This window comes from Gallibacterium sp. ZY190522 (genome assembly GCF_054166015.1).
On record NZ_CM135118.1, the window covers coordinates 2,298,529 to 2,356,199 of the forward strand.

At 40.1% G+C, this 57,671-nt stretch carries 39 protein-coding genes and 3 pseudogenes (2 of these 42 only partly in view); 20 read left to right on the forward strand and 22 right to left on the reverse strand.

The window, feature by feature from the left end; genetic code table 11:
• The 8 genes in view from ACXPAV_RS11090 to yiaK are tightly spaced (at most 55 nt apart) and all read right to left on the reverse strand, a layout consistent with a single transcriptional unit that may run on beyond the window.
• Window positions 1-5, reverse strand: partial view of an L-ribulose-5-phosphate 3-epimerase gene (locus ACXPAV_RS11090; protein WP_065231552.1) — the 5' portion only. The gene continues 856 nt to the left of window position 1, outside the view; the window shows 5 of its 861 coding nt (coding positions 1-5); the start codon lies at window positions 3-5; its stop codon lies off the left edge, out of view.
• Between the two features lie 20 nt (window positions 6-25).
• Window positions 26-676 (reverse strand): 3-keto-L-gulonate-6-phosphate decarboxylase UlaD, encoded by a 651-nt coding sequence (locus tag ACXPAV_RS11095; RefSeq protein ID WP_458003493.1) that lies wholly within the window; start codon window positions 674-676, stop codon window positions 26-28.
• 19 nt (window positions 677-695) lie between these two features.
• Window positions 696-2,183: an FGGY-family carbohydrate kinase gene (locus tag ACXPAV_RS11100; RefSeq protein WP_458003494.1), complete on the reverse strand. Its 1,488-nt coding sequence runs from the start codon at window positions 2,181-2,183 to the stop codon at window positions 696-698.
• Window positions 2,184-2,238: 55 nt separating this feature from the next.
• Window positions 2,239-3,216: a TRAP transporter substrate-binding protein gene (locus tag ACXPAV_RS11105; RefSeq protein ID WP_458003495.1), complete on the reverse strand. Its 978-nt coding sequence runs from the start codon at window positions 3,214-3,216 to the stop codon at window positions 2,239-2,241.
• Window positions 3,217-3,231: 15 nt separating this feature from the next.
• A complete protein-coding gene (locus ACXPAV_RS11110) occupies window positions 3,232-4,512 on the reverse strand; it encodes a TRAP transporter large permease subunit (RefSeq protein ID WP_458003496.1) in 1,281 nt (426 codons plus the stop codon).
• Window positions 4,509-4,991: a TRAP transporter small permease gene (locus tag ACXPAV_RS11115; RefSeq protein WP_039136791.1), complete on the reverse strand. Its 483-nt coding sequence runs from the start codon at window positions 4,989-4,991 to the stop codon at window positions 4,509-4,511. Before ACXPAV_RS11115 ends, ACXPAV_RS11110 begins: the two co-directional genes overlap by 4 nt.
• Window positions 4,992-4,999: 8 nt before the next feature.
• Window positions 5,000-5,467 carry a YhcH/YjgK/YiaL family protein gene (locus ACXPAV_RS11120; RefSeq protein ID WP_039136789.1) on the reverse strand — a complete coding sequence of 156 codons (468 nt, stop codon included), beginning with the start codon at window positions 5,465-5,467 and terminating at the stop codon, window positions 5,000-5,002.
• A 44-nt stretch (window positions 5,468-5,511) separates the two neighbouring features.
• Window positions 5,512-6,510 carry a 3-dehydro-L-gulonate 2-dehydrogenase gene (gene yiaK / locus ACXPAV_RS11125; RefSeq protein ID WP_039136787.1) on the reverse strand — a complete coding sequence of 333 codons (999 nt, stop codon included), beginning with the start codon at window positions 6,508-6,510 and terminating at the stop codon, window positions 5,512-5,514.
• Between the two features lie 224 nt (window positions 6,511-6,734).
• On the opposite strand from yiaK, the gene ACXPAV_RS11130 reads away from it, so the two are divergent.
• On the forward strand, window positions 6,735-7,544 hold the full coding sequence (locus ACXPAV_RS11130; RefSeq protein ID WP_335795928.1) for an IclR family transcriptional regulator: 810 nt from the start codon (window positions 6,735-6,737) through the stop codon (window positions 7,542-7,544).
• 44 nt (window positions 7,545-7,588) lie between these two features.
• On the opposite strand, the pseudogene ACXPAV_RS11135 reads toward ACXPAV_RS11130, so the two are convergent.
• From ACXPAV_RS11135 to ACXPAV_RS11145, 3 genes and pseudogenes are all read right to left on the reverse strand, one after another.
• A pseudogene (locus ACXPAV_RS11135) lies at window positions 7,589-7,933 on the reverse strand (pirin family protein); the annotation flags it as partial.
• 146 nt (window positions 7,934-8,079) lie between these two features.
• On the reverse strand, window positions 8,080-9,216 hold the full coding sequence (locus ACXPAV_RS11140) for an RNA-guided endonuclease InsQ/TnpB family protein (RefSeq protein WP_458003497.1): 1,137 nt from the start codon (window positions 9,214-9,216) through the stop codon (window positions 8,080-8,082).
• Between the two features lie 132 nt (window positions 9,217-9,348).
• Window positions 9,349-9,696, reverse strand: a pseudogene (locus ACXPAV_RS11145) (pirin family protein); the annotation flags it as partial.
• 626 nt (window positions 9,697-10,322) lie between these two features.
• On the opposite strand from ACXPAV_RS11145, the gene ACXPAV_RS11150 reads away from it, so the two are divergent.
• Window positions 10,323-27,053 (forward strand): GA-like domain-containing protein, encoded by a 16,731-nt coding sequence (locus ACXPAV_RS11150; RefSeq protein WP_458003498.1) that lies wholly within the window; start codon window positions 10,323-10,325, stop codon window positions 27,051-27,053.
• A 123-nt stretch (window positions 27,054-27,176) separates the two neighbouring features.
• On the opposite strand, the gene hchA is transcribed toward ACXPAV_RS11150, so the two are convergent.
• A complete protein-coding gene (hchA, locus tag ACXPAV_RS11155) occupies window positions 27,177-28,043 on the reverse strand; it encodes a glyoxalase III HchA (protein ID WP_458003499.1) in 867 nt (288 codons plus the stop codon).
• A 137-nt stretch (window positions 28,044-28,180) separates the two neighbouring features.
• Between hchA and ACXPAV_RS11160 the strand changes: the two genes are divergently transcribed.
• Complete coding sequence (locus ACXPAV_RS11160; RefSeq protein WP_458003500.1) at window positions 28,181-29,089, forward strand: LysR family transcriptional regulator; 909 nt, start codon at window positions 28,181-28,183, stop codon at window positions 29,087-29,089.
• Window positions 29,090-29,142: 53 nt separating this feature from the next.
• On the opposite strand, the gene ACXPAV_RS11165 is transcribed toward ACXPAV_RS11160, so the two are convergent.
• Window positions 29,143-30,357 (reverse strand): sodium/glutamate symporter, encoded by a 1,215-nt coding sequence (locus ACXPAV_RS11165; protein WP_458003501.1) that lies wholly within the window; start codon window positions 30,355-30,357, stop codon window positions 29,143-29,145.
• A 189-nt stretch (window positions 30,358-30,546) separates the two neighbouring features.
• Here ACXPAV_RS11165 and ACXPAV_RS11170 point away from each other — a divergent pair, with 189 nt between their 5' ends.
• Window positions 30,547-31,461, forward strand: a complete 915-nt coding sequence (locus ACXPAV_RS11170; RefSeq protein ID WP_458003502.1) for a lactate/malate family dehydrogenase — start codon at window positions 30,547-30,549, stop codon at window positions 31,459-31,461.
• Between the two features lie 67 nt (window positions 31,462-31,528).
• On the opposite strand, the gene ACXPAV_RS11175 is transcribed toward ACXPAV_RS11170, so the two are convergent.
• From ACXPAV_RS11175 to mutS, 4 genes are read right to left on the reverse strand one after another with little or no spacing between them, the layout of a single operon-like run.
• A complete protein-coding gene (locus ACXPAV_RS11175) occupies window positions 31,529-32,686 on the reverse strand; it encodes an iron-containing alcohol dehydrogenase (protein ID WP_458003503.1) in 1,158 nt (385 codons plus the stop codon).
• Between the two features lies 1 nt (window position 32,687).
• Window positions 32,688-33,077, reverse strand: a complete 390-nt coding sequence (locus ACXPAV_RS11180) for a RidA family protein (protein WP_458003504.1) — start codon at window positions 33,075-33,077, stop codon at window positions 32,688-32,690.
• 51 nt (window positions 33,078-33,128) lie between these two features.
• Window positions 33,129-34,130 (reverse strand): ornithine carbamoyltransferase, encoded by a 1,002-nt coding sequence (argF, locus tag ACXPAV_RS11185; RefSeq protein ID WP_458003505.1) that lies wholly within the window; start codon window positions 34,128-34,130, stop codon window positions 33,129-33,131.
• 27 nt (window positions 34,131-34,157) lie between these two features.
• A complete protein-coding gene (gene mutS, locus ACXPAV_RS11190; RefSeq protein ID WP_458003506.1) occupies window positions 34,158-36,743 on the reverse strand; it encodes a DNA mismatch repair protein MutS in 2,586 nt (861 codons plus the stop codon).
• Window positions 36,744-36,952: 209 nt separating this feature from the next.
• Here mutS and recA point away from each other — a divergent pair, with 209 nt between their 5' ends.
• The 16 genes and pseudogenes from recA (at window position 36,953) to ACXPAV_RS11270 (ending at window position 48,334) form a co-directional block, all read left to right on the forward strand.
• Window positions 36,953-38,020 carry a recombinase RecA gene (gene recA, locus ACXPAV_RS11195; RefSeq protein WP_039149605.1) on the forward strand — a complete coding sequence of 356 codons (1,068 nt, stop codon included), beginning with the start codon at window positions 36,953-36,955 and terminating at the stop codon, window positions 38,018-38,020.
• Window positions 38,021-38,158: 138 nt separating this feature from the next.
• A complete protein-coding gene (gene recX / locus ACXPAV_RS11200) occupies window positions 38,159-38,602 on the forward strand; it encodes a recombination regulator RecX (protein ID WP_039149609.1) in 444 nt (147 codons plus the stop codon).
• An 83-nt stretch (window positions 38,603-38,685) separates the two neighbouring features.
• Window positions 38,686-39,558 carry a co-chaperone DjlA gene (gene djlA, locus ACXPAV_RS11205; protein ID WP_039149612.1) on the forward strand — a complete coding sequence of 291 codons (873 nt, stop codon included), beginning with the start codon at window positions 38,686-38,688 and terminating at the stop codon, window positions 39,556-39,558.
• A 6-nt stretch (window positions 39,559-39,564) separates the two neighbouring features.
• Window positions 39,565-40,509, forward strand: a complete 945-nt coding sequence (dusC, locus tag ACXPAV_RS11210; RefSeq protein WP_039173345.1) for a tRNA dihydrouridine(16) synthase DusC — start codon at window positions 39,565-39,567, stop codon at window positions 40,507-40,509.
• Window positions 40,499-41,173, forward strand: coding sequence for a pyrimidine 5'-nucleotidase (gene yjjG, locus ACXPAV_RS11215; protein ID WP_458003507.1), 675 nt, complete (start codon window positions 40,499-40,501; stop codon window positions 41,171-41,173). The genes dusC and yjjG overlap by 11 nt, the downstream gene beginning before the upstream one ends.
• A gap of 81 nt (window positions 41,174-41,254) precedes the next feature.
• Window positions 41,255-41,452 (forward strand): annotated as a pseudogene (locus ACXPAV_RS11220) (ACT domain-containing protein); the annotation flags it as partial.
• A 408-nt stretch (window positions 41,453-41,860) separates the two neighbouring features.
• Window positions 41,861-42,832, forward strand: coding sequence for a sigma 54-interacting transcriptional regulator (locus tag ACXPAV_RS11225; protein ID WP_458004431.1), 972 nt, complete (start codon window positions 41,861-41,863; stop codon window positions 42,830-42,832).
• A 141-nt stretch (window positions 42,833-42,973) separates the two neighbouring features.
• A complete protein-coding gene (sspA, locus tag ACXPAV_RS11230; protein ID WP_039173354.1) occupies window positions 42,974-43,612 on the forward strand; it encodes a stringent starvation protein SspA in 639 nt (212 codons plus the stop codon).
• 9 nt (window positions 43,613-43,621) lie between these two features.
• Window positions 43,622-44,083 carry a ClpXP protease specificity-enhancing factor gene (locus tag ACXPAV_RS11235; RefSeq protein ID WP_039173356.1) on the forward strand — a complete coding sequence of 154 codons (462 nt, stop codon included), beginning with the start codon at window positions 43,622-43,624 and terminating at the stop codon, window positions 44,081-44,083.
• 142 nt (window positions 44,084-44,225) lie between these two features.
• Complete coding sequence (locus ACXPAV_RS11240) at window positions 44,226-44,759, forward strand: pilus assembly FimT family protein (RefSeq protein WP_458003508.1); 534 nt, start codon at window positions 44,226-44,228, stop codon at window positions 44,757-44,759.
• A complete protein-coding gene (locus tag ACXPAV_RS11245) occupies window positions 44,710-45,471 on the forward strand; it encodes a PulJ/GspJ family protein (RefSeq protein WP_458003509.1) in 762 nt (253 codons plus the stop codon). Before ACXPAV_RS11240 ends, ACXPAV_RS11245 begins: the two co-directional genes overlap by 50 nt.
• Complete coding sequence (locus ACXPAV_RS11250; protein WP_458003510.1) at window positions 45,455-46,108, forward strand: DUF2572 family protein; 654 nt, start codon at window positions 45,455-45,457, stop codon at window positions 46,106-46,108. The genes ACXPAV_RS11245 and ACXPAV_RS11250 overlap by 17 nt, the downstream gene beginning before the upstream one ends.
• Window positions 46,098-46,385, forward strand: coding sequence for a DUF5374 domain-containing protein (locus ACXPAV_RS11255; protein ID WP_234702164.1), 288 nt, complete (start codon window positions 46,098-46,100; stop codon window positions 46,383-46,385). The genes ACXPAV_RS11250 and ACXPAV_RS11255 overlap by 11 nt, the downstream gene beginning before the upstream one ends.
• A 58-nt stretch (window positions 46,386-46,443) precedes the next feature.
• Entirely contained in the window at window positions 46,444-46,770 is a 327-nt protein-coding gene (gene glpE / locus ACXPAV_RS11260; protein WP_039173366.1) for a thiosulfate sulfurtransferase GlpE, read from the forward strand.
• A gap of 143 nt (window positions 46,771-46,913) precedes the next feature.
• Complete coding sequence (locus ACXPAV_RS11265) at window positions 46,914-47,432, forward strand: NADPH-dependent FMN reductase (RefSeq protein WP_458003511.1); 519 nt, start codon at window positions 46,914-46,916, stop codon at window positions 47,430-47,432.
• The gene (locus ACXPAV_RS11270; RefSeq protein ID WP_458003512.1) at window positions 47,429-48,334 is read left to right on the forward strand and encodes a pirin family protein; all 906 of its coding nucleotides are present in this window, start codon (window positions 47,429-47,431) and stop codon (window positions 48,332-48,334) included. Before ACXPAV_RS11265 ends, ACXPAV_RS11270 begins: the two co-directional genes overlap by 4 nt.
• Window positions 48,335-48,417: 83 nt before the next feature.
• Here ACXPAV_RS11270 and ppx read toward each other — a convergent pair whose 3' ends face one another.
• From ppx to envC, 5 genes are all read right to left on the reverse strand, one after another.
• Window positions 48,418-49,902 carry an exopolyphosphatase gene (ppx, locus tag ACXPAV_RS11275; RefSeq protein ID WP_458003513.1) on the reverse strand — a complete coding sequence of 495 codons (1,485 nt, stop codon included), beginning with the start codon at window positions 49,900-49,902 and terminating at the stop codon, window positions 48,418-48,420.
• Window positions 49,903-49,914: 12 nt separating this feature from the next.
• On the reverse strand, window positions 49,915-53,892 hold the full coding sequence (gene tamB, locus ACXPAV_RS11280; RefSeq protein ID WP_458003514.1) for an autotransporter assembly complex protein TamB: 3,978 nt from the start codon (window positions 53,890-53,892) through the stop codon (window positions 49,915-49,917).
• Window positions 53,889-55,628 carry an autotransporter assembly complex protein TamA gene (tamA, locus tag ACXPAV_RS11285; RefSeq protein ID WP_458003515.1) on the reverse strand — a complete coding sequence of 580 codons (1,740 nt, stop codon included), beginning with the start codon at window positions 55,626-55,628 and terminating at the stop codon, window positions 53,889-53,891. The genes tamB and tamA overlap by 4 nt, the downstream gene beginning before the upstream one ends.
• A 128-nt stretch (window positions 55,629-55,756) precedes the next feature.
• Window positions 55,757-56,578 (reverse strand): divergent polysaccharide deacetylase family protein, encoded by an 822-nt coding sequence (locus tag ACXPAV_RS11290; protein WP_335797419.1) that lies wholly within the window; start codon window positions 56,576-56,578, stop codon window positions 55,757-55,759.
• Between the two features lie 14 nt (window positions 56,579-56,592).
• On the reverse strand, window positions 56,593-57,671 hold the 3' portion of the coding sequence (gene envC, locus ACXPAV_RS11295) for a murein hydrolase activator EnvC (RefSeq protein WP_458003516.1). Its footprint extends 145 nt past the window's final position; 1,079 of the gene's 1,224 nt are visible here — the last part of the coding sequence; its start codon lies off the right edge, out of view; it ends in the stop codon at window positions 56,593-56,595.

The window sequence follows — 57,671 nt, forward strand, 5'->3', positions numbered from 1 at the left end:
CTCATATTTAATTCCTTAATATCTATTATGATGACCAATTATTTTGGATAGCATTTTTGAAGTTTTTTGCCATTTGGTAACCATTATTTCCGGTTAAACTTCGTCCGGCGATAAAAGCTTTTACATTAAAAGGGGCAAATAAAGAGATTGATTCTGGAGTAATGCCACCGGTGATAGAAAGTTGTAATCCTAGTTTAGATAAACTAGATATTTTTTCCAAATCATTTGCTGTCCAACCTATTCCAGCAAGTTCGGCATCGCGAGGGCGATGATAAATTGCTTGCTTTATTCCTAAATCAACCCATTGTTTTGCATCTTCAAATGTCCAATGTCCATAAAGTTCAATTTGAATTTCGCCACCATATTGATCAGCAATTTTCTTACTTGCTGCTATAGTGGCAATATGAGCAGCGGCTGAAACAGTAATCCAATTTGCCCCTGCTTCAAAAGCCATTTTGGCAAGTACAGCACCCGCATCAGTGGCTTTCATATCACAAACAAGAATGTGGTTCGGATATTTCTGTTTTAATTGTTTTAGTGAGGACATTCCTTCAGCAAAGGCAAGAATTGTTCCTACTTCAATAATATCAATATGATCTTTTACTGTGTCTATACTGGTGAATGCGGTATTCATTTCTTGGCAATCAAGAGCTAATTGCAATAAAGGTTTTGTCATAAAATCACCTATTTTATAATTAATTTTCAAGAGTTTTTAATGCTTGAACAAATTTTGTATATTTTTGATATTTGTTACGGTATTTTTCATATACATTGTGATCAGGTTGTACCTTAATCACTTCGTGTTGTAGGTTCTTCTGTGCAGTAGCAAAATCGGGATAAATACCTCTACCAACCATCGCAGTTAATGCAGCACCTAGACATCCAGTTTCTGATATAGAAGGAATTTCCAGTGGTAGTCCACTGATATCGGCTAACATTTGCCGCCATACAGGAGAACGGGCTGGTCCGCCTGTTAATCTGATCGTTTTAGTTTGTGGAAATCGTTGAAGCATTCGTTCCAAGTGCGTCATTAAACTAAATATGACACCTTCATAAATAGCTTGTAATAAATGAGCTTGAGAGTGAATCGATTGAATGCCATAAAAGCCGGAATGTATTCCGAGACCTGCGTTTGAACCATATAAAAAGGGTACAAATAAAATACTACTTTCAGCTTTAGGTAATTCCTCAATCATATTATTAATTTTGTTATAGTCGAGATTTAACCATTGCTTAGTAAACCATTCTAAATTTGCAGCAGAAGTAGGGCTGGCTTCGTGTACAAGAAATTGATTTTGTTGAGCATAACGTCCATATACAAATGGGAATGACTGACTTTGATCGATATAGTCAGTAATTCCGCTTACGACAGTCCAAGTTCCCAATACGATGTTAAGTGTGGTCGTTTGATTAACTGATTCACATTGGATACCAGAACATAAGGCAGTTGACACGACATCAAATAGTCCCCCCACTACAGGAGTACCGACAGATAATCCAGTTATTTTTGCGATTTCAGGTGTAATATAACCAGCAATTTCAGATGAATTAATGATGTGAGGAAAACAAGAAATGATGTCATCAATACCAAGTAATTTAGCTAATTGAATATCGTATTGACCAGTTTCCATATTATATAAATTAGATTCTGAAATATTAGTAATTTCGCAGCCTAATTTACCTGTAAGACAAAAACGCAAATAATCGTGAGACATTAAAACAGCACCAATATTTTGATAGCGTTCAGGTTGAAATTGTTTTAGCCAACGTAAAATAGAAACGGGATGCCCAGTCCATAATGTTTGTCGAGTGAGTGGATATAATTTTGTTGGAATATCCTGTTGTTGCCACTGTTTAACAATTGATAATGCACGTTGGTCAGAAGATAGGATTCCTTTTCCTAAAGGTTGTAATTGTTTATCTAGTAAGAAAACGCCTTTGCCTTGGGCGGAGATACCGATACCTTTAATGTCATCGGCGTTAATTGTTTCTTGATTTAATACGCCTTTAATGACCGCAATACAGGCAGACCATAATTCATTTAAATTACGTTCAGCCCAACCAGGATTTTCGCTAATTACGGTTAAGCTCTGTCGGAAAGTCGTATATTCTTTTCCTGAATCATCATAAATTCCCGCTTTAATAAATGTTCCACCACAATCTATACCTAACCAAAATGCCATTATTTTTCTCCGCTTTGGGTAATGGGGGATGAGCCTCCCCCATTATACTCCATTATTAATTTGCTAATGCATCAACAGCTTTAATTAATGAGTCACCATTTTTTTCTATAAAGAATTGGCGAACAGGTTGCTCAACCACATTTTTGAAAGGTTTCATATCAACTTGCTCTACAACTTCAACGCCTGCCTTCTTCATTTTATCTAGGATTTCAATTTCTTTTTTGGCATTAAGTTCACGTTGATATTTACCTGCTTCTTGAGCTGATTCAATAATGGCTTGTTGTAATTCTGGAGAAAGTCCATCAAATTTCGCTTTATTCATTACCACTAGTAATGGTGTGTAACCATGATTAGTTAATGAAAGATATTTTTGTACTTCATAAAGTTTTACAGACCACACAATACCGATAGGATGTTCCTGGGCATCGACAGCTCGTGTTTCTAATGCAGTGTATAACTCTGAAAGTGGCATTGGAACTGGATTCGCACCTAACAATTGGAAGGCTTTAACATACATAGGGTTTTGATTAGTACGAATTTTTAATCCTTTTACATCTTCAGGTGTATGGATAGGATGTTTCGAATTGGTCATAGAACGGAAGCCTACTTCCCAGAAAGCTAATCCTTTTAATCCTTTATCTTCTAATTCTTTTAAAAGACCTTGTCCGATTTCACCATCTAAAACACGATAAGCATGTTCTTTATTTTGGAAAATAAAAGGAATATCAATGACATTGAGGTTAGGTACTAACCCACTAAAGTTCGGCGATCCTGACATTTCAAGATCAATTGTTCCTCCTCGGACTCCACTAATCATAGCTTGGGCATTGCCTAATGTGCTGTCAGGAAATAGTGATAGCTTAATTTCTCCTTTAGTTTTTTCTTTAAGTAACTCATTAAATTTTTTTGCAGCTAAATGTTGGGTATCGCTTCTTGGTGCTTCATAACCAAAACGTAAAGTGGTTTCTGCTTGTACACTTACAGTAGCTGCTATTAAAGTTAAACTGGCAAAAAAAGCAGTTAGTTTTTTCATATGATTCTCCTTAAATTAAGGTTGTAGCCAATGGAAAGGTTCTAAAATGAGCGCTGGGAAGAAAATAAAGAGTATTAACAAGCCCAATAACATAAACATATAAGGGAAGATGCCTTTAGCCGCTTGATCAAACGGTAATTTTGAGACACCGGTAATGACATTTAATACATTGCCAATTGGAGGCGTAATTAATCCAATAGATGTATTGAGTATAAATAAGACCCCAAAATAAACGGGATCAATACCAGCTTCTTCAACAAGCGGCATTAGTACAGGTGTTAAAATCAGAACTGTAGGAGTAAGATCCATTACCATACCGATAACAAACACTGCTGCCATAATAACAAATAGTAGTAAAGTTGGTGAATCTAAAAGAGGCTCAAGAAGTTCTGTAATCTGTTGTGGCAGTTCAGCGATAGTAATTAACCAACCGGATACTTGAGCAGCAGCTACTAGTAACATTACAACAGACGTTGTTTTTGCTGATGAAACCAAAACTTTATATAGCTGGGAAATTTTAAGTTCTTTATAGACAAAAAGTGATATAAATAATGCATAAAATGCTGCTACTGCCCCAGCTTCAGTAGGAGTAAAAATACCTAATCTAAAACCACCTATAATGATTACAGGAAGTAATAAAGCCCAAATACTATTTTTGAATGATATACAGAGATCCTGTTTGGAGGCTTTAGAAAAAGTCATTAAATTTAATCGTTTAGCTTGCCAAGCCCAAAGTACAGCTAAACATAACCCCATAAAAACGCCAGGGAAAATACCTGCCATAAAGAGCTTAGTAATAGATACTCCACTTGTTACACCAAAAATAATAAATGGAATTGATGGGGGAATGATTGGTGCGATAATGCCAGCGGCCCCTATTAACCCAGCAGAGCGGTGAATTGGATAACCTGTTGTTTTCATCATCGGAATTAACATTGCAGCAACTGCGGCAGTATCAGCAACGGCAGAACCGGATAGGCTAGCCATAATCATTGCAGCAATAATAGCTACAAAACCTAACCCTCCACGTTTATGCCCAACAAGTTTCATTGGTAGGTCAATAATGCGTTTTGATAATCCCCCCTCATTCATTATTTCACCTGCTAAAACAAAGAAAGGGATAGCAAGTAGGGAAAAACTGTCAGCACCACTGACTAGGTTTTGTGCCAGGATTTGTGGATCAAATACATCAAGATGAATCATAAGTGCAATAGCACAGACGATTAATGAGAAAGCAACGGGAATACCCAGAAAAATGCTGCTAAGGAGAACAGTTAGGAAAATAAAAATTGTCATACTTTTTCTCCCCTAAAAAGAGTTGCAATATTAACAATAAGACGAGAAATAATTAATAAGCCAATACCAAAACTCATAGTAGTACTTGCTAAAAAACTGATACCTGTAGGAATACTTGATATTGGAGAATAGTTATGCCAATTGATAACCATCTGTTGATAACTACCGGTAAAGATAAGATAACAACAAATAAGCATAATAGCGTTTGTACATAGAGAAAGAATTAGTTTCCCTTTTTTTGATAATTTGTCTGAAAGTACTGAAACATTAACATGGGCATTTTCTGAAAAAGCTAGAATTGCACCTAAAAAAATAACCCAAATAAATAAAAAACGTGAAAGTTCTTCTGTCATTGTAAAACTAGTGTTGAAACTATAGCGAAGAACTACATTTAAAAATACTAAAAATGACATAACTGCTAGCATAGCAGCAACGCAAATTTCCAATAGCTTTTTAGTGAAAAGGTTAAATTTATCCATAAAAAACCTCACTTAAGTAAGTCTATTGATACTTTTACTACAATTTTTCTAATAGAAGAACTTTCCTGATCAATGCAAGCGGGACGGTGAATATCTTGAGGAAAGAAGATAGCAAAGTTACCTGGTCTCATAACCAACATAGTTTCATATGGGACATTTTTATAGAATAAGATATCGCGATCTGGATTATAGGGAATCGCAATATCTTTAGGAGGAATATCTACAGTAACCCCAATCAATTCTTGACCACTATGTAAATATTGGACATCTAAATAACATTTATGGGCTTCCGGCAAAATAGATTCTTTTTCCTGAGTTGTTAGATCCAAAACTTGTGCAAAAATCTTGTCTCCTTCAATTGGATAATGACCAACAGCTAATGAGTTAAAATCAGTATTTTTCAGAAAAAGAAGCGCTTTTTGAATTGCTTCTGGATAGTAAGATAATTCTAATTGCCGGATGTGACCGAAAAACATAAATATTCCTCCTTAATAAAGTTTCGACATAACAATAAGAATTGTTATAAGGATTTTAGTTTTTGCCAAACTGTATCATCAACCGGAATGCCGTTTGCTTTGTTTTCAGCTAATAATGTTGTAAATTCGTGTCCAGGTAAGCGAACTGCAACGTTAGGATCTGCCCTTTCAGCTGTTTTTACATATTCAATGATACGATTTAATTTCTCATCTTTTGTTTTACCGTCAATTAGCCGATCAACTTCAATAGCAATAAATACTTGAGATACACAATATTCATCGTCCTTTTCTTCTGTTACTTCAGCAACGGAAAGCCCATTAGATAATAAAGTTGCGATCATATCTAAGACGATAGATAAGCCGGATCCTTTCCAAAATCCCATAGGTAATAAACGACGGTTTCTTTCAACAGTAGCTGGATCACGTGTTAAATTACCTTCATCATCAAATCCCGCATCAACGAAAGTTTGGCGACCGGCTAAACGATTAACCTCTAGCATCCCATAAGAGTACATAGAGCAAGACATATCAACCATAGTGATAGGGTTACTTGGGATAGCAATAATTAAAGGGTTAGTTCCTATTCGACATTCTTTTGCTCCCCAAGGCGGCATAACTGCGATAGAGTTAGTCCAACAAATTCCGATATAACCCTTTTCTGCGGCTTGCCAACCATAACCACCACCTCTCATCCAGTGATTAGCATTTTTTAATGCGACTACACCAATCCCAAATTCATCAGCAATTTCCATTGCACGATCCATCATTTTTTTCGCGGTTAAATTACCTATGGCTTGATGAGCATCCCATTGTTCAATGGCACCTAAAGAGAGAACTTTTGTTGGCTGTGCTTCTGGGTGAATATCTCCTTTTTCTAATTGTTGAATAAAACGAGGGAAACGATTGACTCCGTGAGAGTACACTCCTGCTTGAGTAGTATCAGCAAACATAGTTGCACAATCTTCAGCTGTTTGTTCATTTACGCCTTTAGATAATAGCACCCGTTTGAATTCAGATTTTAATTCTTGGTAACTCACTCTCATTTTCTTTACCTTTAATTTCATATAATAAAATTGTATTTCAAATAATAAACTTGAAAAGAGATTAGTCAACAGTGAAAGAAAGATCTATTTTAATTTTGTGATCTATATCTCATTGCTTAACATTTAATATATTGATGAAGATGTATAAAATTTTTATAAAGTCATAGTAATATACTTACTGGAATGGTGTTAAAAATATTGAAATAATAGGGTATGAACAAAGTATGAAAACAGAAGAAAAAACTGCAGGAAGTCAGAGTTTGGTAAGAGGACTTCATCTTATTGATATTCTTAGTAATTATCCAAATGGTTGTCCTTTAGCTAGTATTGCGGATATAGCTCAATTAAACAAAAGTACAACGCATCGTTTATTACAGAGTTTACAGGCTGCTGGATTTGTGAAACCTGCACTTGCCTCTGGAAGTTATCGCTTATCGACAAAGTGTCTTGCATTAGGCCAAAAAGTTTTATCTTCTATGAACATAATTAATGTTGCTGCACCTCATTTAGAACGATTAAATTTAGAATTAGGAGAAACAGTTAATTTCTCTTATCGAGATGGTGATCAAGTTATTTTGATCTATAAGCTTGAACCAACAACAGGTATGATGAGAACTCGTTCTTATATTGGTCAGTATATGCAGTTGTACTGTTCAGCAATGGGAAAATTATTTTTGGCATATGATGAATCAATAAAATTGGCTGACTATTGGGAGAGAAGTAACAAAATTATTGAACAATTAACCTATAACACGATTACTAATATTTCCGTTATGCAACAAGAGCTTATGATTATTCGTCAAAACGGTTTTTCTATGGATAGAGAGGAAAATGAGCTAGGAATATCCTGTATTGCCGCACCAGTTTTTAATGCTCAGAATAAGATTCAATATGCAATATCAATTTCTCTCTCTACAATAAAACTAGGTCAATTAGGTCATTCTCATATTTTACAACCACTGATAAATACAGCTAACTCTGTTTCAGAAGAGTTAGGTTGGTTAAAAGATAATATTTCAAATAAAGAAATATAGTTTTATTTATTGAAATGCGGTAAAACCGCATTTCTTATCTAAAATTACACCAAATCAAACAACAAAAACTCGACATCGGTTTTGGTGATGATTTCAAGCAATGTTTCTTGGCTAATGGCAATGCCGTCACTAATATGAACGACTTTACCGTTTATAGTTAAATCCCCTTTTACTACTTGTAACCAATAGTTGCGATTGTAGTTCAATGTAATCTGTTCTGTCTTGTCGGCGGAAAGCTGATAACGCCATAACTTCATATCTTGATACACCTTGAATGAACCATTTTCCGCTGTTGGTGAAAGGATGAGCGTTGCCCCTTCTTGAGCAGGAAATGCTTTTTGATCATAACGAGGTTTGATATTTAATTCGTTCGGTTCAATCCATATTTGTTGACATCCTCCCCGCCCTAAAGGACGGGGATTCCTACTAGTGCCAATTGGCAAGCAATGGGCTACTCTCGGTGGGTTCTTGTTGCTGACCTCTCAATGAAGTTCACTTCACAAGCTCTACGGGCATGTCCTGCCCTGACATTTTATTACGCGTGGACGATAGCTCGCCCACGCCCCAATACATTTAACGCTCCAACCACATCGGCATTTTCTGTGTAGCCACATTCTACACACTCAAAATTAGCCTGTGTTTGGCGATTTTCTTTTGCTACGTGACCACAACAAGGGCAAGTTCGGCTGGTATTTTGCGCTGGCACTGCCACTAAAAATCCGCCTTGCCATTGCATTTTGTAGTCCAACTGACGGCGAAACTCAAACCAAGATTGATCTAATATCGCTTGGTTCAACCCTGATTTTGCAGCAACATTTTTTCCTGGTGCTTGCGCCGTACCTTTGGCTGATTTTGACATATTTGACACCTGCAAATCTTCAATATAGATCATGGCGTGGTTTTTGCTGATTTTGCTTGAAGTCTGATGCAAGAAGTCTTTGCGACAATTAGCAATTTTATGATGCAGTTTGGCGATTTTTGCCTTTAATTTCTGCCAGTTTTGACTAAATTTAACCTTATTTTTGAGTTGGCGTTGGAGTTTTGCCAATTTGCCTTTGTAGGTTTTAAAGGCGTTTAATGGCTCAAAAAATTCACCGTTTGAAAGCGTGGCAAAACGTGCAACGCCCATATCAATACCGATTTCACCGCCTTTATGTGTCGGGATTTCGTACTCAAATTCAGTTTGAATACTAACAAAAAAGCGACCGCACTTTTGGCTGACGGTAACATTTTTGATTTCACCCACGATATCTCGGCTGTTGCGATAGCGAACCCAGCCAATCTTTGGCAGATACAAGCGGTTATTTTGTTGCTCTAATTTGCAACCTTGCGGAAAGCGAAAACGCTCTTTTAAACCTTTTTTCTTAAATTTTGGAAAGTCTGCTCGCTGTTGAAAGAAATTTTTAAACGCACTTTCTAGGTCTTTTAAAGACTGTTGAAGCACTTGAGAATGGCATGCTTTCAGCCAAACTAATTCTTTTTTCCATTGTGCAAGCAAGTTGGCGATTTGGGTGTAACTGAACTTAAAGCTGTTATCTTGCTCGTATTGTTCATTTTGCCAAGCCAACGCCCGATTGAACACAAAACGAGAGCAACCACAGAACTGCTTAATTCTGCGGATTTGGTTGCCGTTTGGCATTATCTCGAACTTAAAGGCTTTGCGGAGTAACATACAAAAATAGGAGTGTAAAAATGGTGCTATTTTATATTGTTATTGATTTTTCGCCAACATCGACAACAACAAACGCCAGATTCGCTTGTGCCTTATATCTCCGCCCTGAAGGGCAGAGTTTTACGGCACTGTTTGATAAAAATGCAATCCTTCTGTATCGCTCGGATTAAATTCCGAATGGGTGATACCTGTGCCGGCGGACATAATCTGAAATTCACCCGCAGGAAGTTGTTGTACGTTACCCATACTGTCTTTATGAGCGATAGTGCCTTCTAAAACATAAGAAAGAATCTCCATATTTTTATGTGGATGAGTTCCGAATCCTTGACCCGAAGCAACACGATCTTCGTTGATTACTCGTAAATTCGAAAATCCCATAAAATTTGGATCATAATATCCGGCAAAAGAGAAAGTATGGTAAGAGTCGAGCCAACCGTGGTTTGCGTGTCCGCGTTCATTTGCTTTTCTGATATATAACATAATATGTTCCTTATTTTTAATCTTTACTTGTGTGTTTTATTGTAGAGTTATAAAAATAAGAAATGAATAGCAAGTTTGTGAAAGGTTTGTTTCTTATTAGGAAATAATAACCTCAGTACTACAGACTAAAAAACAATAAGTTTCTTTGTTTGTTAATAAAGTTAGATAGAAAGCACTTTAATAGAAAAAACCATATTTACTCATTGTTTTTCCCTATTAAAAAGTAACGATAGTTTATTTTATACCTATAAATAGGTAATTATTTTAAGTTAGAAAAAAAGTAATAAAGAACAGATTATTAGTAAATAAAATAACCGGTTAAGTTTTAAAAAATAGTATTTGCCCTGACGCAAACGTTTGCTATCATCACCTACTACTACTACTACTACTACTACTACTACTACTACTACTACTACTACTACTACTACTACTACTACTACTACTACTATTTTCCTATTTTGACAACCTTGTATTTATTAGATAGTATGCGCATTCTTGTGAAAAATTTAATCTATTTTTTAGTTTAGAAAATGTAACGCAAAGGAAGTAGTTTTGTTTATAAAAGATTAAATAAAACAAGAAACATATCAAATAAATTTATTTACCAACCATAAAGGAGGACTCTAATGAGTCTAATTTTAATCAAAGCAAAATCAGGACAGCGAATTGATTTAAGCAAAGTTGCCAAAAAAGGCAAATATGTTGAATTAGCCGTTGCCGGAGAAGAGTATCACGTTATAGACAGTGAAACAGGAAAAACCCCGGAAGATTTACAGGTTTCCCGATCAGGTAACGATCTTGTTATAAAAAGCAAAAAAGACAAGATTGAAGTTATCATAGATGAATTCTGGGGCGAATGTAGCGCAGAACAGCAATGCTTTGCAGTGTTTGACAGTGCGGCGCAAGGTGCTGAGCAAGGCAAGGTTATCGTTACCCAAGTTGAAGCAGAAATGAGTGGTTTTAGTAGCAACGATATTGCCAGTGGAACATTAACAACCAGCTTAGAAAATGGACAAAGTTTTAGCCCTTGGACATATGTAGCCGGTGCAGCAGCATTGCTCGGAGGCATTGCATTAGCCGCAGGCGGTGGAAGCAGTGGTGGCAAGGGATCATCCCATACGGGGGGGGTAGAAAGCACTAAGATTACCGCCGCCGAAGAAGCAGTTAAAGCCGCCGAAAAAGCCTACCAACAAGCCAAAGATCTTCTTGAAAAAGCAAAAGAAGATAATCAAATCACAGCAGAAGAAAACGCTGCCCTTGAAGAAGCAAATCAAGCAATAAAAGATGCAAAAACAAAGGCAGAAGAAGCATTAAACAACCTACCTAAAGATAAAGAACAAGAAGCACTGAAAGAAAGATTAGATGCCGTTAATCCCATTGAAATTCCCGAGAATGGCGGAAATCCATCAACAGATCCAGAACAACCAACTCCAACAGACCCTACAGACAATCAAGGCAACACAGGAAAAGACAAACCGGATGTTGGAGGACAGGATAAAGATCCTGCGTTAGAAAATGCAGAAAAATTAGTCAAAGAGGCGGAAGACGCAGAAACAAAAGCGGAAGAAGCATTAAAAGAGGCTAATAAAGACGGCGTGATTTCTCAAGAAGAGAAAGGCAAATTAGATAGTCTAAATGAAGAAATCACTAAAGCTAAAAAAGATGCAGAAGATGCATTAAAAGATCTAGCGGAAGGTGAGATCAAAGATAATTTAAAAGAGCGTTTAGATAATGTTGATAATATCAAGGTTAATGACGCTACCGACACCAGTGCAGCAGAAGCGGCATTAGCAGAAGCGAAGCAGAAAGCACAAGAGGCAGAAGCGGCGAAGCAAAATGCAGATAAGAACAATGATGGCATCATCAGTGATGACGAAAAAGCGGCGGTAAACAAGGCGATTGAGGCAGCGGAGACAGCGAAAACGAACGCAGAGACAGAAATCGGCAAATTACCAGAAGGCAGCTTTAAAACGGATTTAGCAGGGCAAGCACAAGCGATTAGCATTCCAAACAAAGTGGACGCTACCGACACCAGTGCAGCAGAAGCGGCATTAGCAGAAGCGAAGCAGAAAGCACAAGAGGCAGAAGCGGCGAAGCAAAATGCAGATAAGAACAATGATGGCATCATCAGTGATGACGAAAAAGCGGCGGTAAACAAGGCGATTGAGGCAGCGGAGACAGCGAAAACGAACGCAGAGACAGAAATCGGCAAATTACCAGAAGGCAGCTTTAAAACGGATTTAGCAGGGCAAGCACAAGCGATTAGCATTCCAAACAAAGTGGACGCTACCGACACCAGTGCAGCAGAAGCGGCATTAGCAGAAGCGAAGCAGAAAGCACAAGAGGCAGAAGCGGCGAAGCAAAATGCAGATAAGAACAATGATGGCATCATCAGTGATGACGAAAAAGCGGCGGTAAACAAGGCGATTGAGGCAGCGGAGACAGCGAAAACGAACGCAGAGACAGAAATCGGCAAATTACCAGAAGGCAGCTTTAAAACGGATTTAGCAGGGCAAGCACAAGCGATTAGCATTCCAAACAAAGTGGACGCTACCGACACCAGTGCAGCAGAAGCGGCATTAGCAGAAGCGAAGCAGAAAGCACAAGAGGCAGAAGCGGCGAAGCAAAATGCAGATAAGAACAATGATGGCATCATCAGTGATGACGAAAAAGCGGCGGTAAACAAGGCGATTGAGGCAGCGGAGACAGCGAAAACGAACGCAGAGACAGAAATCGGCAAATTACCAGAAGGCAGCTTTAAAACGGATTTAGCAGGGCAAGCACAAGCGATTAGCATTCCAAACAAAGTGGACGCTACCGACACCAGTGCAGCAGAAGCGGCATTAGCAGAAGCGAAGCAGAAAGCACAAGAGGCAGAAGCGGCGAAGCAAAATGCAGATAAGAACAATGATGGCATCATCAGTGATGACGAAAAAGCGGCGGTAAACAAGGCGATTGAGGCAGCGGAGACAGCGAAAACGAACGCAGAGACAGAAATCGGCAAATTACCAGAAGGCAGCTTTAAAACGGATTTAGCAGGGCAAGCACAAGCGATTAGCATTCCAAACAAAGTGGACGCTACCGACACCAGTGCAGCAGAAGCGGCATTAGCAGAAGCGAAGCAGAAAGCACAAGAGGCAGAAGCGGCGAAGCAAAATGCAGATAAGAACAATGATGGCATCATCAGTGATGACGAAAAAGCGGCGGTAAACAAGGCGATTGAGGCAGCGGAGACAGCGAAAACGAACGCAGAGACAGAAATCGGCAAATTACCAGAAGGCAGCTTTAAAACGGATTTAGCAGGGCAAGCACAAGCGATTAGCATTCCAAACAAAGTGGACGCTACCGACACCAGTGCAGCAGAAGCGGCATTAGCAGAAGCGAAGCAGAAAGCACAAGAGGCAGAAGCGGCGAAGCAAAATGCAGATAAGAACAATGATGGCATCATCAGTGATGACGAAAAAGCGGCGGTAAACAAGGCGATTGAGGCAGCGGAGACAGCGAAAACGAACGCAGAGACAGAAATCGGCAAATTACCAGAAGGCAGCTTTAAAACGGATTTAGCAGGGCAAGCACAAGCGATTAGCATTCCAAACAAAGTGGACGCTACCGACACCAGTGCAGCAGAAGCGGCATTAGCAGAAGCGAAGCAGAAAGCACAAGAGGCAGAAGCGGCGAAGCAAAATGCAGATAAGAACAATGATGGCATCATCAGTGATGACGAAAAAGCGGCGGTAAACAAGGCGATTGAGGCAGCGGAGACAGCGAAAACGAACGCAGAGACAGAAATCGGCAAATTACCAGAAGGCAGCTTTAAAACGGATTTAGCAGGGCAAGCACAAGCGATTAGCATTCCAAACAAAGTGGACGCTACCGACACCAGTGCAGCAGAAGCGGCATTAGCAGAAGCGAAGCAGAAAGCACAAGAGGCAGAAGCGGCGAAGCAAAATGCAGATAAGAACAATGATGGCATCATCAGTGATGACGAAAAAGCGGCGGTAAACAAGGCGATTGAGGCAGCGGAGACAGCGAAAACGAACGCAGAGACAGAAATCGGCAAATTACCAGAAGGCAGCTTTAAAACGGATTTAGCAGGGCAAGCACAAGCGATTAGCATTCCAAACAAAGTGGACGCTACCGACACCAGTGCAGCAGAAGCGGCATTAGCAGAAGCGAAGCAGAAAGCACAAGAGGCAGAAGCGGCGAAGCAAAATGCAGATAAGAACAATGATGGCATCATCAGTGATGACGAAAAAGCGGCGGTAAACAAGGCGATTGAGGCAGCGGAGACAGCGAAAACGAACGCAGAGACAGAAATCGGCAAATTACCAGAAGGCAGCTTTAAAACGGATTTAGCAGGGCAAGCACAAGCGATTAGCATTCCAAACAAAGTGGACGCTACCGACACCAGTGCAGCAGAAGCGGCATTAGCAGAAGCGAAGCAGAAAGCACAAGAGGCAGAAGCGGCGAAGCAAAATGCAGATAAGAACAATGATGGCATCATCAGTGATGACGAAAAAGCGGCGGTAAACAAGGCGATTGAGGCAGCGGAGACAGCGAAAACGAACGCAGAGACAGAAATCGGCAAATTACCAGAAGGCAGCTTTAAAACGGATTTAGCAGGGCAAGCACAAGCGATTAGCATTCCAAACAAAGTGGACGCTACCGACACCAGTGCAGCAGAAGCGGCATTAGCAGAAGCGAAGCAGAAAGCACAAGAGGCAGAAGCGGCGAAGCAAAATGCAGATAAGAACAATGATGGCATCATCAGTGATGACGAAAAAGCGGCGGTAAACAAGGCGATTGAGGCAGCGGAGACAGCGAAAACGAACGCAGAGACAGAAATCGGCAAATTACCAGAAGGCAGCTTTAAAACGGATTTAGCAGGGCAAGCACAAGCGATTAGCATTCCAAACAAAGTGGACGCTACCGACACCAGTGCAGCAGAAGCGGCATTAGCAGAAGCGAAGCAGAAAGCACAAGAGGCAGAAGCGGCGAAGCAAAATGCAGATAAGAACAATGATGGCATCATCAGTGATGACGAAAAAGCGGCGGTAAACAAGGCGATTGAGGCAGCGGAGACAGCGAAAACGAACGCAGAGACAGAAATCGGCAAATTACCAGAAGGCAGCTTTAAAACGGATTTAGCAGGGCAAGCACAAGCGATTAGCATTCCAAACAAAGTGGACGCTACCGACACCAGTGCAGCAGAAGCGGCATTAGCAGAAGCGAAGCAGAAAGCACAAGAGGCAGAAGCGGCGAAGCAAAATGCAGATAAGAACAATGATGGCATCATCAGTGATGACGAAAAAGCGGCGGTAAACAAGGCGATTGAGGCAGCGGAGACAGCGAAAACGAACGCAGAGACAGAAATCGGCAAATTACCAGAAGGCAGCTTTAAAACGGATTTAGCAGGGCAAGCACAAGCGATTAGCATTCCAAACAAAGTGGACGCTACCGACACCAGTGCAGCAGAAGCGGCATTAGCAGAAGCGAAGCAGAAAGCACAAGAGGCAGAAGCGGCGAAGCAAAATGCAGATAAGAACAATGATGGCATCATCAGTGATGACGAAAAAGCGGCGGTAAACAAGGCGATTGAGGCAGCGGAGACAGCGAAAACGAACGCAGAGACAGAAATCGGCAAATTACCAGAAGGCAGCTTTAAAACGGATTTAGCAGGGCAAGCACAAGCGATTAGCATTCCAAACAAAGTGGACGCTACCGACACCAGTGCAGCAGAAGCGGCATTAGCAGAAGCGAAGCAGAAAGCACAAGAGGCAGAAGCGGCGAAGCAAAATGCAGATAAGAACAATGATGGCATCATCAGTGATGACGAAAAAGCGGCGGTAAACAAGGCGATTGAGGCAGCGGAGACAGCGAAAACGAACGCAGAGACAGAAATCGGCAAATTACCAGAAGGCAGCTTTAAAACGGATTTAGCAGGGCAAGCACAAGCGATTAGCATTCCAAACAAAGTGGACGCTACCGACACCAGTGCAGCAGAAGCGGCATTAGCAGAAGCGAAGCAGAAAGCACAAGAGGCAGAAGCGGCGAAGCAAAATGCAGATAAGAACAATGATGGCATCATCAGTGATGACGAAAAAGCGGCGGTAAACAAGGCGATTGAGGCAGCGGAGACAGCGAAAACGAACGCAGAGACAGAAATCGGCAAATTACCAGAAGGCAGCTTTAAAACGGATTTAGCAGGGCAAGCACAAGCGATTAGCATTCCAAACAAAGTGGACGCTACCGACACCAGTGCAGCAGAAGCGGCATTAGCAGAAGCGAAGCAGAAAGCACAAGAGGCAGAAGCGGCGAAGCAAAATGCAGATAAGAACAATGATGGCATCATCAGTGATGACGAAAAAGCGGCGGTAAACAAGGCGATTGAGGCAGCGGAGACAGCGAAAACGAACGCAGAGACAGAAATCGGCAAATTACCAGAAGGCAGCTTTAAAACGGATTTAGCAGGGCAAGCACAAGCGATTAGCATTCCAAACAAAGTGGACGCTACCGACACCAGTGCAGCAGAAGCGGCATTAGCAGAAGCGAAGCAGAAAGCACAAGAGGCAGAAGCGGCGAAGCAAAATGCAGATAAGAACAATGATGGCATCATCAGTGATGACGAAAAAGCGGCGGTAAACAAGGCGATTGAGGCAGCGGAGACAGCGAAAACGAACGCAGAGACAGAAATCGGCAAATTACCAGAAGGCAGCTTTAAAACGGATTTAGCAGGGCAAGCACAAGCGATTAGCATTCCAAACAAAGTGGACGCTACCGACACCAGTGCAGCAGAAGCGGCATTAGCAGAAGCGAAGCAGAAAGCACAAGAGGCAGAAGCGGCGAAGCAAAATGCAGATAAGAACAATGATGGCATCATCAGTGATGACGAAAAAGCGGCGGTAAACAAGGCGATTGAGGCAGCGGAGACAGCGAAAACGAACGCAGAGACAGAAATCGGCAAATTACCAGAAGGCAGCTTTAAAACGGATTTAGCAGGGCAAGCACAAGCGATTAGCATTCCAAACAAAGTGGACGCTACCGACACCAGTGCAGCAGAAGCGGCATTAGCAGAAGCGAAGCAGAAAGCACAAGAGGCAGAAGCGGCGAAGCAAAATGCAGATAAGAACAATGATGGCATCATCAGTGATGACGAAAAAGCGGCGGTAAACAAGGCGATTGAGGCAGCGGAGACAGCGAAAACGAACGCAGAGACAGAAATCGGCAAATTACCAGAAGGCAGCTTTAAAACGGATTTAGCAGGGCAAGCACAAGCGATTAGCATTCCAAACAAAGTGGACGCTACCGACACCAGTGCAGCAGAAGCGGCATTAGCAGAAGCGAAGCAGAAAGCACAAGAGGCAGAAGCGGCGAAGCAAAATGCAGATAAGAACAATGATGGCATCATCAGTGATGACGAAAAAGCGGCGGTAAACAAGGCGATTGAGGCAGCGGAGACAGCGAAAACGAACGCAGAGACAGAAATCGGCAAATTACCAGAAGGCAGCTTTAAAACGGATTTAGCAGGGCAAGCACAAGCGATTAGCATTCCAAACAAAGTGGACGCTACCGACACCAGTGCAGCAGAAGCGGCATTAGCAGAAGCGAAGCAGAAAGCACAAGAGGCAGAAGCGGCGAAGCAAAATGCAGATAAGAACAATGATGGCATCATCAGTGATGACGAAAAAGCGGCGGTAAACAAGGCGATTGAGGCAGCGGAGACAGCGAAAACGAACGCAGAGACAGAAATCGGCAAATTACCAGAAGGCAGCTTTAAAACGGATTTAGCAGGGCAAGCACAAGCGATTAGCATTCCAAACAAAGTGGACGCTACCGACACCAGTGCAGCAGAAGCGGCATTAGCAGAAGCGAAGCAGAAAGCACAAGAGGCAGAAGCGGCGAAGCAAAATGCAGATAAGAACAATGATGGCATCATCAGTGATGACGAAAAAGCGGCGGTAAACAAGGCGATTGAGGCAGCGGAGACAGCGAAAACGAACGCAGAGACAGAAATCGGCAAATTACCAGAAGGCAGCTTTAAAACGGATTTAGCAGGGCAAGCACAAGCGATTAGCATTCCAAACAAAGTGGACGCTACCGACACCAGTGCAGCAGAAGCGGCATTAGCAGAAGCGAAGCAGAAAGCACAAGAGGCAGAAGCGGCGAAGCAAAATGCAGATAAGAACAATGATGGCATCATCAGTGATGACGAAAAAGCGGCGGTAAACAAGGCGATTGAGGCAGCGGAGACAGCGAAAACGAACGCAGAGACAGAAATCGGCAAATTACCAGAAGGCAGCTTTAAAACGGATTTAGCAGGGCAAGCACAAGCGATTAGCATTCCAAACAAAGTGGACGCTACCGACACCAGTGCAGCAGAAGCGGCATTAGCAGAAGCGAAGCAGAAAGCACAAGAGGCAGAAGCGGCGAAGCAAAATGCAGATAAGAACAATGATGGCATCATCAGTGATGACGAAAAAGCGGCGGTAAACAAGGCGATTGAGGCAGCGGAGACAGCGAAAACGAACGCAGAGACAGAAATCGGCAAATTACCAGAAGGCAGCTTTAAAACGGATTTAGCAGGGCAAGCACAAGCGATTAGCATTCCAAACAAAGTGGACGCTACCGACACCAGTGCAGCAGAAGCGGCATTAGCAGAAGCGAAGCAGAAAGCACAAGAGGCAGAAGCGGCGAAGCAAAATGCAGATAAGAACAATGATGGCATCATCAGTGATGACGAAAAAGCGGCGGTAAACAAGGCGATTGAGGCAGCGGAGACAGCGAAAACGAACGCAGAGACAGAAATCGGCAAATTACCAGAAGGCAGCTTTAAAACGGATTTAGCAGGGCAAGCACAAGCGATTAGCATTCCAAACAAAGTGGACGCTACCGACACCAGTGCAGCAGAAGCGGCATTAGCAGAAGCGAAGCAGAAAGCACAAGAGGCAGAAGCGGCGAAGCAAAATGCAGATAAGAACAATGATGGCATCATCAGTGATGACGAAAAAGCGGCGGTAAACAAGGCGATTGAGGCAGCGGAGACAGCGAAAACGAACGCAGAGACAGAAATCGGCAAATTACCAGAAGGCAGCTTTAAAACGGATTTAGCAGGGCAAGCACAAGCGATTAGCATTCCAAACAAAGTGGACGCTACCGACACCAGTGCAGCAGAAGCGGCATTAGCAGAAGCGAAGCAGAAAGCACAAGAGGCAGAAGCGGCGAAGCAAAATGCAGATAAGAACAATGATGGCATCATCAGTGATGACGAAAAAGCGGCGGTAAACAAGGCGATTGAGGCAGCGGAGACAGCGAAAACGAACGCAGAGACAGAAATCGGCAAATTACCAGAAGGCAGCTTTAAAACGGATTTAGCAGGGCAAGCACAAGCGATTAGCATTCCAAACAAAGTGGACGCTACCGACACCAGTGCAGCAGAAGCGGCATTAGCAGAAGCGAAGCAGAAAGCACAAGAGGCAGAAGCGGCGAAGCAAAATGCAGATAAGAACAATGATGGCATCATCAGTGATGACGAAAAAGCGGCGGTAAACAAGGCGATTGAGGCAGCGGAGACAGCGAAAACGAACGCAGAGACAGAAATCGGCAAATTACCAGAAGGCAGCTTTAAAACGGATTTAGCAGGGCAAGCACAAGCGATTAGCATTCCAAACAAAGTGGACGCTACCGACACCAGTGCAGCAGAAGCGGCATTAGCAGAAGCGAAGCAGAAAGCACAAGAGGCAGAAGCGGCGAAGCAAAATGCAGATAAGAACAATGATGGCATCATCAGTGATGACGAAAAAGCGGCGGTAAACAAGGCGATTGAGGCAGCGGAGACAGCGAAAACGAACGCAGAGACAGAAATCGGCAAATTACCAGAAGGCAGCTTTAAAACGGATTTAGCAGGGCAAGCACAAGCGATTAGCATTCCAAACAAAGTGGACGCTACCGACACCAGTGCAGCAGAAGCGGCATTAGCAGAAGCGAAGCAGAAAGCACAAGAGGCAGAAGCGGCGAAGCAAAATGCAGATAAGAACAATGATGGCATCATCAGTGATGACGAAAAAGCGGCGGTAAACAAGGCGATTGAGGCAGCGGAGACAGCGAAAACGAACGCAGAGACAGAAATCGGCAAATTACCAGAAGGCAGCTTTAAAACGGATTTAGCAGGGCAAGCACAAGCGATTAGCATTCCAAACAAAGTGGACGCTACCGACACCAGTGCAGCAGAAGCGGCATTAGCAGAAGCGAAGCAGAAAGCACAAGAGGCAGAAGCGGCGAAGCAAAATGCAGATAAGAACAATGATGGCATCATCAGTGATGACGAAAAAGCGGCGGTAAACAAGGCGATTGAGGCAGCGGAGACAGCGAAAACGAACGCAGAGACAGAAATCGGCAAATTACCAGAAGGCAGCTTTAAAACGGATTTAGCAGGGCAAGCACAAGCGATTAGCATTCCAAACAAAGTGGACGCTACCGACACCAGTGCAGCAGAAGCGGCATTAGCAGAAGCGAAGCAGAAAGCACAAGAGGCAGAAGCGGCGAAGCAAAATGCAGATAAGAACAATGATGGCATCATCAGTGATGACGAAAAAGCGGCGGTAAACAAGGCGATTGAGGCAGCGGAGACAGCGAAAACGAACGCAGAGACAGAAATCGGCAAATTACCAGAAGGCAGCTTTAAAACGGATTTAGCAGGGCAAGCACAAGCGATTAGCATTCCAAACAAAGTGGACGCTACCGACACCAGTGCAGCAGAAGCGGCATTAGCAGAAGCGAAGCAGAAAGCACAAGAGGCAGAAGCGGCGAAGCAAAATGCAGATAAGAACAATGATGGCATCATCAGTGATGACGAAAAAGCGGCGGTAAACAAGGCGATTGAGGCAGCGGAGACAGCGAAAACGAACGCAGAGACAGAAATCGGCAAATTACCAGAAGGCAGCTTTAAAACGGATTTAGCAGGGCAAGCACAAGCGATTAGCATTCCAAACAAAGTGGACGCTACCGACACCAGTGCAGCAGAAGCGGCATTAGCAGAAGCGAAGCAGAAAGCACAAGAGGCAGAAGCGGCGAAGCAAAATGCAGATAAGAACAATGATGGCATCATCAGTGATGACGAAAAAGCGGCGGTAAACAAGGCGATTGAGGCAGCGGAGACAGCGAAAACGAACGCAGAGACAGAAATCGGCAAATTACCAGAAGGCAGCTTTAAAACGGATTTAGCAGGGCAAGCACAAGCGATTAGCATTCCAAACAAAGTGGACGCTACCGACACCAGTGCAGCAGAAGCGGCATTAGCAGAAGCGAAGCAGAAAGCACAAGAGGCAGAAGCGGCGAAGCAAAATGCAGATAAGAACAATGATGGCATCATCAGTGATGACGAAAAAGCGGCGGTAAACAAGGCGATTGAGGCAGCGGAGACAGCGAAAACGAACGCAGAGACAGAAATCGGCAAATTACCAGAAGGCAGCTTTAAAACGGATTTAGCAGGGCAAGCACAAGCGATTAGCATTCCAAACAAAGTGGACGCTACCGACACCAGTGCAGCAGAAGCGGCATTAGCAGAAGCGAAGCAGAAAGCACAAGAGGCAGAAGCGGCGAAGCAAAATGCAGATAAGAACAATGATGGCATCATCAGTGATGACGAAAAAGCGGCGGTAAACAAGGCGATTGAGGCAGCGGAGACAGCGAAAACGAACGCAGAGACAGAAATCGGCAAATTACCAGAAGGCAGCTTTAAAACGGATTTAGCAGGGCAAGCACAAGCGATTAGCATTCCAAACAAAGTGGACGCTACCGACACCAGTGCAGCAGAAGCGGCATTAGCAGAAGCGAAGCAGAAAGCACAAGAGGCAGAAGCGGCGAAGCAAAATGCAGATAAGAACAATGATGGCATCATCAGTGATGACGAAAAAGCGGCGGTAAACAAGGCGATTGAGGCAGCGGAGACAGCGAAAACGAACGCAGAGACAGAAATCGGCAAATTACCAGAAGGCAGCTTTAAAACGGATTTAGCAGGGCAAGCACAAGCGATTAGCATTCCAAACAAAGTGGACGCTACCGACACCAGTGCAGCAGAAGCGGCATTAGCAGAAGCGAAGCAGAAAGCACAAGAGGCAGAAGCGGCGAAGCAAAATGCAGATAAGAACAATGATGGCATCATCAGTGATGACGAAAAAGCGGCGGTAAACAAGGCGATTGAGGCAGCGGAGACAGCGAAAACGAACGCAGAGACAGAAATCGGCAAATTACCAGAAGGCAGCTTTAAAACGGATTTAGCAGGGCAAGCACAAGCGATTAGCATTCCAAACAAAGTGGACGCTACCGACACCAGTGCAGCAGAAGCGGCATTAGCAGAAGCGAAGCAGAAAGCACAAGAGGCAGAAGCGGCGAAGCAAAATGCAGATAAGAACAATGATGGCATCATCAGTGATGACGAAAAAGCGGCGGTAAACAAGGCGATTGAGGCAGCGGAGACAGCGAAAACGAACGCAGAGACAGAAATCGGCAAATTACCAGAAGGCAGCTTTAAAACGGATTTAGCAGGGCAAGCACAAGCGATTAGCATTCCAAACAAAGTGGACGCTACCGACACCAGTGCAGCAGAAGCGGCATTAGCAGAAGCGAAGCAGAAAGCACAAGAGGCAGAAGCGGCGAAGCAAAATGCAGATAAGAACAATGATGGCATCATCAGTGATGACGAAAAAGCGGCGGTAAACAAGGCGATTGAGGCAGCGGAGACAGCGAAAACGAACGCAGAGACAGAAATCGGCAAATTACCAGAAGGCAGCTTTAAAACGGATTTAGCAGGGCAAGCACAAGCGATTAGCATTCCAAACAAAGTGGACGCTACCGACACCAGTGCAGCAGAAGCGGCATTAGCAGAAGCGAAGCAGAAAGCACAAGAGGCAGAAGCGGCGAAGCAAAATGCAGATAAGAACAATGATGGCATCATCAGTGATGACGAAAAAGCGGCGGTAAACAAGGCGATTGAGGCAGCGGAGACAGCGAAAACGAACGCAGAGACAGAAATCGGCAAATTACCAGAAGGCAGCTTTAAAACGGATTTAGCAGGGCAAGCACAAGCGATTAGCATTCCAAACAAAGTGGACGCTACCGATACCAGTGCAGCAGAAGCGGCATTAGCAGAAGCGAAGCAGAAAGCGACAGACGCACAGCAGTTAAAAGAACGAATTGAGTTGAATGGTGTAGTTACTGCAACAGAGAAAGCTCAGTTAGATCAAGCGATTACGGCTGCTAATGAGGCAAAATCATTAGCGGATCAAGAGATCGGTAAATTGCCGGCTGGTTCGTATAAAACAGCAAAAGAGGGTGAGTCTGCGAGTATTGTGATTCCTCAACCGTCTTCAGTGACCCCAATTCCAACAGGCAAACCAGTAGTAACAATTGTTGGTGATGGCAATGATGCGGATACGGTTATTGATCGTGGCGAATTAGGTGTGGGCGCTGATGGGCAGTTAAATCCGGTTACTGTTGAAGTGAGTTTAGCTGGTATGCAAAACGTGAAACCGGGTGATAAGTTAAGTGGCGTGATTCTCTTAGGTAGAACACCTTCTTATTTGGGTGGTGATAAATCGGGTTATAGCTTAACTGAAAATGATATCACTAACGGCAAAGTATCATTCACTGTGCCAGTAACAGATGGGTTCACTGGAAAATTAGTGGTTCAAGGCGTAAAAGTTCAGGATGCGGAAAAACAATCTTCAGCGACTGCGGATAGAAAAGAAGCTGCTCTTGATCTTGGAGCTGATCCGACTGTTGGTATGAGTTTTAGAGCCGATACAGGTATTTCAGGAAGCGATAATATTACGACTAATGGTGAATTAGTATTGACTGCACCGCAGGGATATACGATTGATCGAGTAGTGGTTAATAACGCAGAAGTGAGTCTGACAGGCAATAGTATCACCTTGTCTGAGGGAACTTATACGGCAGGTAATATTCAAGTTACTGTGCGTAATACCACAACAGGTCGTATAGAAACAGTTTCTAATACGACTACTTATGTGGTGGATACGACAGCGCCGGATGCCCCTCGTATTAATGTTGAATCAGGTCGTGATAGTTCTATTTCTTTACCAGAGAATGCCGCCATTGGCGATGTGGTTGATGTTAATATCACGCAGCCAGGTAAACAACAAGCGATTTATGTGCAATATCGTAAAACTGATTCAGGTTGGGAAGTCGCAACATTTAAACCGGCAGATTCTGGTTTAAGTAGCGCACCAGCAGTGAGTGGTAATACGATTACTATTTCACAAACTGTAGCGCCGGCTGGCTCAACAATTGCGGCAAAAGTAACTGATTTGGCAGGTAATGGTTCAGCGGGTAAAGATGGTGGCAATTCATTTGTGGAAGCAGAGGTTCCATCATCGGATTCGGATAATGATGGTTACACTAATGAGGAAGAAGGTCGAGCGGGATCAGATCCTGATCAGGCTAGTTCAACGCCAAAAACGTTAGCAGAAGCTGCTTATAACACGGCAAAAGCAACTTATGATGCATTTGAAGCGAAAAAGGCAGAATTTGCAAAAGGTGGTTTTACTAAGGAAGAGGTTAGTGAGTTAGAAAAATTGCTATTCCCATTAGACGGTGAAAAAGATAAAGCATTAGCTGCGGCTAATTATGTTCACGATAATGATGGCAAAGCTGATTTAATAGATAAAATCAACAAATTAACAGATACTGTGCCTGAAGTAACCAATGATGCTGATTCTACTTGGTCAAATAATAGAACAGTAACGTATTATGATTACCGTAAAAACAGTTCTAATAATACAGAACATTTAACTTTAGATGATTTGGCTAAAAAAGATGGCGGTGTGTTTGTTATTCCGGCATCTCAGTTAGTGATTAAAGATCCTGATGCGGAATCAGGTTATACACCGAAACTGAAACCAATGAAAGATTGGGTTCACACTCTGCCGGGTAATACTTCTGTGGGTTTCTCTGAGTATAGAGTGGATGAGAATGGTAATCTTGAAATTAAGATTGATGCAGAAAAAGTAAAAAATATCAGTAAGACTCAAAATGAAACATATGAGCTTACTGCGGAAGATGGTACACCATTAACATTGTATGTTTTCTTTGAGAACGATAATAAGTCTGGTACATCAGTTACCTTATTCTCGGTTACTGTGAAAGATGATGTGTATCCAATAGTAGGCAATGTAGCAAGTAATGGTGTTACAGATGATACTCAATGGAAGGACATTTCAGTCGTATTGTCAGCAACAGGTAATGATCTTGCAAGCTGGAAAGTCAAATTGGAAATCTTTGATGATCAGAATCCTAACAGTCCAGTATGGACACAAGAAAAAGGTGGTATTACTTCAAGCTCTCAGACGGTGAGCTTTGATGCAAGTAGATTTACTGCTGAGAAAGGACATAGCTATACCTTAAAAGCAACAGCATTGAGTAATAGCGAGAAAGCGAATACTGTTAAAGAACATATAACAGTAGATACTACGCCACCGGAAGTAACATCTAATTTGACAACAGATTCAGCAGGCAATTTAAAACTTCATGTCGAGTTCAAAGAACCAGTGAAATATTTTATTTACGATGGTAAGGTTGAATCTGATCAGATTTCGGTTACTGGAAAGCAAAATTATAGTAGTGCAAAAGATTTACCTTCGATGGATGCAACCTTTGATCTAGGTTCAACACCGAAAACTTATATCTTTTATGATCAAGCCGGAAATAGTGCAGGCGTGGTAGCACCAGAAGTGGAAGTAAAACGTTTAGGTCGTTTAACCACTAATATGAATCAAAATGAAGGTCCACGAAACTATATGAGTGATGGTAATGAAGCACAACGGAATGATACCGGTCCAGACGGCTTAAAAACGTCAGCAGGCGATAATATCATTATTGTAGCGAAGAAATCTAATGGTGATTTCTTCGGTGGCTTTATTGATGGTGGAACGGGCGATGGTTATAAAGCGACGTTACAAACCTATGATGGTAATGATTATATTTATGCTTTCGGTATCGGAGGTCATACTGATGTGATTACCGGAGGGGGTAACGATAGATTTGAATTGCGTTATGGTCTTTCAGGCTGGGGGCAAACAGGAAATATATCTACCGGAGCATTTGACGGCGCTCAACGTATTTTGATGGGAGAGGGAGATGATACCTTCAAAATTCGTGGTTCAATGATCGACCTACATTCTGATTATGGTGATAATTCATTCGCATTAACTACAGCTAAAGTAGATATGGGCACAGGGAATGACACTATTGAAGTTGAAAGCACGATCAAGGGCGATGGTGATGCTGGGCGCAATTACTCTAACTATTTCAATCTTGGTAGTGGGGATGATGTGATGCGAGTTGGTAAGAATATTACAGACACGCAAACTTCTGCTACACCAAGCACAACTCACGCTTCAAATATTATTGATTTAGGTGCTGGAAATGATACTTTGATAGTAAAAGGAAGTGTTGAACAACATACTCTTATCCTTTCTGAAGGAGGAAATAATAATATTTCCATTGGTTCAGGGGTATCGTTAGCGAGAAAATCTATTGGTGGCAATACTGCTATTGTGTTAGGTGATGGTAACGACACTTTAACGGTGAATACAGCGGTAAACTATGAAGATGCGGATAGAGAGTCTGCTTTCTATCGAGCTTATAAAGATAGTAAATCAGATGGTTGGTATGCTGAAAGTGCTACACAAATAGATAAAGTAATAGAGGATGTAAAACAACCTAAGATCGATCTTGGTAATGGTAATAATACGGCAATCTTCGGTGGAAATGTGTGGCATGCAAAAATTATCACTGGAGATGGTCAGGATACTATTACTATCAAGGGTGCGCTTTCACAAACATCATTAGATACAGGTGGCAAGGATGATACTGTTACCATTAATGAATGGACGTTGAACAATAACTCAGTGATATTAGGAAACGGAGACGATACTCTGAATCTTGGTGGTGTATCACAGACGTTATCATATGAAGGAACTTCACTGATTCATGGGGGCGCTGGTATAGATACCATTAATATTACTGGTAAATCGTCAGTATCAACAAGGTTAGAAATCTTTGGTAATACTGGTGGTAATAATATTGATGTTTCAGGCGTTGATATCTTGAACTTAAATGGATACGGCACAGAAGTGATTATTGGTACTAATAATGTAGGTAATCCTAATAATGAGTTAGCTCGTAGTATGATTACGATTCATGGGGATGGCAGCAATACAGTGAGACTTCAAAGTGATTGGAGAGAAATTGGTTCAACGATCGGTATGAAACAGTATCAATATAATGGTATCACCATTTATATTGATGATACGATTCAAGTAACCCCATTTAGTGTGTAAAATTACTATAGATTCGTATTTTTGAACTTAATGTTAAACCCATCAAACGCTGTTTGATGGGTTTTTTCTTGTGTAAGAAAATAGGGAAGCCATCGCTTCCCTACAATGTTTGCTAATACTTAATTAGGCAACGGTTTTCAATAACTCTTCCGCTGCTAAAATACCAAGTGCATTTGAAGCTAATGGGCTATCGCCAGTTAATAATTTGCGATCTTTATGAACTTGACCGCTGATGCCTTTATTTAACACTTTAACACCTAATTTTTCTAAATTTTCTGCCACTAACCATTGCAATTTGCCCGGCATATAACCGATATCTTGGTTTGCCCCCTCATCTAAAGCATCAGGGAAAACACAAATTTCATAACCTTTAAACGGATAATCTTCCGCTTTCTCATCAACGCTTGCCGCCAATAATGATGCCGGACCGTGACATAAGGTAATAATGTGTTTATCTTGATTTAATGCCCAGTTTAAAACGGATTTCACCTCTTTGCTGTGAGGAATGCCAGCTAAAACACCGTGTCCACCAGGGATAAAGACGGCAATATAGGGTGAGTTTTCAGATAGTACTTCAGGCAAAATATCTGCTAGTTTTTTCGGGTTGACCAATTTTGGTAAATATTGGTTATATAAATCCATTACCGCTTTGTCTTCTTCCGGCATTGCCCACATTTCTAGTTTTACTGGATTGCCGGATAATGTTGCAACATCAATTTCAAAACCAGCGTGATGCATATGTAGCATTGGTAATAACATTTCTACCGGATGATTTCCGGTTGAGAATAATTTACCGTTTTTCATCTCGATATAACGCTCATCGGTAGCAATCATCAACACTTTATGTTTACCACCGCTATAGGATTTATCGAATTTAAAACCGTCAAAGTCAGTTACTTTGCTGGTGTATTGGGTTAAAGAATAATCTGATGGGAAAAATGCGTTATGTTCCGCACGGTCGGCAACAGGTTTTTTGCTTAATTCAGTCATAATAAATCTCCAAAAATAAAAGTGAAATTTTTAATACTAAACAACAGTATTGTTTTGATGGTGTGTATTCTATCGTTGGATTAAGTGATAAAAAAGGAATAAAATTGGAACAAACTATTCTTAAAAAAGGAATAATAATGAATAAATTAGAGGCGCTTCGCTATTTTTGTGTTGCCAGTGAAACACTGAATTTTAGGGAAACGGCGCAACGATTGGCGGTGTCGCCGCAGGTGGTGACCAGAATGATTGCTGAATTGGAAAGTTTGTTGGGCGAAAGTCTGTTTAAACGCAACACTCGAAATATTCGTTTAACCGAGTTTGGCGAACAGTTCTTACCGCAGGCACAGCAATTTTTGCTGGAAGAAGAACGGTTATTTTCCAACAATAAATTGAATAAAAAAGCAATGCAAGGAATGGTGAGAATCACATTACCGCCGTTGCCACTTAATCAGAGGTTATTAATCGAACTGTTGGCAGCATTGGAGCCTTATCCGGACATTGTGCTGGATTGGCAGCAATCTGTTGATAAAGTAAAAGCCATTGATCATAAAATCGACATTGGTTTGCGGATTTGTTTAGAGCCAGAACCGTATTGGATTGCTCAACATATTTGTACTTTTTACGAAAAGATTGTTGCGTCACCTAAATTAATTGAACGTTTGGGAATGCCGAAAGATATTGCTGATTTGGCACAAAATTATCCATTAAGTGGATTAATAAACCCGAAATTACAACGGATTTGGGATTGGCGAGTGAATAATGACATTCATTTTTTTCCGGCACAGACAAGATTTATCAGTAGCGATGCTATTTATGAGTTACAAGCTGCTTTAGCCGGCAGAACTTGTACACAAATTATTTCTCCATTTTGTCAACCTTATTTGCAACAAGGGCAGTTGGTAGAATTATTCCCAGAAATAGAAAAGCAACAGTGGCATTTATATCTTTATCGTCCGTATCAAAGTTTGGTAACTGATCGTGTTACATTTGTGTTTGAGCAGTTAAAACAGAGTTTGCAACGATTGTATGGCAGCGATGAAATGTAACTGTTGTGAGCAGTATAGGCTTCGCCATTTAAGCGAAGCCTGATTTGCACAATTTATGCCATTCCCTGTGCGATATTTAAGAATAAAGTAATAATCAAGGCATTGCTGATATTACTGATAAAGCCACCGATTAACGGCACGACAAAGAAAGCGATTTTTGAATAATGATAACTTGAACAAACTGCAGTCATTGTTGCCATTGAAACCGGCACTGCACCTAAACCGAAGCCGGAATGACCGGTGGCAATAATTGCCGCATCATAGTTTTTGCCGCAAAGGCGGAAAGTAATAAAGACACAGAACAGATAACAAAGCATAACTTGCAAAGTTAAAATAATGATGAGTGGCAAGGCAAGATCCGCCAATTTCCATAATTGCATTGTAACAATGACGATAGAAACGAAAATCGCAAGTGAAATTTCACCGATAATACCAATGTTTTCATAAAGTGCTTGGTGATCACGTTTGGTAGAGTCTAACACTAAGCGTAGCACTAAACCGCCTAACATACTCATCACGTGAATAGGAATATTCACTTGTGGGAATATAGCCTTACAAAGGAAAAAGAGTGTTTGTCCAATACCGCACGCTAATAGTAGTAAAAAAGCGGCTTGACTGGAACGGCGATAACTAATGTGTGGCAATTTGCTGTTATCTTCTTGATTGATTACTTGTTCTTGGCTGATTTGCTCATTAAGTTTATGTTTTTGAATAAGTCGTCTGCCCAATGGTCCACCTAGAATACAGCCAGCGACTAAACCAAATGTGGCGGCTGCAATTGCGACTTCAATCGCACCGTTTGCCCCCATTTGTTCCGCTATTGGCGCAAAGGCAGCGGCGTTACCGTGTCCGCCGGTTAATGGAATCGAGCCGGACATCAGTGCAATCAGTGGATCCATATTTAATAAAACACCTAGCCCGAGAGATAACACATTTTGCAAAATTGCCAGTATTGCAGCTAAGATACTGAAAATAATCACTAATTTACCGCCTTTTTTCAGCAAGGCAAAACTGGCGGCGAATCCCATTGCGGCGAAAAAGACGTTATAAAAGAAAGTGTTGATCGTTTTATAATCAAATTTAAAGGTGAGTAGATCAAGCGAATATAAACAGGTTGTAATAATCGCAAATAATGTTCCGCCAATAACCGGTGCCGGAATACAGTATTTCTTCCAAATTGGAAATTGTTGACGGATAAATTCACCGACATAAATGGCGACCACCGATAAAGCAAGTGTCTGGAACATACCAACATTAATAGTTACCATAGAAAAGCATCTCCTTTAAAGGAATATAAGTAAAAGGAAAAATATTAATGTTAATTAAATGTAATTCAAGTGTTAATTTTAAAAAGTGTGAACTATGCCAAAAAATTTTTGAAGTTGGTCCGCTAAAATAAAGTAGAGCGACTTTCGTTCAGTCTTGGAACAGCTATTTTGATAAAGAAGGATGGAATTATGAGAAAAATTGGTGTTATCGGTTTAGGAAATGTTGGTGCTACGGTGGCTTATACGATAGTTACTAAAGGGCTGGCGGATGAATTGGTGTTGATAGATAGTAAGCAGGAAAAGTGTACGGCTGAATATTATGATTTGTTGGACAGTCTGGGCAGATTGGAAAATTACACCAAATTGATAATGCAGGATTATCAGGCGTTGGCAGATGCGGATGTGGTGATTACTGCCTTTGGTGATATTAAAGCATTGGCTGAGGGAGGTGATCGTTTTCTTGAATATCATTTTAATAAAGAGCAGGCGAAACAGGTGGGTATTGCATTAAAACAGGTTGGTTTTAACGGCGTGATTATCAATATTTCTAATCCGTGCGATGTGATTACCGGATTGTTGCAATATCATAGCGGTTTATCAAAACAACAGGTTTTTGGCACTGGCACTTTTTTGGATACGGCTCGAATGCAACGTGCGGTTTCTCAAGCGTTGAGACAAAATCCGCATAATATTGAAGGTTATGTATTGGGAGAGCACGGAGAATCACAATTTGCTGCTTGGTCAACTGTGCAGGTACAAGGCGAACCTATTACAGATATTGCTAAGAAATTATCGATCAATTTAATCGATTTAGATAAAGCGGCACGGGAAGGCGGATGGTTGGTTTTTAATGGTAAAAAATATACGAGCTATGCGATTGCCACCTGTGCAGTGAAATTAGCCCAAGCAGTTATTTCAGACGCTTATTTAGCTTGTCCAGTATCAGTTTATCTTGAACAGTATCAATGTTATGTCGGTTATCCGGCGGTAGTAGCGAGATCTGGGATTGTTGGGATCAGATCGCTTGCATTGACTGCAAATGAACAACAATTACTGGCAACTTCCGCTAAAATGATTGCGGAAAAAACAAGGGAAGCGTTATAAAAATAATTTAATATTAAGGATTTAAGGGGCAATTTGTGGTCTGCCCCTCAATAGCTTATAAAGTGATTTATAACGCTAAACGCAAAATCTCTTCTGCGGCTTTAATATCAATATTTTTATGTTCACCGAGATTTTCTGTTTTGTGTTCTTTGAGTTTGCTTAACACGTTTGGGAATTGGCTGTCATCAATGCCGTGAACTGATAAGCGAGTTGGTGTTCCCATTTGTTCAAAGAAAGCTCGTGTTTTATCAATAGCAATACGAATCGCTTGTTCGCTGTCGTTGCCTTGATAACCCCAAACACGTTGAGCAAATTGTACCAATTTTTCTTTTTTAAATTCGCGTTGATGCCACATAATTGCAGGTACAATAATAGCTAAAGTTTGCCCGTGATCCAAACCGTATTGAGCTGTCAGTTCGTGACCAATTCCGTGAGAAGCCCAATCTTGCGGTACACCGACACCGAGAATACCGTTTAATGCCATTGTTGCCGCCCACATAATATTGGCTCGCACATCATAATTTTCCGGTTCTGCTAATGCCTTTGGACCTTCTTCAATCAATGTTAAGAACACGCCTTCGGCAAAACGATCTTGAACTTTGGCATCGACTGGATAGGTCATATATTGCTCGAAAGTATGCACAAATGCATCGACAACGCCATTTGCAGTCTGTTTGGCAGGCAAAGAGAAAGTGGTGGTTGGATCAAGCACGGAAAATTGTGGTTTGACAAGAGGTGAGAAAAAACCAAGTTTATCTTGGGTCTCTTTACGGCTGACCACCGCATTGCCGTTCATTTCCGAACCGGTTGCCGGCAGTGTAAGGATTGCGCCGATTGGTAATGCGCTTTTAATGACTGTGCCGTGGCTTTTCACGATGCCCCATTCATCACCTTGGAAATTGATGGCGGCAGCAATAAATTTTGTACCATCCAACACTGAGCCACCACCGACAGCAAGCAGAAAATCTACTTTTTCACGGCGACCAAGCTCAACCGCTTTCATTAATGTTGAAAATTGTGGGTTAGGTTCAATGCCAGAAAATTCAACAATTTCAAAGCCTTTTAATACGTCTAGCACCTGATCGTAAACACCGTTTCTTTTAATGCTGCCACCGCCATAAGTCATTAAGATTTTTGCGCCGGTAGGAATTTGGTTTTTAATTTCAGCAATTTGACCTTTACCGAACAATATTTTAGTTGGTAGGTGTAAAGTAAAGTTAAACATATTATTTTCTCACAGCAATTGCTTCAATTTCCAAACCGACATCTTTCGGTAAACGGGCAACTTCAACACAAGAGCGTGCCGGAAAACTTGGATGATTATTTTGTTGGAAGAAACGTTCATATTCTGCATTGATGATGGCAAATTGATTTAAATCTTTGACAAATACGGTTGTTTTTACAATATCAGACACTTTTAAACCTGCCTGTTCAACAATCGCTTTAATATTTTCCAATGATTGGCGAGCCTGCACCACAATATCGCTTGGAATTTCGCCGGTGAGTGGATTAACCGGAATTTGCCCTGAAGTAAGCACAAGATTACCTAAATCAACAGCTTGTACATAAGGACCAATCGCCGCCGGTGCTTTTTCTGTGTGAATAATTTTAGTCATCGTTTTTTCCTTATTGTTTGTGAAAAATGAATCGGTCTTTACCGATATGATTTAAGCTAAAGTTGCTACCATTACCGCTTTGATGGTGTGCATTCTGTTTTCTGCTTCATCAAAGACGATCGAAGCTTCAGATTCAAAAACGTCATCTGTTACTTCTAAGCCGTTCATTCCATATTTTTCTGCCATTTTTTTGCCGATAACAGTATTTTCATCGTGGAATGATGGCAAGCAATGCATAAATTTCACGTTAGGATTGCCAGTGAGCGCCATTAATTTGGCATTAACCTGATATGGCTTCATTAGCTCAATGCGTTCTGCCCACGCACTTTCCGGTTCGCCCATCGAAACCCAAATATCGGTGTAGATAAAATCAACATCTTTTATGCCGGCTTCAACATCTTCAGTACAGGTAATGTTTGCCCCTGTCTGTTTAGCCATTTCAGCTACTTCATCAAGCAGCTTCTGTTCCGGAAAGAACTGCTTCGGACCGACCAAACGTAAATCTAACCCCATCAGCGCAGCACCCTCAACAAAAGAGTTTCCCATATTATTGCGAGCATCGCCGAGATAGGCGAGTTTCATTTGATCAAGACGTTTACCTTTGCCGTGTTCCAACATTGTTAAGAAGTCTGCCAAAATTTGTGTTGGGTGAAATTCATCGGTTAAGCCATTCCAAACCGGAACACCAGAATAATTCGCCAATGTTTCGACCAATTCTTGACCATAGCCACGATATTGAATAGCGTCATACATTCTGCCCAATACGCGCGCGGTGTCTTTCATACTCTCTTTATGTCCGATTTGTGAACCGCTTGGACCGATATAAGAAACATTGGCACCTTGATCAAACGCGCTTACTTCAAATGCGGAACGGGTGCGGGTTGAGGTTTTCTCAAACACCAATGCGATATTTTTACCTTTTAAGCGCGGCTGTTCGGTGCCGGCATATTTTGCTTTTTTTAGTTCGGCGGCTAAATCAAGCAAAAACTGGATCTCTTGTGGTGTGAAATCCATTAAGCGTAAAAAATGACGTTGACGTAAATTGATTGGCATAACGTTTCCCTCTGTTGTGTTAAATGGTTAAGATTGTTGTAATTTTTTAAGCTGATATAACATTGCCAGTGCCTGTTTCGGCGTTAAATCATCCGGATCAATCTGTGCTAATTGTTGCAAAATTGCTTCGCTGTTTGCATCAAATTCTGGTTCCGGATTGAAATCCAGCTCGCTTTGGTAATCATTAATTCGGCTGTTTTGAGATGAAAGTTTTTCTAACTGTTTTAATTTTTGTTTTGCCAGTTGGATAACTGCTTTAGGCACGCCGGCAAGTTGTGCCACAGCAATACCGTAACTTTTATTGGCTGCGCCTTCCTGCACCGAATGCATAAATGCAATCGTATCATTATGCTCTTTAGCGTCAAGGTGAATATTGATACAACCTGACAACTGTTGCGGTAAAGTGGTTAATTCAAAATAGTGGGTAGCGAACAGCGTTAAGGATTTGAGTTGTGTTGCCAACCATTCCGCACACGCCCAAGCTAGGGAAAGACCGTCATAAGTAGAAGTACCACGCCCGATTTCATCAATTAATACTAAACTTTGTGGCGTGGCTTGATGAAGAATATTCGCCATTTCACTCATTTCAACCATAAATGTGGAACGACCAGATGCTAAATCATCAGATGCACCAATACGGGTAAAAATGCGATCTATCGGTCCAATAACTGCCTGTTGTGCAGGAACAAAACTGCCGATATACGCCATTAAGGTGATTAATGCGGTTTGGCGCATATAGGTACTTTTACCACCCATATTGGGGCCAGTGATAATCAAAAGGTGGCGTTTTTGATTGAGTTCAAGCGGATTGGCAATAAATGGATCTTGTAAAACGGTTTCTACTACTGGATGGCGACCTGCTTCAATGCTAATTAGTGTTTGTTCGCTGAAGGTCGGAGCAACATAATTCAATGTTTCCGCACGTTCTGCTAAATTTGCTAATACATCTAGTTCGGCTAAGGCCAAACTTGTTGTTTGTAACGCTGGAAGATGAGGTAACAACAAATCGAACAGTTCATCATAAAGTTGTTTTTCTAATGCTAAGGCAGCTCCTTTTGCTTTTAAGACTTTATCTTCGTAATCTTTTAATTCCGGTATAATAAAGCGTTCTGCATTTTTTAAGGTTTGGCGACGAATATAGTGCGTTGGCGCTCGTTCTGCTTGACCTCGGCTAATTTGAATATAATAACCGTGAACAGCGTTATAACCGATTTTTAGTGTGTCAATGCCAGTTTGTTGCCGTTCTCGAATTTCTAAATTTTCTAGATATTGTGTTGCTCCGGTAGCCAAATCACGCCATTCATCCAACTCCTGATGATAACCGGAGGCAATCACACCGCCATCACGAATTAATAAAGGTGGTGTTTCGATGATTGCACGCTCTAATAATGTAAATAATTCACTAAAGTCCTGTAATTTTGACAGCAGTGTATCAAACTGCTGATTCTGATTATGTTGTTGTAAAAGCTGGATAATTTCTGGTAATTGCCCTAATGCTTGACGTAAACGGGTTAAATCACGCGGACGTGCAGAACGCAAGGCAATACGCGCTAAAATGCGCTCCATATCACCGATCTGTTGTAACATCGGTTTAAAATCAGAATACAGTTCTTGTTGAATCAGATTTTTAATCGCATTTTGACGGCTCAATAATGATTTTTTGTGGCGTAACGGTTGATGAATCCAGCGTTTAAGCAAACGGCTGCCCATTGGCGTGCTGCAATAATCAAGTACGGAAGCGAGCGTGTTTTCAGTACCGCCGGCAAGGTTTTGTGTTAATTCTAAATTACGGCGAGAAGCGACATCAATCACAATAAAATCGTTTTCTTGAGAGAGTGAAATTGCATTGATGTGTGGCAATGCGGTGCGTTGTGTTTCTTTAGCATATTGCAATAAACAACCGGCAGCACATAAAGCCACAATCGCTGTTTCGACACCAAAGCCTTTGAGATCCTGTGTACCAAATTGTTTAGTCAATAATTTGATTGCAGTAACCAGTTCAAACTCCCAGTTTGGACGACGACGTAATCCTTTGTAGGGTTCCAGCAGTTTGATATAAGCGAAATCTTCTGGATAAAGAATTTCAACTGGCATAATGCGTTGCAACTCAGTTGTTAAAGCAATTTCATTTGAATGTTCGCTGATTTGGAAACGCCCTGATGTCATATCGAGTGTTGCTAAACCAAAAATTTTCTTTTCATAATAAACACAGGCGATAAGGTTATCCTGTCGCTCTTGTAATAATGCTTCATCACTGATAGTGCCGGGGGTGACAATGCGTACAATTTTGCGCTCAACCGGTCCTTTACTTGTCGCTGGATCGCCAATCTGTTCACAAATCGCAACCGACTCGCCCAATTGCACCAGTTTCGCTAAATATCCCTCTACGGCGTGATAAGGTACGCCTGCCATTGGAATAGGATCGCCATCGGTTTTGCCACGTTTGGTTAATGAAATATCTAAAAGTTGTGATGCTCGTTTGGCATCATCAAAAAACAGTTCATAAAAATCTCCCATACGATAAAACAGCAAAATATCGGGATGTTCCGCTTTAATTTTTAAATATTGCTGCATCATTGGGGTAAAAGAAGAAAGATTGCTCTCTAAAGTCATAATTATTATCCTTTTTGCTGGATGAATAGTATAAAAGATGATGAAACAAAGCGAAAGTTACAAACAGTCAGCAATATAATATGTGTCAAAATTTGGAAGCACACTCACAGTTTTAATTATTGGTAACATAAAATACTTGATACTGTATGGTTATACAGTATAATAGGCGAAAAAATTCCTCTTAGTTTATAAATAAAAGGGCAATGAATATGACAACAAATAATGAAGATAAAGAAAGAGCGCTGGCAGCAGCATTAGGGCAAATTGAAAAACAATTTGGTAAAGGTTCAATTATGCGCCTTGGTGATACACAGACGTTAGATGTGGAAGCGGTTTCTACCGGTTCATTGGCGTTGGATGTGGCGTTAGGTATCGGTGGTTTGCCAATGGGGCGAATCGTTGAGATTTTCGGGCCTGAATCTTCAGGGAAAACGACATTAACTTTATCTGTGATTGCGCAAGCACAAAAAGAAGGGAAAACCTGTGCCTTTATTGATGCGGAACACGCATTAGATCCTATTTATGCTTCTAAACTGGGCGTTGATGTGCAATCCCTTTTGGTTTCTCAACCGGATAACGGCGAACAAGCGTTAGAAATTTGTGATGCGTTGGTACGCTCCGGTGCGGTTGATGTCATTATCATTGACTCTGTAGCTGCGTTAACTCCTAAAGCTGAAATTGAGGGTGATATGGGAGATTCTCATATGGGGTTACAGGCTCGTTTAATGTCTCAAGCATTGCGTAAACTTACCGGTCATATCAAAACAGCAAACTGTTTAGTGGTATTTATTAACCAAATTCGTATGAAAATTGGTGTTATGTTTGGTAATCCTGAAACAACAACCGGTGGTAATGCATTAAAATTCTACGCTTCTGTGCGTTTAGATATTCGCCGCACAGGTTCAATTACTGATGGCGATGAGGTAATTGGTAATGACACTAGAGTTAAAGTAGTGAAAAATAAAGTAGCAGCACCATTTAGACAAGCTGAATTCCAAATTCTCTACGGAGAAGGTATTTCTAAAAACGGTGAGTTAATCGAATTGGGTGTAAAACATAAATTGCTCAATAAATCAGGTGCTTGGTACTCTTACAATGATGAAAAGATTGGACAAGGTCGTACCAATGCAATGAAGTGGCTTGCTGAACATCCGGATGTGGCTGTCGAGTTGGAACGCAAATTACGTGAAGAGTTGCTTTCCAATCCTGAACAATTGTTAGTAGCGGATGATACAGAAAAACAACCAGAAGATGATGCATTAAATTTTGGTGAATAATACCCTCAATATCCCTGCCTAAAATTAATAGTTTGAGCGGCAGGGATTTTTTCAATTTAGATAACATACAAATAGCTTGGTTATTTTAACCATTGCTTGTTATGTTCTCTCTTCAATAATATGAAAAGCGATTGAATTATGGAAAATCTTGCCCTTAATTATGTGTTGAAATTGTTGGAAATTCGAGATTACAGCGAGTATGAATTACGTTGTAAGATGCAAGCAAAAGCCTTCTCAGAACAGGAAATAGAACAAACTATTGCGAAATGTCAGGAGAAAAATTGGCAAAATGATTTTCGCTTCTGTGAGAATTTCTTACTCTCGAGAGTACACAAAGGTTATGGATTACAACGTATTAAACAGGAGTTACAGCAAAAAGGTATTCAAAACGAAGTGATACAACACGCACTGGAACAAGCTGATATTGATTGGTATGCGTTAGCACAGCAGACGTTGGCAAAGAAATTTCCTGATTACGCTACAGTTTCCGATTTTAAAACCAAGCAAAAAATGTGGCGTTTTTTATTATCACGCGGTTTTTCTCAAGAAGAAATTTCAGAAGCGTTCAAACCGCAGGATTAGTGTTGAAATCCATTCGCGACTTCCCTATTTGTGCGGTAGAATAGACCGATTTTTTAACCTAGATAGAAGGGAAAAGATAAGAGATGAATTTTATCGGTAAGTTAATCGGGATTATTGTCGGTTTTAAATTCGGCGGCTTTTTTGGCGCAATTTTCGGCGCTATTTTAGGGCATTTTGCTGATAAAAAATTATACGAGTTGGGCAGTGTACGTTCCTCTTTATTCGGGCGTTCTGTTTCACGTCAATCTCTATTTATGCAAACCACTTTTGCAGTAATGGGACATTTGAGCAAGTCAAAAGGTCGGGTTACTGAAGAAGATATTCAATTGGCTAATATGTTTATGGATCGTATGCAGCTTGATGAAGCTCATCGACAATTGGCAAAAGCGGCATTTACACGAGGGAAAGAGGCTGATTTCCCGATTCGTCAAGCTATTAGAGAATTTAGAATTGGGTGTGGACAGCGTACTGATTTGTTGAGGATGTTTTTGGAAATTCAAATTCAAACGGCGCTGGCAGATCAAGAATTGCATCCGAATGAAAAAGAGGTATTGTTCATTGTTGCTGAAGAATTGGGTTATTCAAGAATGCAATTTGAGCAGATGTTGGCGATGATTTATGCAGCACGTCAATTTTCTCAAGGCGGTTTTTATCGTCAATACCAACAACAAAATGGCGATTATCAATATCAACAATCCTACGGCGGATACCAAAATACGGCGCAAAGTTCTTCCGGGCCGACACTTGAAGATGCCTATCGTGTGTTAGGTGTATCGGAAGAAGATGATCGAACCGCAGTGAAAAGAGCTTATCGTAAATTAATGAATGAACATCATCCAGATAAATTGATTGCGAAAGGGTTGCCGGAACAGATGATGGAGATGGCAAAAGAGAAAGCCCAACAAATTCAAGCTGCCTATGATTTGATCTGTAAGGTCAAAGGCTGGAAGAAATAAAATAGAATGCGTTTAATTTTAGCACCTATGCAAGGGGTGCTTGATCCGTTTATGCGTCAGCTTTTAACCTCTTGTAATAATTATGATCTTTGTGTGTCTGAATTTGTTCGTGTCGTTGACCAGTTATTACCAAAGAAGGTTTTTTATCGGCTTTGTCCTGAATTGTATCAGCAGGGTTACACAGATAGTGCCACACCGGTAAGAGTTCAGTTGTTAGGGCAACATCCGCAATGGTTGGCAGAAAATGCTAACTTGGCGATTGAATTGGGATCTCACGGCATTGATCTTAATTGCGGTTGTCCTTCAAAAACTGTTAATGGTAGTTGTGGCGGAGCGAGTTTGTTAAAACAGCCAGAACTGATTTATCAAGCGACCAAAGCAATTCGTCAAGCGGTAAGTTCTGAAAAAATAGTTAGTGTGAAAGTGCGTTTAGGCTGGGACGATAAACAAAAAGCACTGGAAATTGCCGATGCTGTACAGCAGGGGGGAGCTGATGAGATTGCAATTCACGGTAGAACAAAAATGGATGGTTATCGTGCTGATAAAATTGATTGGCAGAAAATTGGAGAAGTAAGACAAAAATTATCTATTCCGGTGATTGCTAATGGTGAAATTTTTAATGCGCAACAGGCACAGGAATGTCTTGCCGTTACCGGTTGTGAAGATTTAATGGTGGCTCGCGGTGCATTGCAAATTCCCAATTTGAGCTATGTCATTAAAGACAATAACGAGGTAATGTCGTGGCGGAACACTTTAATTTTATTGCAATATTATAGTCGTGTTGATAATCAATGGGATAGCGGTTGGTATCATTTATCCCGTATTAAGCAGTGGCTTAGATTTTTATCGAATCATTTTATTGAAGCGGAACAGCTATTTGCAAAATTGAAATATTGTCAAAACAATGTGGAATTGCAAACTTTATTGGATAAGGAATGTGATGAAATATAACTGGATTCTTTTTGATGCGGATGAAACCTTATTCTCTTTTGACTCTTTTTCAGGGTTGAAACGACTTTTCACTCGCTATGATGTTGATTTTACACAAGAAGATTTTATTGAATATCAACAACTTAATAAACCTCTTTGGGTAGCTTATCAAGATGGAAAAATAGATGCAAAAACCTTACAGGAACAACGTTTTAGTGAGTGGGGCAGGCGTTTGTCAGTGAAACCGGCGGAATTGAATCACGGCTTTTTATTGACAATGGCGGAAGTTTGTCGCCCGTTGGAAGGCGTGGTGGATTTGTTACAACAATTACAGCATCGTGCTAAATTAGCCATTATTACCAATGGTTTTACTGCGATGCAGAAATTGCGTTTGCAGAAAACAGGGTTAAGCGATTATTTTGAATTTGTCGTGGCTTCTGAAGAGATCGGCGTTTCTAAGCCGAATCCTGATTTTTTTTATCACGCTTTGCAGTTGGCAAAACCACGACATAGTGAGGAAGTGTTAGTTGTGGGGGATACGTTGGAATCAGATATTCTTGGCGGTAATAATGCTGGATTGGATACTTGTTGGTTGCATTATGGCAGAGATAACCAAACTGCTATATCACCGACTTATCAAATAGAAACGATTGCTGAATTGTTACCTTTAGTGGAAAAATCGTAAACTTTTCTTTACGCTTTCTTTATTTCTATACGAACTATCAGGTATTATAGCCGATAGTATAAAAATATGAGGAGATAAAAGATGCGTTTTGCGATAACCTGTATTGATAGAATCGGGGTGGCTAAAGAAGTTCTGGATTTATTGGCTAAAGAGCAAATTAATTTAGAAGGGATTGAACTAAAAAAGATAGATCAAAATGGGATTATTTATCTGAAATTTGAAAAAATTGCCAATTTTCAAATTGATTATCTTAGCGATAAATTGCGCAGGATTGATGGCGTAAAGGCGGTGACGAAATTGGATTATTTGCCTTATGAGCGTAAAACCATAGAACTTAATGCGTTGTTTGAAGCTCTTCCTCACCCTATCTTATCCATTGACTTTTCAGGAAAAATAGAATTTGCTAATCAGCACGCCACCCAATTATTGTTACCTTATCTACAAGAAAAAAAGCCTAGAGTCAGCTCACTACAAAATCAATTTTTGCTTGATGCTATTCCAGCATTACAACAGGCAAGTTGGTATCAATCATTTTTAAAACAGTTAAAACAACATTCCACACCATTGGCAATTTCTCATCATATTCAGCTGGACGAACAGCATTGGCGTTTTGATTTATTGCCGTTAACACTGGCAGAAAATGAACAGCGATTTATTGGTAGTGTGGTTACATTACAATCTTTCGATATGTTGCGTATCGATGCTCAACAATTCAATATTTATCACAGCAATACTTTTGATGAGGTGGTGGCAAAAAGTAAAAGAATGGCAGAAATGGTTTCGATGGCAAAAAAATTCGCTTTTTCTGATGCACCATTATTGATTCAAGGTGAAACTGGAACAGGAAAGGAATTTATTGCTAAAGCGTGCCATCAATTAGGTAATCGACGTGATCAACAGTTTATTGCGGTAAATTGTGCAGGATTACCTCCGGAAGACACAGAAGCGGAAATGTTTGGTTATAACACTAATGGTCATAAAACCATTGGTTTTTTTGAGTATGCTAATCAAGGCACGGTGTTGTTGGATAATATTGCTGAACTCTCTTTGCCGATGCAGGCTAAATTATTACGCTTTTTGAATGATGGTTCTTTTCGCCGAGTAGGTGAGGAACAGGAACATTATGTTAATGTGCGTGTTATTTGTACTACTCAGGAACCTTTATTTTCATATGTAGAACAGGGAAAACTACGAGAAGATCTTTATCATCGTTTAAATGTGCTGACATTAAATATTCCACCTTTACGAGAACGACAAGAGGATATTCCTCTGTTAGTACAGCAGTTTGTGAAACAGATTTCTGCTCGTTTAGGGATACCTCAGCCGTACTATGATAATGATTTTATTACATTTTTGCAGAAACACGTTTGGTCAGGTAATGTTCGTGAATTGTATAATGCTTTATATCGTGCTTGTTCATTGGTAGAGAATGGAAAGTTAACCATTAGTGGCTTGCATTTGCAACAGCAATGGTGTTCTCAGTTTAATCTTGAACAGTTACAAGGCGCAACGTTGGAAGAGATGTTGGGATATTTTGAAGCAGCAATTTTGCAGAAATTCTATGCCGAATATCCAAGCACGCGAAAATTGGCACAACATTTAGGTATTTCACATACTGCGGTGGCTAATAAATTACGTCACTATGGAATTACAAAATAAAATCTTTATAGATTAAATAGTTACATTCAATTTTTTTAAATTTATAACAGTATGACGGCAAAATGTGCTACAATCACCGGTCAAATTTTTAAATTATTATTCGGGTAACTGGCTTATACCCACTTTTTAGCGGAGGAATAAATGACGATAGCAGCCAATAGACGCTCAATTATGACACTTTTTACCGACAAAAACGATATTTACTGTCACCAAGTGAAAATTGTGTTGGCTGAAAAAGGTGTCGCCTATGAAACTGAAAATATCGAGCCGGGAGAAATTTCAGAAGATTTATTGGAACTGAATCCAACCGGAAGTTTGCCGACATTAGTGGATAGAGATTTAGTTTTATTTAATTCTAGAATTATTATGGAATATTTAGATGAGCGCTTCCCTCACCCACCTTTGATGCCGGTATATCCGGTTGCAAGAGCAGAGTGCCGTTTGTTAATGCAACGTATTGAAAATGACTGGTATCCTGTTTTTGCGAAAGCAGTGGATGAAAACAATCCAGATTCGATGTCTGCTCGCAAACAGCTACGTGAAGAATTATTAGCAGTTGCACCGATATTCACTCAATATGAATATTTTATGAGCAATGAATTCAGTTTAGTTGATTGCTATTTAGCACCTTTATTATGGCGAATTCAATTATTAGGAATTGAGTTCAGCGGTGCCGGTAGTAAAGCTATTAAAAATTATATGAATAAAGTGTTTTCACGTGATAGCTTTGCTAAATCATTAGGTAATAGTAGTGCGTTAAATATTATGGATGACAAATAAGGATAAATAATGACAGTATTAGCACCGAAACGTCCTTATCTGCTAAGAGCTTATTTTGATTGGTTAGTCGATAATGAGCTTACGCCTTATTTAGTTGTGAATGCCGATTATCCAAATGTTGATGTGCCGGTTGAATATGTAAGAGATGGTCAGATTGTGCTGAATTTATCACCAAATGCAGTAGGTAATCTTTCACTTGGTAATGAAGAAATTCGTTTTAGTGCCAGATTTAATGGAGTTATTCGGCATATTGTGATTCCATTGGGTGCAGCGTTAGCAATTTATGCGCGTGAAAATGGCGATGGTGTGATGTTTGAAGAGGAAGAAGCGTATGAAATCGCTGAAATCAATGATGATCAGCCGAACGGTTTTACCGATATTGTAGACACGCCACCTGACGAAAATAAAGAGAAGTCTAAAGAACAAAGCCAAGCGCAGAAAAAAACTTCTCATCTTAGAATTCTAGATTAATCCTCCATTGTGCCGCACCTGATGCGGCACTTTTTTATTTTAATTTTCTTTTTTCGATCCTGATCGCAAAAACAAGCACTATTTTGATCATTGTTATTAGAAACAATTAATCTCATTCAAAAAAGTGTTTTGGATTTTTGTAATGTCTAAATATCAACCGGGATTTACTTTGATTGAATTGTTAGTCGTGATCTTTATTCTCTCTTTGTCGTTGTTATGGGTTGCACCTGATTGGCGTAATATTCAGCAACAATTTCTACTTTATGTGGAACAGAATCGATTGCAACGCTATTTGGCATTGGTACAACAACGTATAAACCATTCTTTGGAGAGCTGGCAGTTAATAGCCAATAAATCATCACATAATTGGTGTTTAATTGCACAGCCAAAAAGTACAACAATTTGTAATTGTTTATATTTACAAGGCTGTGAGAAATATCAAGAAAGATTAGTCTATATGCCATATTCACCGGAAAGAGTTACTTTTATTGCTAAAGATTATTATCCAAAAGAGTTGACTACGTTTAAACCGGAACGTAATACGATGAAAAAGAAGTGTTTTCTATTGCAGGCAGGGCAGCAAAGAATATTGTTTAAATATAGTGGCATTGGTGAGGTAAGAATCAATGAAAACATATCAGAGAGTGCCTGTTTACAATATGAGTATGAAGATTAAGCATAAAACCTATTTTGTCGGGGCAACACTGCCTGAAATGTTAATTGTATTGATGATCTCGATGTTAATTGTATCCTTCTTAGTTTCATTGTTGATGAGAATTCATCAATATCGCCAGCAACAACAGCAGCAGTTACAACTGCAAAATCAAGTACATAAAGCGTTGCAGCTGATGAGTAAAGATTTACGCCGTGCCGGCTATCACGCTGTGAAACAGGAAAATAACCTCGCATTGTTTCAGATAGATGGTAAGAGTATTCAATTAAATCAGGAAAAATCCAGTTATTATCAATGTGTTATGTTTTTTTATGATCTAAATATGGATGGTTGTATAGGTAGTCAACGGAAAAATCAAGCTTGTATTGAAAATGGACGCAATAGCAGTACCAAATTGAACGAAGAACTGTTCGGTTATCGTTATGGCAATAATAATATTGAAATGTTGTTGATGGAAAAAAATAGTTTTGTCGAAGAATGTCGTGCTGAGGAGTGCCAACGACATCTTAATAATTCGGCTTGTACTGCTAAACGTTGGTATAAATTGTTGCCGGAAAGTTATGTAGTGGAAACGTTGAAATTTCATTGGTTAGCAGAGAAAAAAGGGATTCAGATAACGTTAAAAGTATATTTAAATGAGCAAAAACAGATCACCTATCAAGCCACCGCATTAGTGCCATTACTCAATGAGGTACAAAATGCAGCATTACCATAGTGGTTATCTCAATTTATTAACCTTGTTATTTATTAACGCTATTGTGCTGTTATTGTTGTTGGTGGCAGAAGATGATTTATCACTTTATCATCAAAATCTATCAATAAGACAAGATTATGCCTTGCAACAAGCACAGTTATATCAACAGTATCAACAACAATATTCTGTTTTTTGTCAGTCTAATCATATAGATAGTTTAAATTATACTGAAAGATTAACCGCAGAAAAATATAAATTTGGTAGTGGAATAAACCATTTTATTGATTGTGAGTTACAACAGATTTTTGTTCAGGAACCGAAAAAAAATTTAAATTCGCCATTAAAAAAATATTTCAATATCAACTATCCGTTCTCTACATCATCGATGGAACCCACTTCAGCTGTGCAGCCGCAAATATGGAAAGTGGAGCAGAATGTAATTACCTTAGAACAGGATTTTTATGGTGTGATTGTTGCTCTCAATGATGTAGAAATTTTAGGAAAAGGCACTATTTTTGGTGCAATTATTTATGAAAGAGAATTGCGTTATGGTGAAAATATTAAAATTGTATTTGATGCAGAGATTATCCGGAAGTTATCAAAACGATATTCAAGTTGGAAAATGAGGGGTGGTTGGCGTGATTTTGATGCAATATAATTTGAAGGGTGGCACTATTATTAGCGTATTGACGGCGTTGATTTTTTTGTCACTGTTATTGTTATCAGTGCAGCATTGGATTAATCGGCAGCAACATCAAACAGCAATATTGTGGCAAGCGACACAGGCTTTGCAAATTGCTGAAAACCAATGGAATTTAAGAGTAATCGGTGAAAATTGTGAAAAAAACGTGCAACAAAATGGCATTATTTTTAATATTCAATGTAGTGGTAATCAGGTGGTTGTGCATTATCCGCTAGGAAAAATTGTGTTGTAAGATTGTTAATAATCAAATGAAATTCTGTATAATATCGGCTCATTTTTATGGGGGATTTATGGTAGAAACTTTTCAAGAAATTGATGCACAAACTGCGTGGCAACTGGTTCAGGAGCGTAAGGCGTTTCTAGTTGATGTACGAGATATACAGCGGTTTGCATATAGTCATCCGCAAGGTGCGTTTCACTTGACAAATCAAAGTTATGGTGAATTTTGCCAACGATGTGATTTTGAAGATCCGATAGTAATCATTTGTTATCACGGTAACAGCAGCCGTAATGTAGCACAATTTTTAGTCGAGCAAGGTTTTGATGAGGTTTATAGTGTTCGTGGCGGTTTCGATGCTTGGTGCAAAGCGGAGTTACCAATAGAGTCGGGCTTGTGAATCTAAAGATCATATTTAAAAGTATGTGAAATTGAACATAATAATGAACAACTTGATTCTGAAAGAAGTTAATTTTGATTGATATTGTACTATTTAGAGGGGATTACCCCCTTGTTTTTTTATAATTATTGGTAGATGAATTTATGAAAATTGCACTCATTGTAGGAAGTTTAAGCAAGCGATCATTAAATCGTCATATTGCAAATCAAATTCTGAAATTTGCACCAGAGAATGTTGAAATTGAAGAGATTGATATTAGTAATTTTCCCTTGTATAGCCAGGATTTAGATGAAATAGACATTCCATCCTATAATCGTATGAGAGAACAGATAAAGTGTGCCGATGCTATTCTAATTGCGTCTCCAGAACATAATCGAACCATTCCTGCCGCATTAAAAAATGTGATTGATATTGCTACTCGCCCTTATGGAAAAAATATGTGGATAAATAAAAAGGTTGCTATTATAACAGCCTCTCCAGGGGTTTATGGTGGTATTAATGCCGGTTTGGATCTGCGAAAAGTGCTGACTTTTGTTGGTGCCAATGTTTTATCTCAACCAGAAGTTTATTTGAGTAAAGCAAGTTTTGATCTAGATGAACGTACTACTAATTTCTTAAAACAGTTTGCGGAACACTTTTTTCAGTGGGTAGAAAATAAATGAGTATTGATAAATTTTTGGCTAAAACTAAAGATGTTGGCGGTATTCCTGTCGCTCGTCTTTTGCCTCAACATAAGCATAGAACCGTAGGAGCGTGGTGTTTTCTTGATCACGCTGGCCCAGCAACATTTAGTCAAGAAAATAAAGGAATGCAGGTTGGTTTGCATCCTCATACTAATTTGCAAACATTCACTTGGATGTTGGAAGGAGAAGTGTGGCATCAGGATAGTCTAGGTAATCGCCAATTAATTCGTCCGAAACAGGTAAATTTGATGACCGCCGGAACCGGTAATCATCGTGGTATCAGCCATACGGAACAGACGCCATCCGGTGTCAAAAATCTGCACGCGGTGCAGTTATGGATTGCTTTGCCGATGGATAAAGAGATCGAGCCTAATTTTGAGCATTATCCGCAGTTGCCGGAATGGTCGGATCAGGGTATTGATTACATTTTGACAACCGGTAGTTATCAAGGTCATCAAGCACCGACTAGTCAATTTAGTCCGTTAGTGGGTGTTGATATGCGTTTTCAACAGGCTCAAACATTTGAAATTGAGCGTCAGGATAAATTTGAATATGCCATTTTAGTGATAAACGGCACAATTAAAATTAATGGAGAGAGCTATGCCAAGGATGAAATTGCGATTTTATCTGATTGCACATCTGCTCAGAGAGAATTAAAGATGTGGGCAGAGCAGGGAACGCATATTATGTTATTGGGCGGTGAGCCGTTGTCGCATCCAACAGTGATTTGGTGGAATTTTGTTGCCGATAATGTGCAGGATCTGGAACAGGCAGTTAATGATTGGAATAACCATCATCCTCGATTTGGTTCGATTGATTTGCAAGGGACGGAGTTATCGCGCCTTGTCGCCCCAGCAATTCCAGCAGGATTAAAAAGATAATTCATTGGAATTATCAATCGATTAAGATACGAAAGAATTGAAATGCATAAGGGTACAGATCAGAGAAAAGTACCCTTATATTTTTATTGGTAATTAAAAATGATCCCCAAAGAGGCAAGAAATTTTTGTTCTTGTTGAAGATCGTTATTTAACAGTGGATTATTTTTAAGATAACGATTCGGAAAAGTTAATTGCCACTGTTGAGCGTTTTTGTTTTGTAATCTAATTTCCGTCTGTTCCGTTGCTTGCCGTGCTTTATTAAAAATAACGGCTAAACGTAATAATAAAATCAGCGATATTACATCGTCATTGTTGTAACGATAACAGTCTGGGATATCGGCAATACGGAAAATTCCGGTATGAAAACGTGCTAAAATCGCTAATAAACGTTGTTGTTCATTATCAAAACCGGGCAATTCGGTGTTTTGTAAAATATAGGCAGAATGTTTTTGTACATTGCGATGGTTAATGACAATACCAACTTCGTGAGTTAATGCGGAATAGTATAAAATTTGTTTCATTTCTTCGCTGTATTGTGTGTCTTTCCATAATTTAAACTGTTTTGCCAACATCTGTGCAGTTTGTGCAACTCGCTGTGCCTGTTGCCGATCCAGATTAAATTGTTGGTTCAAGCTGTTTACCGTACGTTCACGAATATTACCAACACGGAATTTATCTTCAAAATTGTACATTACGCCTTCACGTACTGCGCCATCCGAATAACGCATACTTTTTATTTGGAATGTTTCAAATAGTGCTACTAAAATTGCCAGTCCCGGCACAAAGACATCAATGCGATTGTGATGTAATCCTGGCAAATGCAGTTGTGTAAAATGAGTTACTTTGAGGGTACGTTCGATTAGATCATTAAGACGATTAAGGGTGATTAGCCCATCTTTAAAATGCAGAGCCAATAGAACTTCACTGACGGTTTTTATTGTACCGGATGAACCGAGAGTTGATTCCCAGCCAAGTTGACGATATTCCCAAGCGAGATCTTCAATTTTTTCTAAAGCGCATTGTTTAGCCTGTTGAAAACGTTGTTTACTGATAACGCCGTCTTTGAAAAAACGTTTAGCAAAGCTGACGCAACCCATATGACGACTTTCGGCAATTAACGGTGTGAAGTCGTCACCGATTACCATTTCCGTAGAACCGCCACCAATATCTATAACCAGTTTTCGACCTTTTTCTGGTTGGGTATGTGATACGCCAGCGTAAATTAATTTTGCTTCCTGTTGACCAGAAATAATATTGATTTTATAAGGGAAAACCCTCGCTGCTTTCTGCAAGAACTGATCACTGTTTAATGCTCGACGTAAAGTATAAGTGCCGATAACTTGTACATTTTCCTCAGGAAATCCCTGTAAACGTTCAGAGAAAAGTGCTAAACAAGCAATACCACGATCTATTGCTGACTGACTAAGGATTTGATTTTGATCGAGTCCTTCGGCTAATTGTACTTTTTGTTTAAGACGAGAGAGTATCTGGATTGAACCGTTCACAATACGGGCAACAATCATATGAAAACTGTTTGATCCAAGATCGACGACAGCAATTTCTTTCATAGTAACTATCCTTTAACGTTCAAATTGATATAAGAGATCAACAGCTTGAGATGTCCCTGATACGGATTGTAAATATAATTTCGGTAATAAGCGATAGCGAAGTGTTAATTCAGCTAATGGTTCAAATAATCCTACACCATATTTTACCTGTAAACGAGGTGTCAAATAACCACTAACTACAACTTGTGATTGATCTCCTAGACCTTGTGTTTCCAAGTTTAAATTACGGATACCGAATGTCTCGCCGATCTGCCCAACAATTTTTCCGGTTTTGGATAAACTCATACTGATTAATGCAGCACCTAGCGAAGCTCCTGAGTTCCCACCGTCAGAAGAGAGCGATCTACCTGTGAGTAAATAGGAAAGAGCATTATCTTGTGACATTGCGGGTTCGGAGAACACTTGAATGGTAGGCGATTCTGCTAAACCAGTAACACGAATGCCTGCAGTAATATTACTATTTTCCATTGCGGTTGGGTTACGAATTGCCTCAATATTTAAAGTTGGTTGTGATGGTAATCCAGAGAAGATAATTTCACCTTTACGCACGAGCAAATCTTGTCCATAAGAAGCAAAACGCCCGTTCAGTAATTTAATTTGACCATAAAGACCGAGCTGGTTGTCTTGTTGACGTAAATTCAGTACACCATCTAAACGGCTTTTTAAGCCATAAGCTTTTATTAAAACGCGTTCTCCTAAACTGATATTAATATTAGTGGATAAAAATGCATTTGTTTTTTGATTGAAACTATTTAAACGCTGATCCGCAGAAAGTTTAGGTTTCTGTTCTAAAATCACTTCATCGTTGCTAACTGTAATCGCACTTTCCGGTAATTGTTCAATGTCAATATTAGCTTGAGGTATATCGATTTTGCCTTCAATATTCAAGTGTTGTGGTTGCGCGTGCAGATGAATATCGGGAACTACGGTCAATTTTGCGATTTCTGGAATATTGAGTGACAGTCCGTCGGATTTCGCACTTAAATTAGCTTGCCAGTGATCTAACATTTGCCAACTGCTATCGCCTTTTAAGTGCAATGTACCCTCTTGAGTGATGATTTCACCCTTCATTGTTGAATGGCTACCGTTAAAATTCAGATTGGCAAAACCATCCTTGATATTAAACGGTAATGCAGGCATAGAACTTGTTAATTGAGTCAATGCTAGTTTGCCGTGTAATTGTGGTGAGGAAGTTGTTCCTGCCAAATTTAAATCGGCATTAATTTTGCCGTCAAGCTGATCTCCAGAATTTAACAGTTGTTTAATTAATGCTAATTGTAACGCCTTAAATTGCACTTTTCCGGCTAATTTTTTACTATCCAAAAGATCGGTTAAAGTGAGTTCAGTTCTAATTTCTCCGTTATTGCGAATTTTTATATCACTGTTAAGTTTTAAATTGTTATCTTTGAGAGTACTTTGTAGTGATATTCTGTCTAAATTCAATTCAAAACGGCGATAATCCAGTTTTTGCACTAATGATAAATTATTACTCTCTAAGTTAATTTTGGCATCGAGTGGCTTATTCTGATACCAATTTACCTCACCATCGAGATTAAAACGAGAGTTAAGCTGTGTGTTGTCGCTAAGAAATTGTTTTAGAAAGCGTAAATCCGCTTGTTGCAATTTAAATGGAATATGTCCGTTCGTACCTGCGGTAAATATTTCTGGGAAACAGAGTGGCAAACTGATGTTATTCCAACAATGTGCGGAAATAGTCGCCTGCTGTTTTTGATGGAGGTAATCAATATTAATAGTTTTATCGGCATTGAATTGTCCGATGAGCGTGTCGATTCTGCCGTTTTTGAGATTGGCTTGCCAACGTCCTGCATTGCGGTCAAAACTTCCGTGTACATCAATATCTAATGCTGCTGGTTTACCTTGAGAGCGTAAATTGAGCTGATGATTTTTTTCATCACCTTGGGCGTTGAGTTGTAATTGTGTGAATTGGGTTGTATCACTCAGTTTAAATTGAGCCAATTTTAAGGCAAGATTACCGCGAATATTTTGTTGATCACTTTGTATTTTTCCTTTGATATCTGCATTTTGCAGCAAAAATGTGCCAAATTTGATCTTTGCTATGTCAAGATCAATATCTAGCTCCGGTTGATGAATATCACCGTTAATCTGTATTTCACCTTGTGCTGCAAGTTCTAAACCACGATAGAGTCCACTAAAATTAGGTGCATTAAGTGTTAAATCAAATTGTGAATCTTGTGCTAACTTGCCTTTTAAAATGAGATGATTTTGTCCGTAGTCAAATTGAAATCCTTTGCTGAAAAGAGGTGTTTGATTGCTTAGGGCAAGATCGCCTTGAATTTTAATTGGGTGGTTATTCGCACTGCCGGTTAGATTGATAACAGGAATATCCACTTGCCAGCCTTGAGCATCGACTTTGCCTGAAGAAGCCAACTCGCCGGAGAGGGTTGCCAACCAATCTACACTGTGAAAATAGCGATAAACATTAAGGTTTTTTAATTGCAACCGGCTATCCCAAGTGACCTCATTTTGCCAAGAGGTGTAACCTTGTAAATCAACACTGCCGCCTAAACCGGACAGATGTGCGGATTGGATACGAAAATCACCAATCGATCCCTCACCGTTTAATTCCAGATCAACCGTTGGCGAATGCATTCCTTCAACGTTACCTTGTAAATTCGCTTGATAGTGCAATAGATCACCTACAACATTCAATTTTGTTTTCACTAAACGGATCTGATCGGTTGCTGGATTTTCACTTTTACTTAAGAATAGTGGATATTTTGCCTGTTGAATCGCTAAATCCAAGTTAAACGGTGTTTTTGCTGCGGTTAATTCAAGCTGTGATGATAGCGTAGCATCCACCACGCCGCTAATGCTGGTGTTAATGTTGGTTTTAGCGTACAGTTCACCGTTGGCAGTGACAGTTAAATGGCTGTTTGGAAATGTGTGTTGTTCACCTTTTTCATCGAGGATTTTTTGTTGATGAAATTCTCCTTTCAGCGTGAATTGAAGCGGATAATTATCACGCCATTGTAGCTGCCCCTGACCATCAAGATCGACAATAGTGCTGCGTAAATAGAGCTTAGTTAAATTGAATTGTTGATCATCGCTGTTTGCTTTCAACACTAATTCACTGAGTTTCTGTTCTGATAAATTTTTTCCTTTGGTATTTTGTTGGCGATAAAGCCAATTCTGGGCGGAAATGATATCGATTTCAACACTAAAAGGCAGTTTTAGTGTTTGCTTTTTATCCAATAATGGTTGATTTAAAGATTGTTTTAACGCTTGCCAATCCATTGGTTTTTCAACTTCTTTTTCTTGTGTTGGTTTATCTGTAACATCAAGTTGTTCCAATTTTTGCAAAAGCTGATTTTCCACTGTTTCGATAACGCTTAAACCATTGATTCTTGTCGGCAACAGATGAAAATGCTTATTTCTGTCTGTTTGTAAGCCGGTAGAAAAATGATCGAGAGTGATCAAACGATTATCGATTTTAAGCGTAAGTTGATTGATCTCAATTTGTGGCAAATTTAAGCTAATCGGCATTGTAAAACCTCTATTGGATTGATTGTCATCCGATTCGCTCGGTGGTAACAATGCCGTATCAATCGTAATTTGTGGCTGTTGTAGGCTGAATTGATTAATGCAAATCGTCATTTGCCATAAACATTGTGGTGTAAGTTGTAACTGCGTTTTTGGCAGGATAAGTATAATGCCGTCAGTATGATAAGTAAGATTAGATAGTGTTAATCCTTGTTTTAAATTCCCTTTTACTTCAGTAATTTGTATTTGTTCTATTTTCTGATCAAGCAGTGTGAGTAGTTTGTGTTGCAAGGTTTCACTATTTAGCAATGAGATAATCGTGGTAAACAGTAAAATTATAAGCACACATAGGCTGATTGCAGACCATTTGATAATCTTCTTGGATGTTTTTTTCTTTATCGCAATTGAAGCAGTTTGTGCGTTGTCAGTAGCTTGTTCTGTTTCGGGATTTTTTGGATTATCTGTCACAATTCTGCTCCTATACCAATGTAAAATTGGATATTTTTACTATCGTCTTTATCATTAATTGGGGTAGCAATATCGAATTTTACCGCACCGATGGGGGAATTCCAACGCACACCAATGCCTGTTCCTTTACGTAAATCATTGAAAGCAAAACGATCGGAAGCAAAACCGGTGTCATAAAAAATAGCTGCCCACCACTTTGGTTTCACCTGATATTGATACTCTAGGCTGGCGGTAAAAAGGCGATTTGCGCCTGTTAATTCACCATTTTTATCTTTCGGTGAAATTTTATGATAACCATAACCGCGGATACTTCTGTCACCGCCTGCAAAAAAACGTAGTGCCGGTGGAATTTTGTCAAATTGATTGGTTGAGAGATAACCAATTTCTGCTCGAGTTAAAAAACGATGATTTTCTGCATAAGTTCGAATCCAAGAAGTGGAGGCAATAGCGGAATAAAAATTGACATCTGAGCCTACTGCTTTATTCCCCCAATTAAGCGTGATTTTCTGTGCATCTCCCCAATAAGGAAATAATCCCCCACGAACACGGGTACGGTTAAAACCGGCAGTTGGATAAATTAATACTGTGCGGTTGGAAACATTCGCTTGGGTAAAGTTATCATAACGAGCTCTTACGCCGAAAGAATTTTGCCAACCTGTCTCTCTGTTCCAATAGCGAAGAATGGCTAAGGTTAAACCGGAGGTATCAGTGTCGTTTTTCTTTTCTTCTTCATAACCGGTAGAAATTTCATAATAATAGTTAAGCGGTTGTTTTAATAAGGGAATTTTATAGGTTGCTTCAATGGTTTTTTTAGGATCGGAGATATAGAAATTGGAAGAAAAACTTTGTCCACGACTATTAATCCAAGGTTTGTTCCAACCGAACTGTAAACGAGGACCAACATCGGTACTGTAACCGATCCCGATTTCATAACTATTTTTTAGGCGGGGTTGAACTAAAACATCAAGATCGACTTTTTTATTTTGTTTATCAATATTAGGCTGAACTAAAACAGATTTAAACCAGTTGCTGGCAGAGAGGTCTGTACTTAATTCAGAAAGATCATTGATTAAATAAGGATCTCCACTTTGAATAGCAAGAATATTATGCAAATAATCGTCTCTAATTTGTGAACCTTGAAAACGAATTTTACCGTAATGGTAACGTTTACCACTGTCGAAGGTAAGTTGCCAATAGGCTTCGTGAGCAGAAGGTAGGATCGCTAAACGATGCGTTAAAAATTGGTAATCGAAAAAACCTTTAGCAAGAGCTACTTTTTCTAATTCCCCTTTATAGTCATCATAAACGCCTTGATTAAGGACGCTACCTAATTTAGGAACCTGTTTTTGTAATGCAAGAAAATTCTCATCTTTTCTCGCATCACCCAATAGATGTACCTGAATTTCGGCAATTTTAACAGGTTCATCTAACATAACGGTAGCAATTAGAATATCCTGTTTAGCATTAGGCTGTGGCACAAATTGATAATCAATTTTGCTGTTAAAATAACCAACAGCACGTAATGCCTCATCAATCGTTTTACTTGCCAAATAATAATAACGATCTGAATTTTCCACAGGGATAGTTTTTAGTGAAGAGAGATGTACCATCACATTATTATAGGCGGTTTTATTTTTGATACCTTCCACTTTTAAGGTCATCGGCTTATCGGCAAAAGCAGATAGGGCGGCAAATAAAATTGTAAGAGAGAAAGATATTTTTTGCCATTTCATCATTACCGAACCTCTGGATTATTGTTCACTATCGAAATTAATTTCTTACTATTAGTATCATTAAATGAAAATTTAAAAATAGCGTAAACGGTAACAATATATGACTGAATTTTCAAGAATTAAACCTAATTTTACTGCGGAATTCCTCGTAAATTTTCTTGAAAATAGAATGGTGGCTTTGATGTTGGTGCAGGAATATCACTAAACCAGAAATTAAATGGCTGTAGTAATTGGGGAGATTGTTGCCAAAGTTGGCTGATCTTGATTAATTCAATGTCTGCTGGAAGATGGGATAACTGTTGCTGTAACACGGCAATAGTATTTTTTCTAGGGTGTCCGATAACAATAGCGGTTTGATGTTTTCTTGCATATTGAATGGCTCGTTGGAATTGGCGCTGTATATTGTCATATTCATTATTATCATCAAGAAAAATATTACGCTCTAACGCACTAACACCATATTGTTTGGCAATTTTGACAGCAACACTATTACCTATGGTTTTACTGTCCAGAAATGATAATCCTCTTTGCGCTAACTGTTGCATTAGCATATGCATTAAACCGCTATCGGAAGTGGCGGCACTTCCCATATGATTATTCATTCCGATAGCGTTGGGAATAATATTTTGTGCTAAATCAATACGATATGAAACTTGGGATGGTGTTAGCCCAAGCACTAAGCCATTGGCTTCTAGTTTTATATTGCTTTTAGCTTGCATTGGCATATGTATTAAAGTATCACGACCTTGCTGATGAGCCTGTTTTGCACGTTGTTGTGCATAAGGTGCGGAAGGGATAATAGCAACATTGACGGCTAAAGGTAGTGCAAAAATAGCATTGTCCTCGTGCTGACGATAACCAATATCATCGATCACAATAGCTAATTGAGCAGCATTAGGTGACAAACTGAACAGCATTAATAACGCAAGAAGACATTTTATGCAATATTTCACTGTTAACTCCGCTATTACTTTAACCAATGTGATGGATTTACTGGTTCACCCTGACGGCGAATTTCAAAGTAGAGTGCTGCACGACCGTCTTCATTTTGCCCAACTTGAGCAATAGTTTCACCGGCACTGACCACATCGCCATTTCGGACTTGCAATGTACTGTTATAACCGTAGATGCTCATATCACCTCGACCGTGATCAATCACAATGACCAAACCATAACCTTGAAGACGATTAGCTAAAATCACTTTGCCCGGAGCAATGGCTCTCACATTTGCACCACGATTGGCTTGAATAACAATGCCTTTCCAGCGGATTTCTCCCATTTGAATTGAGCCGTAGCGGTTACTTACTCGTCCGGAAACCGGCATTATATATTGACGGCGTGCCGCTCCGAGACCATTTCCTCTCCCAACCAACTGTTGCTCTTTTTCTGTCGGTTTATAAGTTTGATGTTCCTGTTCCGCTTTTTTCTGTTTTTTCTGTAAAGAGACCAGTTCCTGTTGTTCTCGTTGTTTAGCAGCTCGTTCCGCCGCAGCGATTTCTTGGCGTAGTCGGTTTTCGTTCTCTTTTAATTGCGTTAATTTATTTTGATTGGCGGTTAGGCTGCGATTTAATTTGGCTAATGTGGATTGGTGTTCGTTCTTAACTTGCTGTAATGAACGCTGTTGCTGGCGTTGCTTGTTAATTTCCTGTTGTTGCTGTTGTTGCTGTTCTTTAACTAGCTGTTGTTGCTGCTTTAGCTGTTCTTGAGTCTGTTTAAGATCCTGAATCAATGCGATTTTTTGTTGATTAATGTACTTCACATAGGTATTCATTCGATCACTGTCGCGTGCTTCTTGAGAGAACATTTTCTCAATTTCGTGTTGTTGTAAATTTTTACGGTAAGCAGAATCAAGCAAATGTGCCAACTGTTGCTTTTGTTCGCGTTCTTGTTGTTGTAATCGGCGAATTTGTTTTTGCCCGTTTTGAATATTGCGTTGAATTGTTTTTAGTTCATCTCTACTTTGTTGCAGTTGATCACTAATTTTTTCAATCTTTTGTTGTTGATATTTTAGTTGTGACTGTAACTGGCTTTTTTCTTGCTGTTGCT

Coding starts and splice junctions, on each gene's coding strand:
- ACXPAV_RS11240 (WP_458003508.1), top strand. CDS start 44,226: ATGTCTAAATATCAACCGGGATTTACTTTGATTGAATTGTTAGTCGTG.
- djlA (WP_039149612.1), top strand. CDS start 38,686: ATGAATTTTATCGGTAAGTTAATCGGGATTATTGTCGGTTTTAAATTC.
- yiaK (WP_039136787.1), bottom strand. CDS start 6,510: ATGAGAGTGAGTTACCAAGAATTAAAATCTGAATTCAAACGGGTGCTA.
- ACXPAV_RS11095 (WP_458003493.1), bottom strand. CDS start 676: ATGACAAAACCTTTATTGCAATTAGCTCTTGATTGCCAAGAAATGAAT.
- dusC (WP_039173345.1), top strand. CDS start 39,565: ATGCGTTTAATTTTAGCACCTATGCAAGGGGTGCTTGATCCGTTTATG.
- ACXPAV_RS11270 (WP_458003512.1), top strand. CDS start 47,429: ATGAGTATTGATAAATTTTTGGCTAAAACTAAAGATGTTGGCGGTATT.
- ACXPAV_RS11235 (WP_039173356.1), top strand. CDS start 43,622: ATGACAGTATTAGCACCGAAACGTCCTTATCTGCTAAGAGCTTATTTT.
- tamA (WP_458003515.1), bottom strand. CDS start 55,628: ATGATGAAATGGCAAAAAATATCTTTCTCTCTTACAATTTTATTTGCC.
- recA (WP_039149605.1), top strand. CDS start 36,953: ATGACAACAAATAATGAAGATAAAGAAAGAGCGCTGGCAGCAGCATTA.
- ACXPAV_RS11130 (WP_335795928.1), top strand. CDS start 6,735: ATGAAAACAGAAGAAAAAACTGCAGGAAGTCAGAGTTTGGTAAGAGGA.
- ACXPAV_RS11140 (WP_458003497.1), bottom strand. CDS start 9,216: ATGTTACTCCGCAAAGCCTTTAAGTTCGAGATAATGCCAAACGGCAAC.
- ACXPAV_RS11160 (WP_458003500.1), top strand. CDS start 28,181: ATGAATAAATTAGAGGCGCTTCGCTATTTTTGTGTTGCCAGTGAAACA.
- ACXPAV_RS11255 (WP_234702164.1), top strand. CDS start 46,098: ATGCAATATAATTTGAAGGGTGGCACTATTATTAGCGTATTGACGGCG.
- ACXPAV_RS11115 (WP_039136791.1), bottom strand. CDS start 4,991: ATGGATAAATTTAACCTTTTCACTAAAAAGCTATTGGAAATTTGCGTT.
- ACXPAV_RS11265 (WP_458003511.1), top strand. CDS start 46,914: ATGAAAATTGCACTCATTGTAGGAAGTTTAAGCAAGCGATCATTAAAT.
- ACXPAV_RS11245 (WP_458003509.1), top strand. CDS start 44,710: ATGAAAACATATCAGAGAGTGCCTGTTTACAATATGAGTATGAAGATT.
- ACXPAV_RS11225 (WP_458004431.1), top strand. CDS start 41,861: ATGTTGCGTATCGATGCTCAACAATTCAATATTTATCACAGCAATACT.
- yjjG (WP_458003507.1), top strand. CDS start 40,499: ATGAAATATAACTGGATTCTTTTTGATGCGGATGAAACCTTATTCTCT.
- ACXPAV_RS11105 (WP_458003495.1), bottom strand. CDS start 3,216: ATGAAAAAACTAACTGCTTTTTTTGCCAGTTTAACTTTAATAGCAGCT.
- ACXPAV_RS11180 (WP_458003504.1), bottom strand. CDS start 33,077: ATGACTAAAATTATTCACACAGAAAAAGCACCGGCGGCGATTGGTCCT.
- ACXPAV_RS11150 (WP_458003498.1), top strand. CDS start 10,323: ATGAGTCTAATTTTAATCAAAGCAAAATCAGGACAGCGAATTGATTTA.
- mutS (WP_458003506.1), bottom strand. CDS start 36,743: ATGACTTTAGAGAGCAATCTTTCTTCTTTTACCCCAATGATGCAGCAA.
- hchA (WP_458003499.1), bottom strand. CDS start 28,043: ATGACTGAATTAAGCAAAAAACCTGTTGCCGACCGTGCGGAACATAAC.
- ACXPAV_RS11170 (WP_458003502.1), top strand. CDS start 30,547: ATGAGAAAAATTGGTGTTATCGGTTTAGGAAATGTTGGTGCTACGGTG.
- sspA (WP_039173354.1), top strand. CDS start 42,974: ATGACGATAGCAGCCAATAGACGCTCAATTATGACACTTTTTACCGAC.
- ACXPAV_RS11120 (WP_039136789.1), bottom strand. CDS start 5,467: ATGTTTTTCGGTCACATCCGGCAATTAGAATTATCTTACTATCCAGAA.
- ACXPAV_RS11165 (WP_458003501.1), bottom strand. CDS start 30,357: ATGGTAACTATTAATGTTGGTATGTTCCAGACACTTGCTTTATCGGTG.
- ACXPAV_RS11175 (WP_458003503.1), bottom strand. CDS start 32,686: ATGTTTAACTTTACTTTACACCTACCAACTAAAATATTGTTCGGTAAA.
- ppx (WP_458003513.1), bottom strand. CDS start 49,902: ATGAAAGAAATTGCTGTCGTCGATCTTGGATCAAACAGTTTTCATATG.
- ACXPAV_RS11100 (WP_458003494.1), bottom strand. CDS start 2,183: ATGGCATTTTGGTTAGGTATAGATTGTGGTGGAACATTTATTAAAGCG.
- ACXPAV_RS11250 (WP_458003510.1), top strand. CDS start 45,455: ATGCAGCATTACCATAGTGGTTATCTCAATTTATTAACCTTGTTATTT.
- glpE (WP_039173366.1), top strand. CDS start 46,444: ATGGTAGAAACTTTTCAAGAAATTGATGCACAAACTGCGTGGCAACTG.
- recX (WP_039149609.1), top strand. CDS start 38,159: ATGGAAAATCTTGCCCTTAATTATGTGTTGAAATTGTTGGAAATTCGA.
- ACXPAV_RS11110 (WP_458003496.1), bottom strand. CDS start 4,512: ATGACAATTTTTATTTTCCTAACTGTTCTCCTTAGCAGCATTTTTCTG.
- argF (WP_458003505.1), bottom strand. CDS start 34,130: ATGCCAATCAATTTACGTCAACGTCATTTTTTACGCTTAATGGATTTC.